Source organism: Stenotrophomonas sp. 115C5, assembly GCF_056861055.1.
This window is the reverse complement of the sequence record NZ_JBSPUQ010000017.1, coordinates 55190-110938: the sequence shown is the minus strand read 5'-3', so window position 1 is coordinate 110938 and position 55749 is coordinate 55190. Positions and strand designations below refer to the sequence as shown.

At 65.9% G+C, this 55749-nt stretch carries 48 protein-coding genes and 5 tRNA genes (1 of these 53 running past the window's edge); 14 read left to right on the top strand and 39 right to left on the bottom strand.

Going from position 1 to position 55749, the window contains the following annotated elements; translation table 11 throughout:
* The 19 genes from tuf (AC13FN_RS17635) to AC13FN_RS17545 form a co-directional block, all read right to left on the bottom strand.
* Window positions 1-1145, bottom strand: a 1145-nt coding sequence (tuf, locus tag AC13FN_RS17635; RefSeq protein ID WP_197644471.1) for an elongation factor Tu, incomplete at its 3' end; no start/stop codon positions are given.
* 52 nt (window positions 1146-1197) lie between these two features.
* The gene (fusA, locus tag AC13FN_RS17630) at window positions 1198-3339 is read right to left on the bottom strand and encodes an elongation factor G (RefSeq protein WP_049435135.1); all 2142 of its coding nucleotides are present in this window, start codon (window positions 3337-3339) and stop codon (window positions 1198-1200) included.
* 141 nt (window positions 3340-3480) lie between these two features.
* Window positions 3481-3954 (bottom strand): 30S ribosomal protein S7, encoded by a 474-nt coding sequence (rpsG, locus tag AC13FN_RS17625; RefSeq protein WP_004145321.1) that lies wholly within the window; start codon window positions 3952-3954, stop codon window positions 3481-3483.
* 12 nt (window positions 3955-3966) lie between these two features.
* Window positions 3967-4341, bottom strand: coding sequence for a 30S ribosomal protein S12 (gene rpsL / locus AC13FN_RS17620; RefSeq protein ID WP_004145320.1), 375 nt, complete (start codon window positions 4339-4341; stop codon window positions 3967-3969).
* 282 nt (window positions 4342-4623) lie between these two features.
* Window positions 4624-8847, bottom strand: a complete 4224-nt coding sequence (gene rpoC / locus AC13FN_RS17615) for a DNA-directed RNA polymerase subunit beta' (RefSeq protein ID WP_049435136.1) — start codon at window positions 8845-8847, stop codon at window positions 4624-4626.
* 87 nt (window positions 8848-8934) lie between these two features.
* On the bottom strand, window positions 8935-13089 hold the full coding sequence (gene rpoB / locus AC13FN_RS17610; RefSeq protein WP_049401089.1) for a DNA-directed RNA polymerase subunit beta: 4155 nt from the start codon (window positions 13087-13089) through the stop codon (window positions 8935-8937).
* A 326-nt stretch (window positions 13090-13415) separates the two neighbouring features.
* Entirely contained in the window at window positions 13416-13784 is a 369-nt protein-coding gene (gene rplL / locus AC13FN_RS17605; protein WP_010480374.1) for a 50S ribosomal protein L7/L12, read from the bottom strand.
* A 63-nt stretch (window positions 13785-13847) separates the two neighbouring features.
* A complete protein-coding gene (gene rplJ, locus AC13FN_RS17600; RefSeq protein WP_010480377.1) occupies window positions 13848-14384 on the bottom strand; it encodes a 50S ribosomal protein L10 in 537 nt (178 codons plus the stop codon).
* A gap of 386 nt (window positions 14385-14770) precedes the next feature.
* Entirely contained in the window at window positions 14771-15469 is a 699-nt protein-coding gene (gene rplA, locus AC13FN_RS17595; RefSeq protein ID WP_004154350.1) for a 50S ribosomal protein L1, read from the bottom strand.
* Window positions 15470-15473: 4 nt separating this feature from the next.
* Window positions 15474-15902: a 50S ribosomal protein L11 gene (rplK, locus tag AC13FN_RS17590; RefSeq protein ID WP_004145248.1), complete on the bottom strand. Its 429-nt coding sequence runs from the start codon at window positions 15900-15902 to the stop codon at window positions 15474-15476.
* 298 nt (window positions 15903-16200) lie between these two features.
* Complete coding sequence (gene nusG, locus AC13FN_RS17585; protein ID WP_004154362.1) at window positions 16201-16761, bottom strand: transcription termination/antitermination protein NusG; 561 nt, start codon at window positions 16759-16761, stop codon at window positions 16201-16203.
* Between the two features lie 10 nt (window positions 16762-16771).
* Window positions 16772-17185: a preprotein translocase subunit SecE gene (secE, locus tag AC13FN_RS17580; protein WP_010480389.1), complete on the bottom strand. Its 414-nt coding sequence runs from the start codon at window positions 17183-17185 to the stop codon at window positions 16772-16774.
* A 49-nt stretch (window positions 17186-17234) separates the two neighbouring features.
* Window positions 17235-17310: transfer RNA gene (locus AC13FN_RS17575), tRNA-Trp, on the bottom strand.
* Between the two features lie 103 nt (window positions 17311-17413).
* On the bottom strand, window positions 17414-18604 hold the full coding sequence (gene tuf, locus AC13FN_RS17570) for an elongation factor Tu (RefSeq protein ID WP_004154360.1): 1191 nt from the start codon (window positions 18602-18604) through the stop codon (window positions 17414-17416).
* 41 nt (window positions 18605-18645) lie between these two features.
* Window positions 18646-18721, bottom strand: a tRNA-Thr gene (locus AC13FN_RS17565).
* Window positions 18722-18770: 49 nt separating this feature from the next.
* A tRNA-Gly gene (locus AC13FN_RS17560) sits at window positions 18771-18844 on the bottom strand.
* A gap of 24 nt (window positions 18845-18868) precedes the next feature.
* Window positions 18869-18954, bottom strand: a tRNA-Tyr gene (locus AC13FN_RS17555).
* 137 nt (window positions 18955-19091) lie between these two features.
* Window positions 19092-20108, bottom strand: a complete 1017-nt coding sequence (locus AC13FN_RS17550) for an isoaspartyl peptidase/L-asparaginase family protein (protein ID WP_482985124.1) — start codon at window positions 20106-20108, stop codon at window positions 19092-19094.
* 138 nt (window positions 20109-20246) lie between these two features.
* Window positions 20247-21275 carry a cyanophycinase gene (locus AC13FN_RS17545; RefSeq protein ID WP_482985123.1) on the bottom strand — a complete coding sequence of 343 codons (1029 nt, stop codon included), beginning with the start codon at window positions 21273-21275 and terminating at the stop codon, window positions 20247-20249.
* A gap of 170 nt (window positions 21276-21445) precedes the next feature.
* Between AC13FN_RS17545 and AC13FN_RS17540 the strand changes: the two genes are divergently transcribed.
* Window positions 21446-24184: a TonB-dependent receptor plug domain-containing protein gene (locus AC13FN_RS17540; RefSeq protein ID WP_054171079.1), complete on the top strand. Its 2739-nt coding sequence runs from the start codon at window positions 21446-21448 to the stop codon at window positions 24182-24184.
* A gap of 541 nt (window positions 24185-24725) precedes the next feature.
* Here AC13FN_RS17540 and ychF read toward each other — a convergent pair.
* The 8 genes from ychF to AC13FN_RS17500 all read right to left on the bottom strand — a co-directional run bounded on the left by ychF (window position 24726) and on the right by AC13FN_RS17500 (window position 31668).
* Complete coding sequence (gene ychF / locus AC13FN_RS17535) at window positions 24726-25817, bottom strand: redox-regulated ATPase YchF (protein WP_100471380.1); 1092 nt, start codon at window positions 25815-25817, stop codon at window positions 24726-24728.
* A gap of 100 nt (window positions 25818-25917) precedes the next feature.
* Window positions 25918-26496 (bottom strand): aminoacyl-tRNA hydrolase, encoded by a 579-nt coding sequence (pth, locus tag AC13FN_RS17530; RefSeq protein ID WP_008268208.1) that lies wholly within the window; start codon window positions 26494-26496, stop codon window positions 25918-25920.
* A gap of 48 nt (window positions 26497-26544) precedes the next feature.
* The gene (locus tag AC13FN_RS17525; protein ID WP_014036085.1) at window positions 26545-27162 is read right to left on the bottom strand and encodes a 50S ribosomal protein L25/general stress protein Ctc; all 618 of its coding nucleotides are present in this window, start codon (window positions 27160-27162) and stop codon (window positions 26545-26547) included.
* Between the two features lie 110 nt (window positions 27163-27272).
* The gene (locus AC13FN_RS17520) at window positions 27273-28232 is read right to left on the bottom strand and encodes a ribose-phosphate diphosphokinase (RefSeq protein ID WP_005415400.1); all 960 of its coding nucleotides are present in this window, start codon (window positions 28230-28232) and stop codon (window positions 27273-27275) included.
* 140 nt (window positions 28233-28372) lie between these two features.
* Window positions 28373-28449: transfer RNA gene (locus AC13FN_RS17515), tRNA-Gln, on the bottom strand.
* Between the two features lie 11 nt (window positions 28450-28460).
* The gene (ispE, locus tag AC13FN_RS17510) at window positions 28461-29330 is read right to left on the bottom strand and encodes a 4-(cytidine 5'-diphospho)-2-C-methyl-D-erythritol kinase (RefSeq protein ID WP_197644437.1); all 870 of its coding nucleotides are present in this window, start codon (window positions 29328-29330) and stop codon (window positions 28461-28463) included.
* On the bottom strand, window positions 29327-29986 hold the full coding sequence (gene lolB / locus AC13FN_RS17505) for a lipoprotein insertase outer membrane protein LolB (protein ID WP_482985122.1): 660 nt from the start codon (window positions 29984-29986) through the stop codon (window positions 29327-29329). The genes ispE and lolB overlap by 4 nt, the downstream gene beginning before the upstream one ends.
* Window positions 29983-31668, bottom strand: coding sequence for a tetratricopeptide repeat protein (locus tag AC13FN_RS17500; protein WP_482985121.1), 1686 nt, complete (start codon window positions 31666-31668; stop codon window positions 29983-29985). Before AC13FN_RS17500 ends, lolB begins: the two co-directional genes overlap by 4 nt.
* A gap of 63 nt (window positions 31669-31731) precedes the next feature.
* Between AC13FN_RS17500 and hemA the strand changes: the two genes are divergently transcribed.
* The 4 genes from hemA to ppk2 are packed head-to-tail and all read left to right on the top strand — an operon-like array spanning window position 31732 to window position 36616.
* On the top strand, window positions 31732-33015 hold the full coding sequence (gene hemA, locus AC13FN_RS17495; RefSeq protein WP_010481752.1) for a glutamyl-tRNA reductase: 1284 nt from the start codon (window positions 31732-31734) through the stop codon (window positions 33013-33015).
* The gene (gene prfA, locus AC13FN_RS17490; protein WP_010481754.1) at window positions 32993-34075 is read left to right on the top strand and encodes a peptide chain release factor 1; all 1083 of its coding nucleotides are present in this window, start codon (window positions 32993-32995) and stop codon (window positions 34073-34075) included. The genes hemA and prfA overlap by 23 nt, the downstream gene beginning before the upstream one ends.
* Window positions 34076-34080: 5 nt before the next feature.
* Window positions 34081-35787 carry an O-linked N-acetylglucosamine transferase, SPINDLY family protein gene (locus AC13FN_RS17485; protein ID WP_482985120.1) on the top strand — a complete coding sequence of 569 codons (1707 nt, stop codon included), beginning with the start codon at window positions 34081-34083 and terminating at the stop codon, window positions 35785-35787.
* A gap of 46 nt (window positions 35788-35833) precedes the next feature.
* Window positions 35834-36616, top strand: a complete 783-nt coding sequence (gene ppk2, locus AC13FN_RS17480) for a polyphosphate kinase 2 (RefSeq protein WP_019338137.1) — start codon at window positions 35834-35836, stop codon at window positions 36614-36616.
* Window positions 36617-37148: 532 nt separating this feature from the next.
* Here the strand turns inward: ppk2 and AC13FN_RS17475 are convergent.
* A complete protein-coding gene (locus AC13FN_RS17475; RefSeq protein WP_054171071.1) occupies window positions 37149-37718 on the bottom strand; it encodes a TlpA family protein disulfide reductase in 570 nt (189 codons plus the stop codon).
* The gene (locus tag AC13FN_RS17470; RefSeq protein WP_032130426.1) at window positions 37715-38989 is read right to left on the bottom strand and encodes a YihY family inner membrane protein; all 1275 of its coding nucleotides are present in this window, start codon (window positions 38987-38989) and stop codon (window positions 37715-37717) included. Before AC13FN_RS17470 ends, AC13FN_RS17475 begins: the two co-directional genes overlap by 4 nt.
* A gap of 77 nt (window positions 38990-39066) precedes the next feature.
* Between AC13FN_RS17470 and wrbA the strand changes: the two genes are divergently transcribed.
* From wrbA to AC13FN_RS17455, 3 genes are all read left to right on the top strand, one after another.
* Window positions 39067-39660, top strand: coding sequence for an NAD(P)H:quinone oxidoreductase (gene wrbA, locus AC13FN_RS17465; RefSeq protein ID WP_482985119.1), 594 nt, complete (start codon window positions 39067-39069; stop codon window positions 39658-39660).
* Window positions 39657-39992, top strand: coding sequence for a DUF2069 domain-containing protein (locus AC13FN_RS17460; RefSeq protein ID WP_329924205.1), 336 nt, complete (start codon window positions 39657-39659; stop codon window positions 39990-39992). The genes wrbA and AC13FN_RS17460 overlap by 4 nt, the downstream gene beginning before the upstream one ends.
* Before the next feature lie 79 nt (window positions 39993-40071).
* Window positions 40072-40557 (top strand): asparaginase domain-containing protein, encoded by a 486-nt coding sequence (locus AC13FN_RS17455; protein WP_040009892.1) that lies wholly within the window; start codon window positions 40072-40074, stop codon window positions 40555-40557.
* Window positions 40558-40657: 100 nt separating this feature from the next.
* Here the strand turns inward: AC13FN_RS17455 and AC13FN_RS17450 are convergent, their stop codons facing one another.
* The 6 genes from AC13FN_RS17450 to sufT form a co-directional block, all read right to left on the bottom strand.
* Complete coding sequence (locus tag AC13FN_RS17450; RefSeq protein ID WP_049435188.1) at window positions 40658-42397, bottom strand: S8 family peptidase; 1740 nt, start codon at window positions 42395-42397, stop codon at window positions 40658-40660.
* A gap of 365 nt (window positions 42398-42762) precedes the next feature.
* Window positions 42763-43785, bottom strand: a complete 1023-nt coding sequence (locus AC13FN_RS17445; RefSeq protein WP_482985118.1) for a M23 family metallopeptidase — start codon at window positions 43783-43785, stop codon at window positions 42763-42765.
* A gap of 1 nt (window position 43786) precedes the next feature.
* Window positions 43787-44122, bottom strand: a complete 336-nt coding sequence (locus tag AC13FN_RS17440) for a transcriptional regulator (protein WP_010481771.1) — start codon at window positions 44120-44122, stop codon at window positions 43787-43789.
* Window positions 44119-44775, bottom strand: a complete 657-nt coding sequence (locus tag AC13FN_RS17435; protein ID WP_248854347.1) for a hypothetical protein — start codon at window positions 44773-44775, stop codon at window positions 44119-44121. The genes AC13FN_RS17440 and AC13FN_RS17435 overlap by 4 nt, the downstream gene beginning before the upstream one ends.
* 174 nt (window positions 44776-44949) lie before the next feature.
* Window positions 44950-46044, bottom strand: coding sequence for a branched-chain amino acid aminotransferase (locus AC13FN_RS17430; protein WP_010481775.1), 1095 nt, complete (start codon window positions 46042-46044; stop codon window positions 44950-44952).
* A 59-nt stretch (window positions 46045-46103) separates the two neighbouring features.
* A complete protein-coding gene (gene sufT, locus AC13FN_RS17425) occupies window positions 46104-46655 on the bottom strand; it encodes a putative Fe-S cluster assembly protein SufT (RefSeq protein ID WP_005415385.1) in 552 nt (183 codons plus the stop codon).
* Between the two features lie 122 nt (window positions 46656-46777).
* Between sufT and AC13FN_RS17420 the strand changes: the two genes are divergently transcribed.
* A complete protein-coding gene (locus tag AC13FN_RS17420) occupies window positions 46778-47197 on the top strand; it encodes a hypothetical protein (protein WP_482985117.1) in 420 nt (139 codons plus the stop codon).
* A gap of 98 nt (window positions 47198-47295) precedes the next feature.
* Here the strand turns inward: AC13FN_RS17420 and AC13FN_RS17415 are convergent, their stop codons facing one another.
* Complete coding sequence (locus tag AC13FN_RS17415; RefSeq protein WP_482985116.1) at window positions 47296-48756, bottom strand: NAD(P)(+) transhydrogenase (Re/Si-specific) subunit beta; 1461 nt, start codon at window positions 48754-48756, stop codon at window positions 47296-47298.
* Window positions 48753-49073 (bottom strand): NAD(P) transhydrogenase subunit alpha part 2, encoded by a 321-nt coding sequence (locus tag AC13FN_RS17410; RefSeq protein ID WP_005408173.1) that lies wholly within the window; start codon window positions 49071-49073, stop codon window positions 48753-48755. The genes AC13FN_RS17415 and AC13FN_RS17410 overlap by 4 nt, the downstream gene beginning before the upstream one ends.
* 98 nt (window positions 49074-49171) lie before the next feature.
* On the opposite strand from AC13FN_RS17410, the gene AC13FN_RS17405 reads away from it, so the two are divergent.
* The 3 genes from AC13FN_RS17405 to AC13FN_RS17395 are packed head-to-tail and all read left to right on the top strand — an operon-like array spanning window position 49172 to window position 50544.
* Window positions 49172-49756, top strand: coding sequence for an RNA polymerase sigma factor (locus tag AC13FN_RS17405; RefSeq protein WP_482985115.1), 585 nt, complete (start codon window positions 49172-49174; stop codon window positions 49754-49756).
* Window positions 49753-50079 carry a membrane protein gene (locus AC13FN_RS17400; protein WP_049436456.1) on the top strand — a complete coding sequence of 109 codons (327 nt, stop codon included), beginning with the start codon at window positions 49753-49755 and terminating at the stop codon, window positions 50077-50079. The genes AC13FN_RS17405 and AC13FN_RS17400 overlap by 4 nt, the downstream gene beginning before the upstream one ends.
* Before the next feature lie 3 nt (window positions 50080-50082).
* Window positions 50083-50544, top strand: a complete 462-nt coding sequence (locus AC13FN_RS17395; protein WP_482985114.1) for a DUF3106 domain-containing protein — start codon at window positions 50083-50085, stop codon at window positions 50542-50544.
* Between the two features lie 102 nt (window positions 50545-50646).
* Here AC13FN_RS17395 and AC13FN_RS17390 read toward each other — a convergent pair whose 3' ends face one another.
* Window positions 50647-51726 carry an NAD(P) transhydrogenase subunit alpha gene (locus AC13FN_RS17390; protein ID WP_049436458.1) on the bottom strand — a complete coding sequence of 360 codons (1080 nt, stop codon included), beginning with the start codon at window positions 51724-51726 and terminating at the stop codon, window positions 50647-50649.
* Between the two features lie 51 nt (window positions 51727-51777).
* Window positions 51778-54099: a DUF1631 domain-containing protein gene (locus AC13FN_RS17385; RefSeq protein WP_049453825.1), complete on the bottom strand. Its 2322-nt coding sequence runs from the start codon at window positions 54097-54099 to the stop codon at window positions 51778-51780.
* A gap of 331 nt (window positions 54100-54430) precedes the next feature.
* On the opposite strand from AC13FN_RS17385, the gene AC13FN_RS17380 reads away from it, so the two are divergent.
* Window positions 54431-55012, top strand: coding sequence for a nitroreductase family protein (locus AC13FN_RS17380; protein WP_054171072.1), 582 nt, complete (start codon window positions 54431-54433; stop codon window positions 55010-55012).
* Window positions 55009-55749, top strand: partial view of a 5'-3' exonuclease gene (locus AC13FN_RS17375; RefSeq protein ID WP_054171066.1) — the 5' portion only. It continues 195 nt past the right edge of the window; only the first 741 of its 936 coding nucleotides appear in the window; it begins with the start codon at window positions 55009-55011; its stop codon lies beyond the right edge, outside the window. Before AC13FN_RS17380 ends, AC13FN_RS17375 begins: the two co-directional genes overlap by 4 nt.

The window sequence follows — 55749 nt, the reverse complement described above, 5'->3', positions numbered from 1 at the left end:
CCTTCGCGGATGGCGAAGCGCAGGCCTTCGTCCATTGCCACCGGGTTGATCAGGGTGACGACCATCTTGACGTTGTCACCCGGCATCACCATTTCGACGCCTTCCGGCAGCGCAGCTGCGCCGGTGATGTCGGTGGTGCGGAAGTAGAACTGCGGACGGTAGCCGTTGAAGAACGGGGTGTGACGGCCGCCCTCGTCCTTCGACAGGACGTAGACTTCGCCTTCGAACTTGGTGTGCGGCTTGATCGAACCCGGCTTGGCCAGGACCTGGCCACGCTCGACGTCGTCACGCTTGGTGCCGCGCAGCAGCAGGCCAGCGTTGTCGCCCGCCTGACCCTGGTCCAGCAACTTGCGGAACATTTCAACGCCGGTCACGGTGGTCTTCTGCACCGGACGGATGCCGACGATTTCGATTTCGTCGCCAACCTTGATCACGCCGCGCTCGATACGACCGGTCACCACGGTGCCGCGGCCCGAGATCGAGAACACGTCTTCCACCGGCATCAGGAACGGCTTGTCGATCGCGCGCTCCGGCTCCGGAATCCAGCTGTCCAGGGCATCGACCAGCTTCAGGATGGCCGGCACGCCGATGTCGCTCTGGTCGCCTTCCAGCGCCAGACGGGCCGAACCGGCGATGATCGGGGTGTCGTCGCCCGGGAAGTCGTACTTGCTCAGCAGCTCGCGCACTTCCATCTCGACCAGCTCGAGCAGCTCGGCGTCGTCAACCATGTCGGCCTTGTTCAGGAACACGACGATGTACGGCACGCCGACCTGACGCGACAGCAGGATGTGCTCGCGGGTCTGCGGCATCGGGCCGTCAGCGGCCGAGCACACCAGGATCGCGCCGTCCATCTGGGCGGCACCGGTGATCATGTTCTTGACGTAGTCAGCGTGGCCCGGGCAATCGACGTGGGCGTAGTGACGGACCGGGGATTCGTATTCGACGTGCGCGGTCGAGATCGTGATACCACGGGCCTTTTCTTCCGGAGCGGCGTCGATCGAGGAGTAATCCTTGAACTCGCCACCGAAGCGCTCGGCACCGATCTTGGTCAGTGCAGCGGTCAGCGTGGTCTTGCCGTGGTCGACGTGACCGATGGTGCCGACGTTGACGTGCGGCTTGGTGCGCTCGAACTTACCCTTTGCCATTGTTCTATACCTTGATTGTTCGTAAGTGGTTTCAAGAGAGGCTGAGCGAGGCTCAGCCCTTCTTCATGACGGCTTCGGCGATGTTGGTCGGCGCCGGCTCGTAGTGATCGAATTCCATGGTGAAGGTGGCGCGGCCCTGGGTCTGCGAACGCAGCGCAGTGGCGTAGCCGAACATTTCACCCAGCGGGATCATCGCGTTGATGATGCTGGCCGAACCGTCACCGGTGGTGTCGGAACCCTGCAGCACGCCGCGACGACGGCTGACGTCGCCCATCACGTCACCCTGGTAATCCTCCGGGGTCACGATCTCGACCTTCATGATCGGCTCCAGCAGCACCGGCTTGGCCTTGGCGAAGCCCTGCTTGAAGGCCATCGACGAAGCCAGCTTGAACGCCATTTCCGAGGAGTCGACGTCGTGGTACGAACCGAACACCAGCTTCACCTTGACGTCCACGACCGGGAAGCCAGCCAGCGGACCGCTGGTGATGGTTTCGCGCAGGCCCTTTTCAACCGACGGAATGAATTCCTTCGGGATCACGCCGCCGGTGATGTCGTTGATGAACAGGAAGTCGTCCTTGATGGCCGGAGCCAGCTTCGGATCGGCACGGTCGGCAGCGGTGATCGGCGACAGTTCGATCACGACGTGACCGTACTGACCCTTACCACCGGACTGCTTGGCGTGCTTGTAGTCCGACTTGACGTCGGCCAGGGTGATGGTTTCGCGGTAGGCCACCTGCGGCGCGCCGACGTTGGCTTCAACGTTGAACTCGCGCTTCAGGCGGTCGACGATGATGTCCAGGTGCAGCTCGCCCATGCCCGAGATGATGGTCTGGCCGGATTCTTCGTCGGTCTTGACGCGGAACGACGGATCTTCCTGCGCCAGACGGCCCAGGGCCAGACCCATCTTTTCCTGGTCCGACTTGGTCTTCGGCTCGACGGCCATCGAGATCACCGGCTCCGGGAACGTCATGCGCTCCAGGATGATCGGGGCGTCCACAGCGCACAGGGTGTCACCGGTGGTGGTGTCCTTCAGGCCCACGGCAGCGGCGATGTCACCGGCCAGAACTTCCTTGATTTCCTCGCGGTTGTTCGAGTGCATCTGCAGGATGCGGCCGATGCGCTCCTTCTTGCCCTTCACCGAGTTCAGCACGGTGTCGCCACCGTTCAGGGTGCCCGAGTAGACACGGAAGAAGGTCAGCGCGCCGACGAACGGGTCGGTGATGATCTTGAAGGCCAGCGACGAGAACGGAGCCTTGTCGTCCGACTTGCGGGTCATTTCGACGGTGTCGTCGTCAACGTCCACGCCCTTCACGTCCGGCACGTCGACCGGCGACGGCAGCAGCTGGATCACGCCGTCCAGCATGGCCTGCACGCCCTTGTTCTTGAAGGCCGAGCCGCAGTACATCGGCACGATTTCAGTGGCCAGGGTGCGGGTACGCAGCGCATTGATGATTTCAGCCTCGGCCAGCTCTTCGCCGCCCAGGTACTTTTCCATCAGCTCTTCGCTGGCTTCGGCAGCGGTCTCGACCATGAACTGGCGAGCCTCTTCAGCCGGGCCCTGCAGGTCGGCCGGAATTTCACCGTACTCGAACTTCATGCCCTGCGAAGCCTCATCCCAATGGATGGCCTTCATCTTTAGCAGGTCGACAACGCCCTTGAAGTTGTCTTCAGCGCCGATCGGCAGCTGCATCGGCACGGCAACCGCGCCCAGCTTGGCCTTCAGCTGGCCGACGACCTTCTGGAAGTTGGCACCGGTGCGGTCCATCTTGTTGACGAACGCGATGCGCGGCACGTGGTACTTGTTGGCCTGGCGCCACACGGTTTCCGACTGCGGCTGCACGCCACCGACGGCGCACAGGACGAAGACGGCACCGTCGAGCACGCGCAGCGAGCGCTCCACTTCGATGGTGAAGTCGACGTGCCCGGGGGTGTCGATGATGTTGAAGCGGTGCTCCGGCAGGGACTTGTCCATGCCCTTCCAGAACGCGGTGGTGGCAGCGGACTGGATCGTGATGCCACGCTCCTGCTCCTGCTCCATCCAGTCCATGGTGGCGGCGCCGTCGTGCACTTCACCGATCTTGTGGCTCTTGCCGGTGTAGAACAGGATGCGCTCGGACGTGGTGGTCTTGCCGGCATCGATGTGAGCCATGATGCCGAAGTTACGGTAACGCTCGATGGGAGTGGAACGGGCCACGGGAGCCTCTCAGATTTCTTGGATTTCGGATGGCCGAACGCCGCCTTTCGGCGGCCTTCGGATTGGCGCAGTCCTTCTGGGACCGCGAGGCAGCACGCACCGAAGTGGTGCTGCCCTGCCTGTTTTACAAGGCCGTCAAACTCACCAGCGGTAGTGGGCGAATGCCTTGTTGGCTTCGGCCATGCGGTGGGTTTCTTCGCGCTTCTTGATGGCGCCGCCACGGTTTTCCGAGGCGTCGATCAGTTCAGCAGCCAGCTTCTTCGGCATGGTGTTCTCACCACGCTTGCGCGCGGAGTCGATCAGCCAGCGCATGGCCAGAGCCATCTTGCGCGACGAACGCACTTCGACCGGCACCTGGTAGGTGGCACCACCGACGCGGCGCGACTTGACTTCGACCGCCGGAGCGACGTTGTCCAGAGCCTTCTGCACCAGTTCAATGGCGTTGGCGCTGCTGTTCTTCTCGGTGATCACGTCCATGGCGCCGTACACGATCTTTTCGGCGACGGACTTCTTGCCGCTCTGCATGACCATGTTGATGAAGCGGGCGATGGTTTCGCTTCCGTGCTTCGGATCGGGCAGGACGGAACGCTGCGGAGTATTACCCTTACGCGACATAGTGCTCTCTCCTTATGCCTTCGGACGCTTGGCGCCGTACTTGGAACGGGCCTGGCGACGCTTGGCAACGCCGGCGGCGTCGAGCGAGCCACGAACGGTGTGGTAACGCACACCCGGCAGGTCCTTGACGCGACCGCCGCGGATCAGGACCACGGAGTGCTCCTGCAGGTTGTGGCCTTCACCACCGATGTAGGAAATCACTTCTTCCTGGTTGGTCAGGCGGACCTTGGCAACCTTGCGCAGAGCCGAGTTCGGCTTCTTCGGAGTGGTGGTGTAGACACGGGTGCAGACGCCACGGCGCTGCGGGCACTTGTCGAGCGCCGGCGAGGCACTCTTGTAGGTGGTCGCTTGCCGCGGCTTGCGGACCAGCTGGTTGATCGTCGCCATCAGTAGGTTCTTCTGATTGGTGGCCGGAAAATCCGACCAGAGATGCGGAAATGTTAAAGCAGGCCAAAATTCTGGCCTGCTGAGACAGACGATTGTAGCAACCCGTCAGGAAAGCAGTCAAACGCCTCCTGTCAAGCCCGTTCCTGATCCTGGAACGTTACTGGGGGGCCTCCATGTACCCCGTTCAGGTTGGCCGGGAGGATCGCGGTCGATCCCCCTGCCCTTTCCCTACCCGTCGATGAACCGACGGGGTGGTCCGGCCTGCTGGCCGGACCGGATACCTCATTCTTCGCCAGACGCCTGTTCAGCTTCAGCTTCAACGGCCGGAGCCTCGACTGCAGCAGGGGTGCCGGTCAGGGCCTGCATCTCCGAGTCGGTCAGACCCGAAGCGCCGCGGCGGCGGCTGCTGTGGTACGACAGACCGGTACCGGCCGGGATCAGGCGGCCCACGATCACGTTTTCCTTCAGACCGCGCAGGTTGTCCTTGGTACCGCGGACGGCCGCTTCGGTCAGCACGCGAGTGGTTTCCTGGAACGACGCGGCCGAGATGAACGATTCGGTCGCCAGCGAGGCCTTGGTGATACCCAGCAGGACCGGATCGAAGTGCGCCGGCAGCTCGTTGCGGGTCGACAGGCGCGCATTCTCCTCGATAACGCGCTGACGCTCCACCTGTTCACCGTTCAGGAACTTGCTGCTGCCCTGGTCGGTGATCTCGACCTTGCGCAGCATCTGGCGGGTGATCACCTCGATGTGCTTGTCGTTGATCTTCACGCCCTGCAGGCGGTACACGTCCTGGATTTCCTTCACCAGGTAGGCGGCCAGCGGTTCGACGCCCAGCAGGCGCAGGATGTCCTGCGGGCTCGGCTCGCCGTCCACGATGGTTTCACCCTTGGTGACGTGCTCGCCTTCGAACACGATGACCTGGCGGTACTTCGGAATCAGCTCTTCGTGCTCCGAACCATCGGTGTCCTTGATGATCAGGCGCTGCTTGCCCTTGGTGTCCTTGCCGAAGCTGATGATGCCCGAACGCTCGGCCAGCACCGCCGGATCCTTCGGCTTGCGGGCTTCGAACAGATCGGCCACGCGCGGCAGACCACCGGTGATGTCGCGGGTCTTCGACGCTTCCTGCGGGATCTTGGCGACCACGTCGCCCACGCCCACTGCGGCGCCGTCCTGCAGGTTGACGATCGAACGCGGCGGCAGCAGGTACTGCGCCGGCAGATCGGTGCCCGGGATCGACAGGTCGTTGCCCTTGGCGTCGACGATGCGCACGATCGGGCGCAGGTCCTTGGCCTGGGTACCGCGACGCTTCGGATCGGTGATTTCGCGCGAAGCCAGGCCGGTCAGCTCGTCGGTCTTCTCGATGACGGTGATGCCGTCGACGAAGTCGATGAAGCGGATGAAGCCGGCCACTTCCGACACGATCGGGTGGTTATGCGGATCCCAGTTGGCCACGGTCTGGCCAGCCTTGATCGCATCACCGTCCTTGGACGTGATGGTCGCACCGTACGGCAGCTTGTAACGCTCACGCTCACGGCCGTGGGCATCGAGCACCGAGATTTCGCCCGAGCGCGACACTGCCACCAGCGAGCCGTTGGCGTGCTCGACGGACTTGAGGTTGCTGAACTTGACCGAGCCGGTGGTCTTGACGGTGATGTTGTCGACCGCAGCAGCTCGCGACGCCGCACCACCGATGTGGAACGTACGCATGGTCAGCTGGGTACCCGGCTCACCGATGGACTGGGCGGCGATGACGCCGACCGCTTCACCGATGTTGACCAGGTGGCCACGGGCCAGATCGCGGCCGTAGCAGCGCGAGCAGACACCGAAGGCCGATTCGCAGGAGATCGTCGAGCGGACCTTGATGGTCTGCACGCCGGCATCTTCCAGCTTGGCAACCCAGGCTTCGTCCAGCAGGGTGTTGCGGGTGACGATCGGATCTTCGTCGTTGCCCGGCAGGAACACGTCCTCGGCAACCACGCGACCCAGCACGCGGTCCTTCAGCGGCTCGACCACGTCGCCGCCTTCCACGATCGGGGTCATGATCAGGCCTTCGGTGGTACCGCAATCCACCTCGGTGATCACCACGTCCTGCGCGACGTCGACCAGACGACGGGTCAGGTAACCCGAGTTCGCGGTCTTCAGCGCGGTATCGGCCAGACCCTTACGGGCACCGTGGGTGGAGTTGAAGTACTCCTGCACGTTCAGGCCTTCACGGAAGTTCGCCTTGATGGGCGTCTCGATGATCGAGCCGTCCGGACGCGCCATCAGGCCACGCATGCCGGCCAGCTGACGGATCTGCGCCTGCGAACCACGCGCACCGGAGTCGGCCATGATGTACAGCGAGTTCATCGACTTCTGGTCGATGGTCTCACCCTTGGCATTGACCACCTTCTCGGTACCGATGGTGTCCATCATCGCCTTGGCGATGCGCTCGTTGGTGCGCGACCAGATGTCGACCACCTTGTTGTAGCGCTCGCCGGCGGTGACCAGACCCGACTGGTACTGCTCCTGGATTTCCAGCACTTCGGCTTCGGCCTCGGTGAGGATGCCCTTCTTCTCGTCCGGGATCAGCATGTCGTCGATGCCGATCGAGACGCCGGCGCGGGTCGCGTAGGCGAAGCCGGTGTACATCAGCTTGTCGGCGAACACGACCGTGTCCTTCAGGCCCAGCTGGCGGTAGCTGGAGTTGATCAGGCGGCTGATATTCTTCTTGGTCAGCTCGGTGTTGGCCAGCGCGAACGGCAGGCCTTCCGGCAGGATTTCAGCCAGCAGGGCGCGACCGATCGTGGTGTCCACGATCGAGGTCTTGTTCTGCTTGATGCCGTCTTCGTCGGTCACCACTTCGGTGATGCGGACCTTGACGCGCGCGTGCAGTTCCACCACGCGGTTGTCGTAGGCACGCTTCACTTCGGCGATGTTGGCGAAGGCCATGCCCTCGCCCTTCTTGTTTTCCAGCGAGCGGGTCATGTAGTACAGACCCAGCACGACGTCCTGCGACGGCACGATGATCGGCTCGCCGTTGGCCGGCGACAGGATGTTGTTGGTCGACATCATCAGCGCACGCGCTTCCAGCTGGGCTTCCAGCGAGAGCGGCACGTGGACGGCCATCTGGTCACCGTCGAAGTCGGCGTTGAACGCGGTGCAGACCAGCGGATGCAGCTGGATGGCCTTGCCTTCGATCAGCACCGGCTCGAACGCCTGGATGCCCAGACGATGCAGGGTCGGCGCACGGTTCAGCATCACCGGATGCTCGCGGATGACCTCTTCCAGGATGTCCCAGACTTCGGCTTCTTCGCGCTCGACCAGCTTCTTGGCGGCCTTGATGGTGGTGGCCAGGCCACGACGCTGCAGCTTTGCGAAGACGAACGGCTTGAACAGCTCGAGCGCCATCTTCTTCGGCAGGCCGCACTGGTGCAGGCGCAGGTACGGACCGACCACGATGACCGAACGGCCCGAGTAGTCGACGCGCTTGCCGAGCAGGTTCTGGCGGAAGCGACCCTGCTTGCCCTTGATCATGTCGGCCAGCGACTTCAGCGGGCGCTTGTTGGTGCCGGTGATGGCACGGCCGCGACGGCCGTTGTCCAGCAGCGCATCGACCGATTCCTGCAGCATGCGCTTTTCATTGCGCACGATGATGTCCGGCGCGCTCAGTTCGAGCAGGCGGCGCAGGCGGTTGTTGCGGTTGATGACGCGGCGGTACAGGTCGTTCAGGTCGGAGGTCGCGAAGCGGCCGCCATCCAGCGGGACCAGCGGACGCAGGTCCGGCGGCAGCACCGGCAGCACGGTCATGACCATCCACTCCGGACGGTTGCCCGATTCCAGGAAGGCTTCGATCAGCTTGATGCGCTTGGTGAGGCGCTTGAGCTTGGTTTCCGAACCGGTAGCAGCAATTTCCTCGCGCAGGCGGGTCATTTCCGACTGCAGGTCGATGGTGCGCAGCAGTTCGTACACGGCCTCGGCGCCCATGGCGGCGTCGAAGTCGTCACCGTGCTCCTGGCGGGCCTGCAGGTACTGTTCTTCGGTCAGCAGCTGGCGGCGCTCCAGGGCGGTCAGGCCCGGCTCGGTCACCACGTAGGCTTCGAAGTACAGAACGCGCTCGATGTCGCGCAGGGTCATGTCCAGCATCAGGCCGATGCGCGACGGCAGCGACTTCAGGAACCAGATGTGCGCGACCGGCGAAGCCAGGTCGATGTGGCCCATGCGCTCACGACGCACCTTGGCCAGGGTCACTTCGGTGCCGCACTTTTCGCAGACCACGCCGCGGTGCTTCATGCGCTTGTACTTGCCGCACAGGCACTCGTAGTCCTTCACCGGGCCGAAGATGGCGGCGCAGAACAGGCCGTCGCGTTCCGGCTTGAAGGTACGGTAGTTGATGGTTTCCGGCTTCTTCACTTCGCCGAAGGACCACGAACGGATCAGGTCCGGCGAAGCCAGCGCGATCTTGATCGCGTCGAAGTCCAGCGTCTGGCGCTGCTGGTTGAAGAGGTTGAGCAGGTCTTTCATGGTGTTCTCCAGAAGGAGGAATGCTGTGTCGATGGGCTTTCAGTTCACTGCCAGCGGCGCGGCGGCGGACCGCCGCGCCGGCATGGATCAGTTGTCTTCCAGTTCCATGTTGATGGCCAGCGAGCGGATTTCCTTCACGAGCACGTTGAAGGATTCCGGCATGCCCGCGACCATCTCGTGCTCACCGTCGACGATGTTCTTGTACATCTGGTTGCGGCCCTGCACGTCATCGGACTTCACCGTCAGCATTTCCTGCAGGGTGTAGGCCGCGCCGTAGGCTTCCAGCGCCCAGACTTCCATTTCACCGAAGCGCTGGCCGCCGAACTGCGCCTTGCCGCCCAGCGGCTGCTGGGTGACGAGCGAGTACGGACCGGTCGAACGGGCGTGCATCTTGTCGTCGACCAGGTGGTTCAGCTTCAGGTAGTGCATGTAACCCACGGTGGTGTGGCGATCGAACGCTTCACCGGTGCGGCCGTCGTACAGCTGGGTCTGGCCACTGCTCGGCAGGTCGGCCAGTTCCAGCATGCGCTTGATTTCCGCTTCGGTGGCGCCGTCGAACACCGGCGTTGCCATCGGCACGCCGTCGGTCAGGTTGCGGGCCAGACGCAGCAGTTCCTCGTCGCTGAACTGCGACAGGTCGACACGGTTGGCCACGTTGGTGTCGTCGTGGTTGTAGATGTCGTCCAGGAACTTGCGCAGGTCGGCAACGGCGGCCTGGGCCTCCATCATCGCCTGGATCTTGCGGCCCAGGCCCTTGGCGGCCCAGCCCAGATGCACTTCCAGGATCTGGCCGATGTTCATACGCGACGGTACGCCCAGCGGGTTCAGCACGATGTCCACGGTTTCGCCCGAGGCCATGTACGGCATGTCCTCGACCGGCACCACGTTGGAGACCACACCCTTGTTGCCGTGGCGGCCTGCCATCTTGTCGCCCGGCTGGATGCGGCGCTTCACGGCCAGGAACACCTTGACCATCTTCAGCACGCCCGGGGCGAGGTCGTCGCCGGCGGTGATCTTGCCGCGCTTGTCGGCGAAGCGACGCTCGAATTCCTTCTCGTGCGCCTGGATCTGCTTCTGCGCGCGCTCGATGGCTTCCGAAGCGTCCTCGTCCTTCATGCGCAGGGCGAACCAGTCAGCCTTCTTCAGGCCGTCCAGGAAGGCGTCGCTGATCACGTCACCCTTCTTCAGGCCAGCGCCACCGTTGACCACCTTGCCCACGATCTGCGAACGCAGACGCATGTAGATGGCCGCTTCCAGGATGCGGAACTGGTCGTCGAAGTCCTTCTTGACGCGCTTGATTTCAGACTCTTCGATCTGGCGGGCGCGCTTGTCCTTCTCGATGCCGTCGCGGGTGAAGACCTGCACGTCGATGACGGTGCCGTCCATGCCCGGCGGAACGCGCAGCGAGCTGTCCTTAACGTCCGAAGCCTTCTCGCCGAAGATCGCGCGCAGCAGCTTCTCTTCCGGGGTCAGCTGGCTTTCGCCCTTCGGGGTGACCTTGCCGACCATGATGTCGCCGGCGCGGACTTCGGCACCGATGTACACCACGCCGCTCTCGTCCAGGCGGTTCAGCGCCTGCTCGGAGACGTTCGGGATGTCGGCGGAGATTTCCTCCGGCCCCAGCTTGGTGTCACGCGCGACGCAGGTCAGCTCTTCGATGTGGATCGTGGTGTAGCGATCCTCTTCCACCACGCGCTCGGAGAGCAGGATGGAGTCTTCGAAGTTGTAGCCGTTCCACGGCATGAACGCGATCAGCATGTTCTGGCCCAGGGCCAGTTCGCCGATGTCGGTGGACGGACCGTCGGCCAGCACGTCGCCGCGGGCGATGACGTCACCCACCTGGACCAGCGGACGCTGGTTGATGCAGGTGTTCTGGTTCGAACGGGTGTACTTGACCAGGTTGTAGATGTCCACGCCTGCGTCGGTGGCGCCAACGATCTCTTCCTCGTTGACCTTGACCACGATGCGGGCAGCGTCGATCTGCACGATCTCGCCACCACGGCGGGCGTTCACGGTCACACCCGAGTCACGGGCCACGGCGCGCTCGATGCCGGTACCGACCAGCGGCTTCTGCGCACGCAGGGTCGGCACGGCCTGACGCTGCATGTTGGCGCCCATCAGTGCACGGTTCGCGTCATCGTGCTCCAGGAACGGAACCAGTGCGGCCGCGATCGACACGGTCTGCATCGGCGAGACGTCCATGAAGTGGACTTCCGCCGGCGGCTTCAGCAGCGATTCGCCCTGGAAGCGGCACGGAACGAACTGCTCGGTCAGCACGCTGTCGGCATTGGTCAGGGCGTTGGCCTGTGCAATGACGTACTCGTTTTCTTCGATCGCCGACAGGAACTCGACTTCGTCATAGACCTTGCCGTCCACGACCTTGCGGTACGGGGTCTCAAGGAAACCGTACTGGTTGGTGCGGGCGTACACGGCCAGCGAGTTGATCAGGCCGATGTTCGGGCCTTCCGGGGTTTCGATGGTGCAGACGCGGCCGTAATGGGTCGGGTGCACGTCGCGCACTTCGAAGCCGGCGCGCTCACGGGTCAGGCCGCCCGGGCCCAGGGCCGAGACGCGACGCTTGTGGGTCACTTCCGACAGCGGGTTGTTCTGGTCCATGAACTGCGACAGCTGCGAGGAGCCGAAGAACTCCTTGATGGCAGCGGCGACCGGCTTGGCGTTGATCAGTTCCTGCGGGGTCAGGCCTTCCGACTCGGCCATCGACAGGCGCTCCTTGACCGCGCGCTCGACGCGGACCAGGCCCACGCGGAACACGTTCTCGGCCATTTCACCGACCGAACGCACGCGACGGTTGCCCAGGTGATCGATATCGTCGACCACGCCGCGACCGTTGCGGATCTCGGTCAGGACCTTGATCACGTCCAGGATGTCGGAGCTGTCGCCATGGGCGGCGACCAGGCGCTTGGACTCTTCGTCGTTGCGCTCACCGTAGTACTTGCGGTCGTACAGCACGGCTTCGCCGGTGGTTTCCTTGCGGCCCACGCGACGGTTGAACTTCATGCGGCCGACCGCGGACAGGTCGTAGCGCTCGAAGGTGAAGAACAGGTTGTGGAACAGGTTCTGCGCGGCATCCTTGGTCGGCGGCTCGCCCGGACGCATCATGCGGTAGATCTCGACCAGGGCTTCCAGCTGGGTCTTGGTCGGGTCGATGCGCAGAGTGTTGGACAGGTACGGGCCACGATCCAGATCGTTCACCCACAGGGTGCCAACGGCATCCACGCCGGCCTTGCGGAAGGCCTGCAGCTGCTCGTCGGTGATCTCGTCATTGGCCTGGGCCAGCAGTTCGCCGGTCGAGGCGTCGACCACGTCGTGCGACAGGATGCGGCCGACGATGTAGTCGTCCGGCACGGCCAGGGCGGCGATGCCCGAGGCTTCCAGCTGCTTGATGTGGCGCGCGGTGATGCGCTTGCCGGCTTCCACGATGACCTTGTCGCCGTCGGCGAGGTCAAAGCCCAAGGTTTCGCCACGCAGGCGCTCCGGCACCAGCTCCAGCTGGACGCCTTCATCCGGGTTGATGTGGAAGGTGTTGATCTCGAAGAACTCGGCCAGCATCTCTTCGTTGCTGTAGCCAAGCGCGCGCAGCAGGATCGACACCGGCAGCTTGCGGCGGCGGTCGATACGGGTGAACAGCGCGTCCTTCGGGTCGAACTCGAAGTCCAGCCAGGAACCGCGGTAAGGAATGATGCGGGCGCTGTACAGCAGCTTGCCCGAGCTGTGGGTCTTGCCACGGTCGTGGTCGAAGAACACGCCCGGCGAGCGGTGCAGCTGCGAGACGATGACGCGCTCGGTGCCGTTGACGATGAAGGTGCCGTTCTCGGTCATCAGCGGGATTTCGCCCAGATAGACCTCCTGCTCCTTCACGTACTTGATGGCCTTGGTCGACGACTCACGGTCGTAGATCACCAGGCGCACGGTCACGCGCAGCGGGGCGCCGTAGCTCATGCCACGCTGGCGGCACTCACGCTCGTCGAAGACCGGTTCGCCCAGCTTGTAGCCGACGTATTCCAGGGCAGCATTGCCGCTGTAGCTGGCGATCGGGAAGACCGACTTCAGCGCAGCGTGCAGGCCGTGGTCCGTGCGCTTGGCCGGATCGACGTTTTCCTGCAGGAATTCACGATAGGAATCCACCTGGATGGCGAGCAGGAACGGCACTTCGAGAATCGAGCGCTGCTTGCCGAAATCCTTGCGGATACGCTTTTTTTCGGTGAACGAATAGGACGTCATGAGGTCTTCCACCTTGTTGTGCGGATCGTGCGCCCACGATCCGAAGGGAACTTGAAATTGTCAGTTGGAAGTCGCTGGTATTGCCGGCACCAGCACGCCTTCTCCCGCTACTTCCAACTGCCAACTCGTCTGCATCCACTCCCCCGCTGCCGCGCGCTGCGCTGGCCGGCCGGGGTCTGACCGCAGCCCGTGTTGGGCTTTTTGCCGCTCGTTACATCCACGCGTGGCGTGGATCTACAACACTGCAACAACGACCAAAGGCCGGGGGCTTACGCCCCCAGCCTTGGCTGCATCGCCGTGAATCGGTGACGATGCAAGGTAACTGCTTACTTGACTTCGACAGTCGCGCCAGCAGCTTCCAGGTCCTTCTTCATCTTCTCGGCGTCGTCCTTCGAAGCGCCTTCCTTCAGGACGCCACCGGCTTCGGCCAGGTCCTTCGCTTCCTTCAGGCCCAGGCCGGTGATGGCGCGGACGGCCTTGATGACTTCGACCTTCTTGTCGCCGGCCGACTTCAGGGTGACGGTGAACTCGGTCTGCTCTTCAACAGCAGCGGCCGGGCCAGCGGCAGCAGCCACGGCAACCGGAGCAGCGGCGGAGACGCCGAACTTCTCTTCGATGGCCTTGACCAGCTCCATCACTTCCATCAGGGACTTCTCGGCGATGGCGTCGACGATCTGTTCGTTGGTAAGGGACATGATTAATACCTTTGGATGATTTTCTGGGTTGAGGTTCCGTCAGGAACCACGGTAAGTCGAAACTCAGGCGGTCTCGGCGGCCGGCTCGGCAGCGTCGGCGGCGACGTCGCCACCACCCTGCTTCTCGCCAACGGCCTTGATGGCGCGGGCAAACATCGTGACCGGCTCGGTCAGGACGCGGGCCAGCATGGCCAGGGCCTGGTCGCGGGTCGGCAGCGAGGCCAGCACTTCGACGTGGCTTGCCGGGAACACTTCGCCACCGATGGCGACGACCTTAGCCTTCAGCTTGTCGTTGCCCTTGGCGGCTTCCTTGATCAGGCGACCGGCAGCGCCGGGCTCCTCGAGCGAGAACGCGTACAGCAGCGGACCAACCATCTGGTCCTGGGCGACTGCGAACTCGGTGCCTTCAACGGCGCGCGAAGCCAGGGTGTTCTTGACAACCTTCAAGAAAACACCGGTTTCACGAGCCTGCTTGCGCATCGCGGTCATCTGGGCGACCGTGGTGCCAGCGTATTCGGCTGCGATCAAGGAGTGGGCCTTGGCGGCGACGTCTGCCAGCTCGGCGACTACTTCTTGCTTCTGGGACAGATTGAGAGCCATTGCACTCCTCCTATTGAACTCCGCTTACGGCTCCTGCCGTGTGCGGTCCTGTGCGGCATCCATCCTGGACGCCGGGAACATCGGGATGATGTTCCGGGGGTGGGCCGTTCTAGACCTGGAGTGGGCCAACCTGGGAAACCCAGACGTGCGTGAACCAGAAAAACTCCAGAAGGGCACCATCTACGCAGGGTGATTCCGGGGAATCGATTAAGCGCTCATGACTGCTCCGGCGGCGACTCCTTGCCAGATCGAGCTTCCGTGCCCGTCGCCGGTATTACCACGACCGCGCCTGCGGTCTTTGACGGCTACCGCGGGCGATGCACTGCCAGCGATGCCTTCAAATGTCACGGTCACGGCACCGAAGGTACCGTGACCGCTTGAAACAATTACTTCAGGGTCAGCGACGACTGGTCGACGGTGACGCCCGGGCCCATCGTCGAGCTGACCGAAACCTTCTGCAGGTAGGTGCCCTTCGAGGTGGCCGGCTTGGCCTTGATCAGGTCCAGCAGCAGCGCGGTCAGGTTCGACTTCAGCGCGTCTTCGGCGAAGTCGGCCTTGCCGATGGTGCAGTGGATGATGCCGGCCTTGTCGGTGCGGTAACGGACCTGACCCGACTTGGCGTTCTTCACGGCTTCACCCGGGTTCGGGGAAACGGTGCCGACCTTCGGGTTCGGCATCAGGCCGCGCGGGCCCAGCACGGTGCCCAGCTTACCGACGACGCGCATGGCGTCCGGGGTCGCGATGACGACGTCGTAGTTCAGATCGCCGGCCTGCATCTTCTCGGCCAGGTCATCCATACCGACGGCTTCGGCGCCAGCGGCCAGGGCTTCGTCAGCCTTGGCACCGGCCGGAGCGAACACGGCGACGCGGACCGACTTGCCGGTACCGGCCGGCAGCACGGTGGAGCCGCGGACCTGCTGGTCGGACTTCTTCGCATCGACGCCCAGGCGCACAGCGACGTCGATCGACTCGACGAACTTGGCCTTGGTGGCGCTCTTCAGGATGTTGATCGCGTCCTCGAAGGCGTATGCCTTGCCCGGAACGACGGCGGCCTTGATGGCCTTCTCACGCTTGGTCTGTGCCATCTTATTAACCCTCCACCACGAGGCCCATGGAACGGGCAGAGCCAGCGATGGTACGCACGGCGGCGTCCAGATCGGCGGCAGTCAGATCCGGTTCCTTCGCCTTGGCGATCTCTTCCAGCTGCTTACGGGTGACCTTGCCGACCTTCTCGGTGTTCGGGCGCTTGGAGCCCGACGAGATGCCAGCGGCCTTCTTCAGCAGTGTGGTGGCCGGGGTGCTCTTGGTGATGAAGGTGAACGTACGGTCCGAGTAGGCCGTGATGATCACCGGAACCGGAAGACCCGGCTCGAGCTTCTGCGTGGCAGCGTTGAACGCCTTGCAGAATTCCATGATGTTCAGACCGCGCTGACCCAGCGCAGGACCGACCGGCGGCGAGGGGTTGGCCTGACCGGCCTTCACCTGCAGCTTGATGTAACCGACAACTTTCTTTGCCATGTGAGTACTCTCCGGGTGCTAGCGCCTTTCGACAACAGGCTCCCCATCGGACCGGGAATCACGCGTCCCGGCATCGCGTTTTGAAATCATGCTGAAGGCCACCTTTCGGCGGCCTCGTCCTGCTGGCTTCCCAGCGGGGAGCCGCGCACTATATCAGGTTTTTTCTTCACATGCCTGAAGCGGCACGTAAACGGAAGAAACCGGGCAAGGCCCGGCTCCCTCTGTAGAGTCGAGCCATGCTCGACTACCACACCATCCAGACCCCGGAGTCGAGCATGGCTCGACTCTACAGGACAGGTCAGACGGCCTTTTCGACCTGGCCGAACTCGAGTTCGACCGGAGTGGCACGGCCGAAGATCAGCACCGAGACGCGCAGACGGCTCTTCTCGTAGTTGACCTCTTCGACGACGCCATTGAAATCGTTGAACGGGCCGTCGGTGACGCGGACCATCTGGCCCGGCTCGAACAGCACCTTCGGACGCGGCTTCTCGACACCTTCCTGAACGCGGTTCAGGATGGCTTCGGCCTCGGAATCGGCGATCGGCAGCGGACGGTCGGCGGTGCCGCCGATGAAGCCCATGACGCGCGGGGTTTCCTTGACCAGGTGCCAGCTTTCGTTGTCGATGCGCGGAATACCGGCTTCTTCGTGGGTCTCGATCTGGACCAGCACGTAACCCGGGAAGAACTTGCGTTCGGAGCGGCGCTTCTGGCCAGCGCGCATCTCGACCACTTCTTCGGTCGGGACCAGGACATCGCCGAAGCGCTCTTCCATGCCGTCACGGACGATGCGGTCGCGCAGAGCCTGCGCTACCGACTTCTCGAAGCCCGAATAGGCGTGAACGACGTACCAACGCTTCATGCAATTCTCCTTAGCGGCTCAGGAACAGCTGAATCAGCCACTGAATGACGTAATCGAACCCACCCAGCAGCAGGCTGAGAATGGTTACCACCACCATCACGACCCAGGTCATGCGGATGGCTTCCTGGCGCGTCGGCCAGACCACCTTGCGCAGTTCGAAGCGCGACTCGGAGAGGAATTCGCGGGTGTCGCGCCCCTTGCCGGTCAGCATGAACACGCCGATACCGCCAACCAGACCGACTACAACCGCCAACGCACGCAGCTGACCCGCCCACGCACCCAGCTGGGTGGCGCGACCGGAGTCGGCGGAGAACCAGAACCAGACGAACAGACCAGCCAGCACCAGCAGCGATGCGGCGACGTACTTGACGATATCCCCGCCATTGGCGGAGTTGTCCTTGGAGTGTTCGATCTTGCTATTCATCCGGCTGTGTCTGCTTTAGCGGCCCAGGCCGCTGGATAAGGTGGGCAGATGGCACGCCAGGAGGGACTCGAACCCCCAACCTGCGGTTTTGGAGACCGCTGCTCTGCCAATTGAGCTACTGGCGTACGTGTTGAAACTTGCCTTCCCTTAGACGGCGAAGGCGGACCGAGGTTCCCGGCCCGCCATTCGCGTAACCGGCGGCGCTATGCAACCACCGGTACTGCAGGCTTACTCGATGATCTTCGAGACCACGCCGGCGCCGACGGTACGGCCACCTTCGCGGATGGCGAAGCGCAGGCCTTCGTCCATTGCCACCGGGTTGATCAGGGTGACGACCATCTTGACGTTGTCACCCGGCATCACCATTTCGACGCCTTCCGGCAGAGCAGCTGCGCCGGTGATGTCGGTGGTACGGAAGTAGAACTGCGGACGGTAGCCGTTGAAGAACGGGGTGTGACGGCCGCCCTCGTCCTTCGACAGGACGTAGACTTCGCCTTCGAACTTGGTGTGCGGCTTGATCGAACCCGGCTTGGCCAGAACCTGGCCACGCTCGACATCGTCACGCTTGGTGCCGCGCAGCAGCAGGCCAGCGTTGTCGCCTGCCTGACCCTGGTCCAGCAGCTTGCGGAACATTTCAACGCCGGTCACGGTGGTCTTCTGCACCGGACGGATGCCGACGATTTCGATTTCGTCGCCAACCTTGATCACGCCGCGCTCGATACGACCGGTCACCACGGTGCCGCGGCCCGAGATCGAGAACACGTCTTCCACCGGCATCAGGAACGGCTTGTCGATCGCGCGCTCCGGCTCCGGAATCCAGCTGTCCAGGGCATCGACCAGCTTCAGGATGGCCGGCACGCCGATGTCGCTCTGGTCGCCTTCCAGCGCCAGACGGGCCGAACCGGCGATGATCGGGGTGTCGTCGCCCGGGAAGTCGTACTTGCTCAGCAGCTCGCGCACTTCCATCTCGACCAGCTCGAGCAGCTCGGCGTCGTCAACCATGTCGGCCTTGTTCAGGAACACGACGATGTACGGCACGCCGACCTGACGCGACAGCAGGATGTGCTCGCGGGTCTGCGGCATCGGGCCGTCAGCGGCCGAGCACACCAGGATCGCGCCGTCCATCTGGGCGGCACCGGTGATCATGTTCTTGACGTAGTCAGCGTGGCCCGGGCAATCGACGTGGGCGTAGTGACGGACCGGGGATTCGTATTCGACGTGCGCGGTCGAGATCGTGATACCACGAGCCTTTTCTTCCGGAGCGGCGTCGATCGAGGAGTAGTCCTTGAACTCGCCACCGAAGCGCTCGGCACCGATCTTGGTCAGTGCGGCGGTCAGCGTGGTCTTGCCGTGGTCGACGTGACCGATGGTGCCGACGTTGACGTGCGGCTTGGTGCGCTCGAACTTACCCTTGGCCATGGCTGCTTATCTCGAATTCGTCTGAGAGGTGATGCTTAAGATGGTGCTCACGAAAGGAATCGAACCTTCGACCTCTTCCTTACCAAGGAAGTGCTCTACCGACTGAGCTACGTGAGCCGAGTTTTGCATTATGACATGAACTCGATAATATTCAAAGTTCATTCAATGGAGCGGGAGACGGGAATCGAACCCGCACCATCAGCTTGGAAGGCTGAGGTTCTACCATTGAACTACTCCCGCGCCGGGAATGTCACAACGTGAAACTGGTGGAGGGAGGTGGATTCGAACCACCGAAGGCGTAAGCCAGCAGATTTACAGTCTGCCCCCGTTGGCCGCTTGGGTATCCCTCCTTACCACCCCATTCCGTTGCCGCCGAAGCGTTGCGGTGTGTGGTGGTGAGCCGCTTATTCTGCTGATGGGACGGGGGGCTGTCAACGCTTTTTTCCACTTTTTTCACACGCTGTCGCAAACCCATTGATACGCAAGGTTATTGCCCGGGGACCGGCAGGGTCTCGCTGGCGAAAATTGCGACATGAGGGACACCGTCGCCGCCAATCCAGCCCCGATACATGCCCTGGGTGTTGAACGGCGTGGCCATTTTTCCGTCTGCGGCGAGCACGATCGCACCACCGTCGCCGCCCATCTGTGGGATCGTCTCGTTGATCACGCCCTTGCCGGCCTGCTCCGGGCTCTGCCCCTGGTAACGCATGCGCGCGCAGATCTCGTGCGCGGCGGCAGTACGGATGTAGTACTCGCCCCAGCCGGTGCCAGACACCGCACATCGCGCGTCAGCCCAGGTACCGGCGCCGATGATCGGCGAATCACCCACGCGCCCATAGCGCTTGTTGGTCATGCCACCGGTGGAGGTACCGGCGGCCAGGTGCCCCTGTGCATCCAGTGCGACTGCACCGACGGTCCCGAAGTGCTTTGCGGTCTCCAGATCGGCATGCGCCTGGCCGCCGGCCTCTTCCTTCAGTGCACGCTGCAGCTGCTGCAAGCGCTTTTCCGTACGGAAATAGGAGGGATCGACCAGAGAAATGCCCTGCTCGACCGCGAAGGCTTCGGCGCCCTGCCCGACCATCATCACGTGCCTGGACTTCTGCATCACGGTCTGCGCCAGCAGGATCGGGTTGCGCACCCGCTGCACGCCCGCCACCGCGCCCGCCGCCTGGCTCGCGCCGTCCATGACGGCCGCATCCAGCTCGTTGTGGCCGTCGTGGGTGAACACCGCGCCCTTGCCTGCGTTGAAGGTGGGATCGTCCTCCAGCACGGTGATCGCGGCGGTGACCGCCGCGAGCGCCGGGCGACCCGCGGCCAGTTCGGCATGCCCCTTCAGCAGCGCCGCCCGCAGCGCGTCACGTGCGGCCTTTTCCTCAGCCGGCGACAGGTCCTTGCGCTCGACGCCGGCGCCGCCGTGGATGACCAGCAGCGGTGAAGCCGCCGGTGCGGCCTGGACAAGCGCGGGCAGGGACAACAGTGCGGACAGCGCCAGGCGCAGTTTCATCGGGTACGTCTCCAGCAGGTGGGCAAGGGAGGCATCATCGTAGAGCCGAGCCCATGCTCGGCTGATGCCTCGATTGAAAGGCAGCCGAGCGTGGGCTCGGCTCTACAGCATCCCATGCGTGGCCACAGGATCGCCGGGTCACTGGCGGATGACTTCGATCTCGCCGTCGCTGACGTCGGCCATGGCCTGGTAGTCGGCCTCGGCCTGGAAGTCATCCAGGCGCATGCGGCTGCCGCTGGCGACCACCGTTACCGGCACCGCGTGGAAGCGCAGCGGTTCACCTTCGACCAGGCGGTCGGCATCGCGGCCGGGGCTGACCACCCAGACCTTGCCCTCGCCGTCAGCACTGTAGACCTGTGCCTGGCCATCGGGCTCCACGCACAGGGCAGTGTCTTCGTCGACGCCGATGCCGACGATGTCGGGATCACCGCTGTCCTGGGCGGCGCGCGCTACGAACACGATCAGGCGGCCGAGCCGATCGCGCTTGTCGAAGTGGGTATCGGTAACAACGCGCTGCAGGTAGGGCATCTGCAGGAAGCCACTGTCCATGGTCACCGCACTGCCCATCGGGTCGGCCAGCGCACCGGCGGAGGTGATGCTGCCGCCGTCCATCGCGCCGTAGGCATAGCCACCGAGGATGGCGAGCCCAGCGCTGGTACCGGCAATCGGCTTGCCGGCGCGCACATGGGCGTTGAGCGCGCGGTTGAGCGCGGTGCCCTTCCAGAAGCGGATGTAGCGGGACTGGTCGCCGCCGGCGATGAAGATGGCATCGGCTGCAGCCACCACGCGCAGCACGGCCGGATCATCGGCACCACGGCGATTGTCGAACACCAGCGTCTGCACTGCGGCGGCCCCGCCGATCTCGCGATACAGGCGGTCCTGCAGTTCGTCACTGCCAGAAGCGCGCAGGATCAGCACGCGGCCATTGCCAGCCTGCTTCAGCCACCAATGGAAGGCCTCCGGCACCCATTCGCCGCCGCCCATCAGCATCATGGCCGGTGCCCGCGGGCCGGGTCTCGGCGCCTCCAGGTCACCCACTTCGTAATAGGCAAAGCCCGGCCCCTGCAGATCCTGCGCAACGGTCGCCAGCGGCCAGGCCAGGACCAGCAGTGCCAGCAGTGCCAGCCAGAGAAAGGGTCCGCGCAGGGGGCTGTGGAGGCGTCGCATCTTGATCTCCCTGAACAAAATCGACTTGCAAGCGTTTTCACTCTTTGCCAGATAGGGACCCAGTAGTCAAGGGCATGAAAAAGGCGTTAAATGCGCGCGCCCATTCCGGAAATCTGAATGGGGGACAGGGCCCCTCCTCTGCGGGCCGGCTTCATTTCCGAGAATTCCTCATGCGTAGAAAGGCGATGGCGTGGTCGATCCAGCTGGCGTTGATGGGCGTGGCTGCTTCCGCGGCGGCCCAGGCTCCGGCCTCCTCTTCGGTTCAACAACTGGATGCGGTGCAGGTCACCGGTTCGCGCATTCCGCGCGCCCAGGTGGAAGGCCCCGCCCCGATCACGGTGATCAGCGCCGAGCAGATCCGCTCCAGCGGCTTTACGACCGTGCCGGACGTGCTGCGCGCGATGACCCAGAACGGCGGTGAGACGCAGAGCCAGCAGTCTTCCAGCGGCGCCGACTTCTCGCCGGGCGCCCAGCAGGTGGACCTGCGCGGCCTGGGCCCGAACCACACGCTGGTGCTGGTCAATGGCCGCCGCATCGCCGACTTCCCGATGCCGTTCAAGGGCCGCAGCAACTTCACCGATGTCTCCAACATCCCGCTGGGCATGATCGAGCGCATCGAAGTGCTGACCGGCAGCGCCTCGGCCATCTACGGCTCGGACGCGATCGCCGGCGTGGTCAACTTCATCCTGAAGAAGAAGGCCGACGGCACCACGATCGACATGCGCATGGGCACCACCAGCGAAGGCGGTGGCGACTCGTTCGACATGAGCCTGGCCAGCGGTTTCAGCCGCGGCAATTTCAACGCGGTGTACAGCGTTGAGCTGCAGTCGCAGAGCCCCCTGTGGGCGTACGAGCGCGACATCCAGGATTCGACCCAGGACGGCCCCACCGAGGGCTCGCGCATCGCCCGCCGCGCTTACCTGCGTACGGACTACAACGACGACTACCTGGATCCGGGTACGGCCACCTGCGAAGCGCTGGCCGGGCAGAACCAGGGCAGCACCTACCGCGCCTACCGCCCGCGCTACGGCTACTACTGCGGCAGCGACAGCTCGATTGGCTACGGCACCATCCTCAGCAAGCGCCGCGGCGCCAATGGCTACGCCTCGCTGAGCTACGACTTCGACAACGGCCAGCAGTGGTTCGCCGATGTGCAGCTGGGCTATCACACGATGTCGCTGATGCGCGACGTCACCAAGTGGGGCCGCATGGACGCCAATGGCGATGAGTCGGGCTATTTCAACAACCAGGCCACCGGCGAGATCGAGTTCTGGCAGCGCCAGTTCTCCCCCGAGGAAATGGGTGGCCTGCGCAATGCGATGGTGCGCAGCACGCAGAAGACCTTCAGCGTGACTACCGGCTTCAAGGGCAATCTGGCCGGCAACTGGGACTACGAGGCAGCATTGAGCCATTCGCAGTACCAGTCGCGGATCAGCTGGGCACAGATCATCGCCGCCAAGGCCAATGACCTGTTCCTGGGCCCGCAGCTGGGCGTGGACGACGACGGTTTCCCGATCTACAACGCCGATCCGTCACGCCTGTACCGGCCACTGACCCGCGCCGAGTACGACTCGATCGCGGCGCGTACCACTTACACCCCGAAGTCGCGCACCGAGACCGCCGCGTTCACGCTGACCAATTCCGCGCTGTTCGGCCTGCCGGGCGGTGACGCCGGCTTCGCCGCGACCGTGGAAGTGGGCCAGCAGGCGTACTCACTGAATCCCGATCCGCTGGCGACCCAGTACTACTACTACAGCTGGAAGGATTCGGACGGCAACGGCTCGCGCAACCGCTGGGCCACGGCGGCCGAGCTGCGCATGCCGCTGCACGAGACGGTCAACCTGAGCGTGGCCGGCCGCTACGACCAGTACCGCTATTCGGGCCACACCATCGGCAAGGCTACGTGGAGCGGCGGCCTGGAATGGCGCCCGATCGACACCCTGCTGGTACGTGGTTCGTATGGCACCGCGTTCCGCGCACCGGACCTGCACTACGTGTTCGCCGGCCCGGGCAACGACGAGACCAGCGCCGTGGACCTGTACAGCTGCCGCGCCGACGATGCCGCCGACTGTTCCGACTACGAGCACAACCTGATCCGCAGCCGCACCGGCAACCGCCAGCTCGACCCGGAAACCAGCACCTCGTGGAGCGCCGGCTTCGTCTGGTCGCCGTCGATCGGCCTGGACCTGTCGGTGGACTGGTTCGACATCGACATGCGCAAGCAGGTGCAGGACATGGACGTGCGCACGATCCTGGCCAGCGAAGCGAACTGCCGCCTCGGCAGTGCCGACATCAACTCGCCGACCTGCGTGGACGCGCTCGACCGCATCACCCGCACCAGTGATGGCCGCCTGTACGGCGTGCGCGTCGCCCCGATCAACGTCGCCCGCGAATCGACCTCCGGCATCGACGTCGGCCTGCGCTACCGCCTGCAGACCGGCATCGGCGACTTCATCCTCAATGGCACCCACACCTGGGTGAAGAAGCACGATTTCCAGCGCTACCCCGGTGATCCGATCCAGGACCAGTTCGCGGTCAACAGCAACTTCGACATCCCGCGTACCAAGACCAGCCTGAGCGTGACCTGGGAGAAGGATGCGTGGTCGGCAACGGTCTATGGTTCGCGCCTGGGCAAGCTGCCGACCTCGGACAGCTACGACCAGGTATTCAAGTGGGACAGCGGTGACAGCCCGTACATCAAGGCGACCTACCGCTACAACGCGTCGCTGCAGTACCGCTTCGACGACCACGCGCGCCTGTCGCTGTCGGTGGTCAACGTGTTCAACAAGATGCCGCCGAAGGACGCGACGTACACCGCCTACCCGTACTACGACGTATCCTGGTTCGACAGCGTCGGCCGCACCATCAACCTGCAGTACACCCACAAGTTTGGTGGCAGCGCGTTGTAAGCGCGGTTACGCAGGACGTGGACGACGGGGCCCGCCATTGGCGGGCCTTGTTGTTTGCGGCGCTGGCTCGGGTTTTCCACACCCCACGTGGAAAGCGATGGGAACTAGGTGTGGACAAGTGGGTGGGAACATTGCACCGCAGGTGTTTCCACGCATGGTGTTTTTTTGTCCACGTCCCCGATTGTTTTCCACACAGCACGTGTAAAGCCATGGGAACTTGGTGTGGAAAAGTGGGCGCGAGCGTTGCAGCACAGGCGTTTCGAAGCGTGGTGAAATTTTATCCACGTCGCGCGGGCAAGCACCTGTAGAGCCGAGCCCATGCTCGGCTCCGGCTGGCATCAGCCGAGCATGGGCTCGGCTCTACAGGACGTCGCATGGTTTTCCACACCAGGCGTGGAAAGCGATGGGAGTTTGCTGTGGACAAGTGCCGGCGAACATCACGCCGCAAGCGTTTCACAACCTGGTGTTTTTTTGTCCATCACCGGAAACGCGAACGCCCCGCACAAGGCGGGGCGTCCGGGGTCGATCCGATGCCGCTGGATCAGACGTTGAAGCGGAAGTGCAGGATGTCGCCTTCCTGCACGCGGTACTCCTTGCCTTCCAGGCGCAGGCGGCCGGCTTCCTTGGCACCGGCTTCGCCCTTGTACTTGATGAAGTCGTCGTACGCGATGGTTTCGGCGCGGATGAAGCCTTTCTCGAAGTCGGTGTGGATGACCGCGGCGGCCTGCGGGGCGGTGGCGCCCTTGCGCACGGTCCACGCACGGACTTCCTTCACGCCAGCGGTGAAGTAGGTCTGCAGGCCGAGCAGGCTGTAGGCGGCGTTGATCACGCGGTTCAGGCCCGGCTCGCTCAGGCCGAGGTCGGCCAGGAAGGTATCGCGGTCTTCGTCATCGAGCTGGGACAGCTCTTCTTCGATCGCAGCCGACACCGGCACCACCTGCGCGCCTTCAGCGGCGGCATGCGCGCGCACGGCTTCCAGGTGCGGGTTGTTCTCGAAACCGTCTTCCAGCACGTTGGCGATGTACATCACCGGCTTCAGGGTCAGCAGGAACAGATCGCGGACCAGCGCCTTCTCTTCCTCGTCCAGGCCCACCGAGCGGCCAGCCTTGCCGTCGGACAGCGCGGCCTGCAGCTTGGCCAGCACCGGCTTGCGCGCCGCTGCGTCCTTGTCACCGCCCTTGGCCGCGCGCTCGGCACGGTTCAGCGCCTTCTCGACGCTGTCCAGGTCGGCCAGCGCCAGCTCGGTGTCGATGGTTTCGATGTCCGAGATCGGGTCGACCTTGCCGGCCACGTGCACGATGTCGCCGTGCTCGAAGCAGCGCACCACGTGGGTGATCGCATCGACTTCGCGGATGTGCGCCAGGAACTTGTTACCCAGGCCTTCACCGCTGGCGGCACCGGCTACCAGGCCGGCGATGTCGACGAACTCGACCGCGGTCGGGATGACCTTCTGCGGGTTGATGATCGCTGCCAGCTCGTTCAGGCGCGGATCCGGCACCGGCACGATGCCGACGTTCGGCTCGATGGTGCAGAACGGGAAGTTCGCCGCGGCGATACCCGCCTTGGTCAGCGCATTGAACAGGGTCGACTTGCCGACGTTGGGCAGGCCGACGATGCCGCATTTGATACCCATGGGTGACAGCTCTCTGGGGTGAAAGTGATTGGGAAAGCAGCGGCATGGGCGCTGCTTTTCCAATCATTCTCCGTACCGACCAACGGTCGGTACCTACCGTTTATTTCGGGGTGTGCAGCCGCTTCATCGCTTCGCTGAAATCGCCCTGCACCGCCAGCGGCATCACGTCGATCGCATCGTCGATGGCACGCGCGATCAGCACGTCGTCGTCCTTGGACGGGCGGCCAAGCACCCAACCCACCACGCGGTCCTTGTGGCCGGGATGGCCGATGCCCACGCGCAGGCGATGGAACTTGCCGTGACCGAGCAAGCGGATGGTGTCACGCAGGCCGTTCTGGCCACCGTGGCCACCGTCGAACTTCAGCCGCGCCACACCAGGCGCCAGGTCCAGTTCGTCATGGGCCAGCAGGGTCTCTTCCGGTTCGATCTTCCAGAACCGCTGCGCGGCGGTGACCGACTTGCCGCTGAGGTTCATGAAGGTGGCGGGCTTGAGCAGCCACACCGTCTGCCCGGCGATCTCGACCTTGGCGGTCTCGCCGAACAGTTTGCTGTCCACATTCCATCGTGCACCGGCTTTTTCAGCCAGGGCCTCAACGAAATGAAACCCGGCATTGTGCCGGGTCCGGGCGTGTTCCGATCCGGGGTTGCCCAGACCGACGATCAGTCGCAGTCCTGCCATGGTTCCTTCCAATACGGTGCCTGCCCGGAGGCAGGCACCGTAGCGGTATTACTCGGCGGCAGCCGCTTCTTCGTCAGCCGCGTCGGCCTTGCCGGCCTTGGCGGTGACGATGGCGTCGTCGTGGTCCTTGCCCAGCGCCAGGGCCGGGATTTCCACGCCCTTCGGCAGCTTGATGTTGGACAGGTACACCACGTCACCGGCCTTCAGCTCGCCCAGGTCGACTTCGATCGACTCCGGCAGGTCCTTCGGCAGGCAGGTGATGGTCACTTCCTTCAGTTCGTGGGTGACCACGACGTCGGCAGCCTTGCCAGCCGGCGAGGTGTCTTCGTTGATGAAGTGCAGCGGGACCGAAGCGGTCAGGGCTTCGTTCTCGTTCACGCGCTGGAAGTCCAGGTGCATGATCAGCTGCTTGTACGGGTGGCGCTGCATGTCACGCAGCAGGACCTTCTGCACCTGGCCGTCCAGGTTCAGGTCCAGGATCGAGGCATAGAACCACTCGTTCTGCTGGGCCAGCCAGATTTCGTTGTGGTCCAGGCTGATGGCGACCGGCTCGGCGTTGCCGCCGTACACGATGGCCGGGATCACACCAGCGTGACGCAGGCGGCGGCTCGCACCCTTACGCTGCAGTTCACGCTTGGTGACCTTGATTTCATGGGTCTTCGACATTTTCGACTACTCAGGTTGTTGCCCTGCCTTGCGGCCTGGCGGTTGAAGATGCTTCCGCGACCAGAAGCACCCGGGGTATGTCCCCGCCGTTGCCGGCAGGGACGAAAAACTCAGTCGACGTACAGCGAGCTGACCGACTCGCCGAAGGCGATGCGGCGCATCGTTTCGGCCAGCATTTCCGCCACGCTCAGCTGGCGGATCTTGCTGCACACCCGCGCGGCGTCCTTCAGCGGGATGGTGTCGGTCACCACCAGCTCGTCGAGCTGGGAATTGGTGATGTTGTCCACCGCCGGGCCCGACAGCACCGCGTGGGTGCAGTAGGCGGCGACCTTGAGCGCACCGCGCGCCTTCAGGGCAGCGGCAGCGGCGCACAGGGTGCCGGCGGTATCGACGATGTCATCGACCATCACGCAGGTCTTGCCTTCGACGTCACCGATGATGTTCATCACGGTGGAGACGTTGGCGCGCGGGCGGCGCTTGTCGATGATCGCCAGGTCGGCGTCATCCAGGCGCTTGGCCACCGCACGGGCGCGGACCACACCACCCACGTCCGGCGACACAACGATCAGGTTCTCGGTGCCGTAGGCGCGCCAGATGTCGGCCAGCAGCAGCGGGGACGCATACACGTTGTCCACCGGAATATCGAAGAAGCCCTGGATCTGGTCGGCGTGCAGGTCGACGGTCAGCACGCGATCAGCGCCAGCGGTGCTGAACATCTTCGCCGCCAGCTTGGCGGTGATCGGCACGCGCGAGGAACGCATGCGGCGATCCTGGCGCGAGTAGCCGAAGTACGGCACCACGGCGGTCACGCTGGCCACCGATGCGCGCTTGAGCGCGTCGATCAGCACCAGCAGTTCCATCAGGTTTTCCGCGCTCGGCGCACAGGTCGGCTGGATCACGAACACGTCCTGCTTGCGGACGTTCTCTTCGATTTCCACCTGCACTTCACCATCGGAGAAGTGCGAGACCAGCGCCTTGCCCGGGCGAACCCCCAGTTCCTTGCAGATGTTCTGCGCCAGACGTTTGTTGGCGTTGCCGGAAAAGACCAGCAGGTTCGGGGACTCTTGCATCATGATTGTCTCGGGCGGGGACGAGTGGCGGGGATCCGGAGTCGGCAAGGACCCTGATGGACCCTTGCTGCTGACAACACCGCGGTTGTTTCCACGTCCCGCGCAGGCGATGCGCTGGAAGGCGCGGACACAGCCGCTATTGGCAGGGGCGGTAGGATTCGAACCTACGAATGCCAGGATCAAAACCTGGTGCCTTGGGCCTCTTGGCGACGCCCCTGCAGTGATAAATCAGTGTTGCTCGAGTGCATCCAGCAGTGGCGAACGCGCAACGCCCGCTGCCACCCTTGCCCGCAACTCCTTCGGCAACTTCGACCGTCCCTGCTCTGCGGCAGACTGCGATGCGAACTCGACGAAACAACCACTTCCCGAACCGGTCAGCCGCGCCGTGCCGATGTCGCTCAACGCGGCGAACGCTGCCTCGACGGCAGGCTCACGGCGGCGCAGCACCGGTTCGAACGCGTTCCCGACCAGGGTCCCGGAAGCGAAGTCCTCTATTTTCGCCACTGGGCTGTCGCGCGTCAAATCCGGGTCTGCGAACAGGGCCGGGGTGGGAACATGAACGCCCGGTTCGACCACCACGTACCAGGCCGGGGCCAGGGTGATCGGCTGCAGGCGCTCGCCCACGCCTTCGGCCCAGGCATTGCGGCCGCGCACGAACACCGGCACGTCCGCGCCCAGGCGCAGGCCCAGCGCGGCCAGCGCATCCTCGTCCAGACCTGCCCGCCAGAGCCGGTTCAGCACCACCAGCACGGTGGCGGCATCGGAGGAACCGCCGCCAAAGCCACCGCCGGCAGAAACGTGCTTTTCGACGATGATGTCGGCGCCTTGCGCGCTATTGGCCGCGTCTTTCAGAAGTCGCGCGGCGCGTACCGCCAGATCATCCGCCTCGGCAACGCCGGCCAGCCCCTCGCCCTCACGACGCACCTGCCCGTCTTCACGCAGGCGCAGACCAATGCGGTCGCCCCAGTCCAGCAGGCGGAACACGGTCTGCAGCTCGTGGTAGCCGTCGGCGCGGCGGCCGGTGATGTGCAGGAACAGGTTCAGCTTGGCCGGGGCCGGCCACCAGGACCAGCCCGCGTCATCGTGCCCGGCGCTCATGGGGCGCCCTGCCCCCACTGGTCCACCAGCAGGCGCACCTTGGCGTCGCCATTGCTGGCCTCGATCCGGCGCGGCAGCGCCGGGCGCCCTGCCTCGGCGGGATACCAGTCCAGGTACTGCACTTGCCAGCCCATCTGCTGCATACGGCGCGGCCGGCCTTCACCGTCGCGCTCGACCTTCTCCGGACCGGCAGCATCGCCGGCCACCAGGCCACGGATCCACTGCGGCAGCTGGTTGACCGGGATGTCCCAGCCGGTCGCCTCCAGCAGCAGCTGCTGGGCGTCCTCGCCGTCACGCGGCCCGCCGGCCAGTCCCTCAAGGCGACCGGCTTCGGAATGGGTATCGCCGGTCAGCTTCCAGCTCTGCCGGGTCACCGGCGCGCTCAGCTCGACCACATAGCGGCGCCCCTCCTGCTTCCAGTCGATGCGTCCGCTGCCGCCGTCCTTGCCCTTGCTGACCGCGACCCGGCCCTGGAAAGCCCAGTCCGGCTGTGCCTGCAGCGCGGCCACGCGCGCCGCCTCGGCCTGCGCGGCTTCGGCGGAAACGGTCTCGACCACCGCCGGTGGCGGGGTCTTCTGCGTGCCCACGCTGGTACAGGCGGTCACCGCCAGGGTCACGGCCGCCAACAGCAACGGCCGGATCAGGGAAACACTCATGGATTGAATTTCTCGCGGGCGCGCAGCAGCGCGCGGTTTTCAGGATCGAGCTTGGCCGCTTCTTCAAAGAAGTGGCGGGCCTCGTCATGCTTGCCCAGCACCCACAGCACTTCGCCGACATGGGCGGCGATCTCCGGGTCCTTGGCCAGGGTCCAGGCACGACGCAGCTGCACCAGCGCCTCTTCCTTGCGGCCCAGGCGATACAGCACCCAGCCATAGCTGTCGACGATGGCGGCGTTGTCCGGCTCAGCCACGCGGGCGCGGTCGATCAGCTCCAGTGCTTCCTGCAGGCGGCCGGTGCGATCGGCCAGGGTGTAACCCAGCGCGTTCAAAGCCGGCACGTTCTCCGGATCGGTCACCAGGATCTTGCGCAGATCGGCCTCGGCGCGCGGGATGTCATCGCGGCGTTCCCAGGTGAGCGCACGGGCGTACAGCAGGCCGTTGTCATCCGGGTAAGCGGCCAGGCCGCGGGCCAGCGCATCCAGTTCACCGAAACTGTCGTCGGCGCGCTGGCGCAGTTCCGCTTCCAGCAGGTAGGCGTCGCGGCGCACATCGTCGTCGACCACCGCATCGGACTGGATCGCGTGCACTTCATCCAGCGCCAGCGGCAGGCGCCCGGCCAGGGCCTGGGCGTTGGCCGCGCGCAGGCGCGCTTCGCTCAGCTCATCGCCACCGGGCACGCTGTGATACCACTGCACCGCCTCGGGATAACGCTTCAGGTACTCGGCGATCTTGCCCAGCAGCAGGCGCTGCGCCGGGTCCGGCTTGGCCGCCTGCCGCGACAGTTCATTGTAGAGGTTGGACAGCGCGGCCTTGTCGCCCTGCTTGGCCAGCAGCGAAGCGCGCATGCCCCAAGTCTGCACGTCCTGCGGGCCGAACGCCAGCACGCGCTCGGCGGCGGCGGGCTGGCCGAGGCTGTCATAGGCGATGGCCACGGCATTGCGCAGTTCTGGGTCCTGGCGGGTTTTCGGCTCCACGTCGTGCAGCAGCGACAACGCCTTGCCGGTCTCGCCCGCCTGCTGCAGCTGGCTGGCACGCAGCAACGCCACACGCGGTTCTTCAGGGAAGCGCTTGACCACTTCATCGATCATGCGCCGTGCCAGGTCGGGCTTGTCCATGCGCAGGGCAAGGCGACCGAACTCCTGCCAGGCTTCGATCTTCGGTGGAATGGCGTTGGCGTCGACCAGCTCACCCAGCACCTGCGCGGGCACCGCCGGATCGCGGCCGCCACCGATCAGGGCGGCCAGGGCAAACTTCCAGCCGCGCTCGTCGGGGTCGGCCAGCAGGCCCTGCAGTTCGGTGCGGGCAGCCTTCACATCGCCCTGACGCATGGCCAGCGCACCGGCCGCACTGCGCATGGTCAATGAGCGCGGGGCCCGCTGTTGCCACAGGGCCAGGCCCTTGGCGGCGCTGGCATCATCGTTGGCGAGCATGGAAATGCGGGTCGCACGCTCGGCCAGGCCGGCGTCGCCGTCGGTCTGCTGGGCCGCCTGCAGGTACCAGCGCGCGGCCTCGGCCAGCTTGCCGGCCTGCAGGGCGAACTCACCGGCCATCACCGGTTCCAGCGCCAGTTCCTCAGTGGCCGGGGCCCTTGCAGGGGCCTTGGCCGGCACCGCCGCCAGGGCCTGGCTGCAGGCCAGGGACAGCAGCAGAACACTGGGGATGCGAATCAATGCGGGCATCGTCGGCATCGGGGCCTTAAAATGTCGTCCAATGGCCAGCAGCTTATCGCAAGCAACTGAACAATGACCCTGTGGGTGCTCGGACTGAATCACCAGACCGCACCGGTGGAGCTGCGCGAGCGCGCGGCCTTCGCCGGTGAGGCGTTGCCGCGCGCGCTCGGTTCGCTGCGCGATACTCCGCAGATCGCCGAGGCGGTGCTGCTGTCCACCTGCAACCGCACCGAGCTGTATGCCGTGGCCGATTCGGCACAGGCGCTGGACCAGTGGCTGCACACCCAGGCCGGCGACCTGCAGGGCTACCTGTACCAGCACGCCGATGCCGAGGCCGTGCGCCACCTGTTCCGGGTCGCCACCGGCCTGGACTCGATGGTGCTGGGTGAGCCGCAGATCCTCGGCCAGGTGAAGGATGCCTGGTCGACCGCGCGCGACCACGGCCTGCTCGGCCAGCGCCTGGACCGCCTGTTCCAGCAGACCTTCTCGGTGGCCAAGCGTGCGCGCACCGATACCCAGGTCGGCGCCAACCCGGTATCGGTGGCGTCGGCCGCGGTGCGCCTGGCGCAGAACGCGTTCGCCCGGCTGGACGACTCCACCGTGCTGCTGGTCGGTGCCGGCGAGACCATCGAACTGGCTGCACGGCACCTGAGCGAAGGCAAGGTACGCCGGCTGCTGATCGCCAACCGCACCCTCGCCCACGCGCAGGAACTTGCCAGCCGCCATGGCGGCGTGGCCCTGCCGCTGACCGAACTGGACCGCCACCTGGGCGAGGCCGACGTGGTGTTTTCGGCCACCGCTGCGCGCGAACCGGTGATCCATCGCGAGATGGTGGCCAAGGCCCTGCGCGCGCGCCGGCACAAGCCGATGCTGCTGTTCGACCTGGCCGTACCGCGCGACATCGAGGCAGAGGTCGGCACGCTCAACGACGCCTTCCTCTACACCGTGGACGATCTCGAGCGCGCGGTGGAAGACAACCGCCGTGGCCGCCGCGAGGCCGCCGCCGAAGCCGAGGCGATCATCGACCTGCAGGTGTCGCGCTTCGTCGAGACCCAGCAGGCCAGCGCCCACCAGGCGCCGCTGCGGCAGCTGCGCGCGTTCGGCGAAGCCACCCGTGCCGAGCTGCTGGAGCGCGCACGCCAGCAACTGGCCAACGGCAAGCCGGCCGATGAAGTGCTGGAACTGCTTGCCCACGGCCTGACCAACCGCCTGCTGCATCCGCCGACCGCCGCCCTGCGTGCGGCCGCGCTGAGTGGCGATGCCGACCTGACCCGCGCCGCCGAGCGCCTGTTCCCGGCCACGCCGGGTTACCGCCACCCACCCGTGAGACCCGATGACGCCGACCCTGCGCCGTAAGCTGGAAGCGCTGGCCGAGCGCCGCGAAGAACTGGAACGCCTGCTCGCCGAACCCGATGTGGTCGCCGACAACACTCGTTTCCGCGACCTTTCGCGCGAATTCGCCCAACTTGAACCGATCGCCATCGCCCTGGCTGATGAAGCCCGTGCCAAGGCCGATCTGGCAGCCGCCGAAGGCATGCGCGCCGACCCCGACCTGCGCGAGCTGGCCGATGAGGAAATCGCTGCTGCGCAGGCGCGCCTGCAGGAACTGGAGCAGGAGCTGGCGCTGCTGCTGGTGCCGCGCGACCCGCGTGACGAAGGCAACCTGTTCCTGGAAGTGCGCGCGGGTACCGGCGGTGACGAAGCAGCGATCTTCGCCGGCGACCTGTTCCGCATGTATGCCCGCTATGCCGAGCGCCAGGGCTGGAAGGTCGAGATCGAATCGGACAGTCCGGGCGAGCACGGTGGCTACAAGGAAGTGGTGGCGCGCGTGGTCGGCCGTGGCGCGTTCTCGCGCCTGAAGTTCGAATCGGGTACGCATCGCGTGCAGCGCGTGCCGGCCACCGAATCGCAGGGCCGCATCCACACCTCGGCGGCCACCGTAGCGATCATTCCCGAGGCCGATGAGGTCGATGACATCGTCATCAACCCGGCCGACCTGAAGGTGGATACGTTCCGCTCGTCCGGCGCCGGTGGCCAGCACGTGAACAAGACCGAATCGGCCATCCGCATCACCCATGTGCCAACCGGCGTGGTGGTGGAATGCCAGACCGAACGCAGCCAGCACGCCAACCGCGACAAGGCGATGAAGCGCCTGAAAGCACAGCTGCTGGACGCCGAGCGCCAGCGCCAGGACGCGGCGCAGGCCGAATCGCGGCGCCTGCAGGTCGGCAGCGGCGACCGCAGCCAGCGCATCCGCACCTACAACTTCCCGCAGGGCCGGATCACCGACCACCGCGTGGAAGGCCTGACGCTGTACGACCTGCCCAACGTACTGGCCGGCGACCTCGATCCGCTGCTGCAGCGGCTCAGCCACGAGCACCAGGTGGACGCTCTGGCCCAGCTGTCGGCGGGCTGAGCACGATGACGGCCTGGCAGCAGCGACAGCACCTGCAACAGGCGATTGCACGCCAGCCCGGCGATTTCGTCGCCTGGGTGATGCTGGCCGACCTGGAACTGGAAGCCGGCGACATTGCCGCCGGCGAGCAGGCGGCGCGGCGCGCGCTGCAGCTGCGCCCGAATCACCCTGAAGCACTGGCACGGTTGGGTCGCGTGGCCTGGATGGCCGGCGCGCATGCCGACGCGGCGAAGCTGCTCGGCCAGGCCTCGGCGCTGGCCCCACAGCACCCCGGCATCGCGTTGTGGCTGGGCCATGCGCTGGAAGATGCCGATGATGCCGAAGGCGCGGCGGCGGCCTATCGCCGTGCACATGCGCTGATGCCGGACGAACCCTATATCGCCGCGCAGCGCCTGGCCTGGCAGCGTCGCCTGTGCGACTGGCAGGACGTGGATGCGCTGGCCACACAGGTGCGTGGCGCCCTGGCCGCCGGGCAAGGCGTGGTCGAACCATTCGCGTTCCTCAGCGAGGATGCCAGCGCGGCCGAACAGCTGGCCTGCGCGCGTGCACGCGCCGCAGTGGTTGCTTCGGGGGTGCGTCCCCTTCCTGCCGTGAAGGTGCGCGGGCACGGCCCCTTGCGCGTCGGTTTCCTTTCCAATGGTTTTGGCGCCCATCCCACCGGGCTGCTGACCGTGGCCCTGTTCGAGCAGTTGCGTCATGACCCGGCGTTGCAGCTGCATCTGTTCGCGTTGAACCACGATGATGGCAGCCGCATCCGCCAGCGCCTGCAGGCAGCCACACAGCTGCATGATGTGGCCGGGCTGCGCCATGCAGACACTGCCGCGCGCATCCGCGCACAGGGCATTGACCAGTTGTTCGACCTGCGCGGCTGGGGCGGCGGCGGCACGCCGGAAGTGCTGGCGATGCGCCCTGCCCCGCTGCAGTTGAACTGGCTGGCCTATCCCGGCACATCAGGCGCGCATTGGATGGATGCCGTGGTCGCCGACGACTTCGTGCTGCCGGCATCGCTGGAATCGCAGTTCAGCGAACGCGTCCTGCGCCTGCCACGTGCCTTCCAGCCCTCGGACAACACCCGCATCCTGGCGCCAGCACCCTCCCGCGCCGAGTGCGGCCTACCCGAACACGGCGTGGTGTTCTGCTGCTTCAACAACAGCTACAAGCTCAACCCGCGCAGCATGGGCCGTGCCTTCGCAGTGCTGCAGGCGGTGCCAGGCAGCGTGCTGTGGCTGCTGTCCGGGCCCGGCCAGGCCGATGCGCGCCTGCGTGCCGCCGCACAGACCGCAGGCCTGGACCCGGCGCGCCTGGTGTTCACGGCCAAGCTGCCGCATCCTCAGTACCTGGCCCGTTATCAGCTGGCCGACCTGTTCCTGGACACGCATCCGTACAACGCCCACACCACCGCCTCCGATGCACTGTGGGCCGGCTGCCCGGTGCTGACCTGCCCCGGCGACACCTTCGCCGCGCGCGTGGCCGGCAGCCTCAACCACCACCTGGCTCTGGCACGGATGAATGTCGCCGACGATGCCGGGTTCATCGCCACCGCCAGCGCGCTGGGCAACGATCCGGCAGCACTGGCGGCGTTGCGCGCTGAACTGGCACGGGCACGCGAAGACAGCGGCCTGTTCGACATGGCCGGATTTGCCCACGACCTTTCGGCGCTGCTGCAGCATCTGGCGGGCGAACAGGGCTGGCAGGGCCTCGACATCACCTGAGCGATCCCTGCGCTACGCTCGGGCTTCCTCCCCGCGTGGTGTGACGATGGCCAAGCTCAAGCGCAAGGACTACGACGAACTGCTGCTGCCTTTGCAGCTGGAACTGACCGCGATGGCGCGCTGGGTGCAGCACAGCGGGCAACGCCTGCTGGTGCTGTTCGAGGGACGTGATACCGCAGGCAAAGGCGGCGCGATCCAGGCCATCAGCCAGCACCTCAACCCGCGCCAATGCCGGGTGGTGGCGCTGCCCAAGCCCACCGACCGCGAAGCCACGCAGTGGTACTTCCAGCGCTACGCCTCGCACTTGCCCGCCGCCGGCGAGATCGTGCTGATGGACCGCAGCTGGTACAACCGCGCAGGCGTCGAGCGGGTGATGGGCTATTGCAGCGAAACCGAGTACCAGCAGTTCCTGCATCAGGCGCCGGTGTTCGAACAGCTGCTGGTGGACGACGGCATCCTGCTGTTCAAGTACTGGCTGTGCGTGGACCAGGAGCAGCAGGAAAAGCGCTTCGCCGAGCGCCACCTCGATCCGCTGAAGGGCTGGAAGCTCTCTCCGGTGGACCTTAAATCACGCAGCAAGTACAGCGCTTACACCGAGGCCCGCGAGGCAATGCTGCGCGCGACGCATCGTGAGGCGGCGCCGTGGACGCTGGTGGATTTCAACGACCAGCGGCTGGGCCGGCTGACCCTGGTGCGCAACCTGCTGGACCGGCTGCCGGATACGCGCGTGGACGCGCCTTTGCCGGAGCTGCCGAAGCTGAAGGGCAAGCTGCATCGCGAGCACTACGATGTGCTGAAGCCGATCGAGGATTTCCCGGTCGAGGAATAGGGTGGGTCGGCAGGGCCTGCGGCCCTGCACCTGCAGAGGCAACGGCAACAGCCGGCTCTGGGAGTTTTGCTTGTTGGCTGGGGTGATGTGGGTTGGCAGGACACGCCGTAAACCCATCCATGGGGGCTCGATGGCGCCATCCATGGCGCCAACGGTCCTGCCCACCCACACCGCCCCATCCCCGACAGATTTCCGGTGACGGAGGTAGATCCACGCCATGCGTGGATGAATCTCCATTGAAATCGAATACTTCAACAATTGAACGAAGAGCATCCACGCATGGCGTGGATCCACGTGTCGACCAAGGTCGACACCCACCAACAGCCGCAGAAATCTGTCAGAGGCGGGGCGGTGTCGGAGTGCGGGGTGTCAGCCGCATGGATGCGGCTGCCAAGCCTACATGGACGTACTTGCGGCGTCCCCGCACTCCGACACCGCCCCGCCACAACACGGAAATCGCACTTTGGCAGTTGCTGTTGCCGTTGCTTGAAAGTTTCGGCGGGTGCAGGGCGCAGCCCTGCCGATACCCAACCTACTTGGCAGCAGCGATCTGCTTTTCGATGTCGGCGGCCGTCACCGGGCCGAGGAAGCTGTGCGCCAGCTTGCCTTGCGGATCGATGAGATGCGTCAACGGCAGACCGCGCGGCGTGGCGAAATCCGCCGGCGGATCGAACGGGTCCACGATCACGATCGGATAGGTCACCGGATGCTTGGTCAGGAACGACTGCATCTCCGGCACCTCGATGTCTTCATAGGCCAGGCCGACCACTTCGATGTTGCTGCGCATCGCATGCAGCGCCGAAAGCTCCGGCATTTCCTTGCGGCACGGTGCACACCAGGTCGCCCAGAAATTCACCACCACCCACTTGCCACGATGCGCAGCCAGGTCGTAGTCGCTGCCATCCACTGCCTTCATCTTCAGCGTCGGGAACTCGGCGGTGATGCGTTCGGCCGGGGTCTCTTCGACCGGCGCCGGTGCGGTCGGCGTCGGGGCCTGTGCCGGTGGCTGGCTGCTGGCGGGGGTCGGCTCCTGGGCCGGCTTGCAGGCCGACAGCGCCAGCAGCAGGGCCAGCGGGAGCAGCAACGGGGTCTTGCGGGTCATGGCATGTCTCCGGAATCGGTGTAGATATCGCTGACCTTGCGCTTGAGGCGTTCGCGCAGGGGCAGCCGCAGATCGTCCAGTGCCGCCAGCGCAGCACGGCCCAGTGTGTCGTCGCGGTATGGCAGATGCTGCTCGGCTACCGGGATGCGCAGCTGGGTGCATTCGTACAGATCGGCCAGGCTCACCTGGTCCAGGTCGCGCGAGAGCAGCCATTCGCCGCGTTCATCGCGGCGCAACAGGCCGATTTCCTGCAGGTTGCAGGCCAGGTCCTGCAGCAGCGAATCGGTCAGCATCGGCTCCAGACGCAGGATTTCATCGTCGGCCAGGCCCTTGCCCTTGGCACGTGCATGGTGGAAGCGGCCGAGCAGGCGCAGCAGGCCATAGAACTCGTAGCCCTGCGGCAGGCGCAGTTCCACCGGCTGGTAGCGGAAGGCGGCCATCGACGAGGACAGCGACGCGCCCAGCAGCACCGCCACCCAGCACAGGTAGATCCACAGCAGCAGGATCGGCACGAAGGCGACGGTGCCGTAGAGCTTCTGGTAGGACTGGAAACTACCCAGATAGGCGCCAATGCCCCACTTCACCAGTTCCAGGATGACCGCCGCGAGAATCGCGCCGGGTACCGCGTGCCGCCATTTCACGGTGTGGTGCGGCACCACCCGGAACATCAGCGTGATGCAGACGAACTCGATCAGGATCGGCGCCAGCCGCAGTGCGAACTCGGCCAGCCAGCGACCTTCCTGGGTCCCGAACAGTGGCATCGCGAACACCCGCGCCGACACCGCCAGCGAAGCGGCAGCGAGCATCGCGCCCAGGGTCAGCACGGTCCAGTAGACCAGGAAGCGGGTCAGCTTGGGCCGGGTCGAACCGACCCGCCAGATCTGGTTGAAGGTTTCTTCAACGCTGTTGAGGGTGATCAGCAGTGATACCACCAGCGCGATGAAGCCGGCGGCGGTGAGCTGGCCGGCACTGGCCGAGAACTGCCGCAGGTAGCCCTCCGCCGCACGCGCGGCGTTGGGCACGAAGTTGGAGAAGACGTAATCGCTGAGCTGGTCGCTCCAGCGGTCGAAGACGGGGAAGGCCGAGAGCACGCCGAACACCACGATGGCCAGCGGCACCAGCGCGAACACCGTGGTGTACGCCAGCGCCGCCGCTGCCTGGAACAGGCGGTCGTCGAGGAAGCGATGCCACAGGAAGCGGCCGAAACTGATGGCCCGTGCGCGATCCCGCGCGCGCTCCATCCACAGGTTGAGCGTATCCAAAGGTTCCATCGGCGAAAGGGTACCCGATGCGGAATGCTCGCAGGATAGCCATACTGGTGGCCACACGACGAGGAGAAGCGGGCACGATGGGCGAGATTCTGGTGCTGTACTACAGCCGGGGCGGTTCGGTGGCACGGCTGGCGCGCCAGATCGCGCGGGGCATCGGCGAAGTGCCGGGCATGACCGCGCGCCTGCGCACGGTGCCGCCGGTGGCTGCGGTGACCCAGACCGCGCAGCCGCCGGTACCCGACGATGGCGCCCCCTACGCGAGCGTGCAGGACCTGGTCGAATGCCAGGGCCTGCTGCTCGGCAGCCCCACCCGCTTCGGCAACATGGCGGCCCCGGTGAAGCACTTCCTCGACGGGCTGGGCGCCGAATGGGTCAACGGCACCCTCTCCGGCAAGCCGGCCGGCGTGTTCACCTCCACCGCCTCGATGCATGGCGGGCAGGAATCGACTCTGCTGTCGATGCAGGTGCCACTGCTGCACCATGGCTGCGTGATCGTCGGCATCCCGTTCACCGAGCCGGCGCTGAGCCACACCACCAGTGGCGGCACGCCCTATGGCGCCAGCCACGTCGCCGGTGCCGCCGACGACCCGCAGCCGACCGACGACGAGGCGGTGCTGGCGCGTGCGCTGGGCCACCGGGTGGCCGACATCGCGCAGCGGCTGGCCCGATGAGCGCCGCGCCGCGCACGGTCCTGCTGCTGGCCCTGATGGGGCTGGCCGCGCTGTTCGCCGGCTGGTTCATCAATGACAAGCACTGGCTGGCCACCCAGCTGGTGTTTACCGCGCCGCCACTGGCACTGGCCATCACACTGCGCCTGGGCTGGCGCAAGGCGGGTTTCTGGGCCTCGGTGCTGGCGCTGGGCTGGTTCAGCCACGGCGTGATGAGCGCCTGGAGCCATCCGGAGACGCGCTGGCTGGCGCTGATCGAGATCGCGCTGGCCCTGCTGGTGATCTTCAGCGCCAGCCTGCCAGGGCTGCGCGCCCGCTTCGGCAAGCGACGCTGACGCTGCGCCCGCCGGGCCGTATCATCTGTGTTCCTGGCCCCGCGCCGCTGTACCTGTCCTGGTTTCGCGCATGCACATGATGGAAGAGCTCCTGGTCGTCACCACCGGTGGCACGATCGACAAGATCTACTTCGACGACAAGTCGGACTACCAGATCGGCGACCCCCAGATCGGCATGATCCTGCGCGAGCTGGGCGTGACGTTCCGCTTCAACGTGATTCCGATCCTGCGCAAGGATTCGCTGCACATCAACGATGAAGACCGCGAACTGATCCGCGCCACCATCGCCGCGCAGCCGACCCGGCACGTGCTGGTGACCCATGGCACCGATTCGATGGTGCAGACCGGCAAGGTGCTGGCGACGATCCCGGACAAGACTATCGTGATGACCGGCGCGCTGAGCCCGGCGCGTTTCCGCGGTTCGGATGCGGAGTTCAACATCGGCTGTGCGATCGGTGCGGTGCAGTCGCTGCCGACCGGCGTGTACATCGCCATGAACGGGCGGATCTTCGATCCGCAGCACGTGCGCAAGAACGTAGCGGCGAACCGCTTCGAATCGGTTTGAGGAACGGCGTGCCGACCAAGGTCGGCACGCACCACCGCGCGGCCCCATGCAAAAACGCCCCGGCCTAAGCCGGGGCGTGCCCATGGAGAGGGACTTGGGCTCAGTACTGGGCGCTGAGGGTCAGGCCCGAGAAGGTGCTGTACGCCTTCACCCGCACATACCAGGTGCCGGCGGCCGGGCTGTTGATGGTGCAGGTCTCGCTGTTGCCGCTCAGGTACGGACGGCAGGTGTAGGTGGTATCGGTCGGGGCACTGCCCTGGCGCACGTACAGGTCGGCATCACCGCTGCCGCCACTGATCGCCACGCGCAGCTGGCTGCTGCCGGCCGGAACCGCAACGGTGTAGTTCAGCTCGGCACCGGTGGCGGCGCCCAGGCCGGTCACCGGCACGTTGTTCTGCAGCACGTTGCCACCCGGGTTCGGGCCGCCACCGTTGATCGCTGCAGCGACCGCCGCGTCGGCGTCGATGATGCCGGCGCCGCAGCCACCCGAGCAGGCGCCCGGCAGCGGGCGTGCGGTGCTCTTGATGATGCTCTCCACCTGCGCCGGGCTCAGCGGGCTCGGGGCTACGGATTGCATCAGCGCGACCACGCCGGCCACGTGCGGTGCCGCCATCGAGGTGCCGTTGTACGAAGCGTAGCTGGCACTGCCCGGGGTGGTGGTGCCGCTGTTGAGGGTGGACAGGATGCCCTGGCCCGGTGCCGAGATATCGATGCCGTTGCCATAGTTGGAGAAGCTGGCACGCGCACCGGCCGAGGTGGTGGCCGCCACTGCGATCACGTTCGGGCAGTTGGCCGGCACCGACGAGGACACGTTGGTGTTGCTGTTGCCGGCGGCGACCACCACGGTGGTGCCACGGCCGACAGCGCCATTGATCGCGTTCTGGTAGGTGGTCGAGCAGCTGCCACCGCCGCCCAGCGAGAGGTTGATGACCTCGGCCGGATTGGCATTGGCCGGCACGCCACTGACGCTGCCGCCGGAGGCCCACACAATCGCGTCGGCGATGTCAGAGGTGTAACCGCCGCACTTGCCGAGTACGCGCACCGGCACGACCTTGGCGTTGAATGCGGTACCTGCCACGCCGGTGCTGTTGTTGGTCACCGCCGCCACCGTACCGGCGACGTGGGTACCGTGCCAGCTGGAGTTCGAACCCGGGTAGCCCGCCTGGCACTCGTTGTCGCCGTACCAGTCGCCCTCATCGTTCGGGTTGTTGTCGCGGCCGTTGCCGTCGCGCGCCATCGCCGCATCGCTGATGAAGTCGTAGCCCGGCAGGATGTTGGCATTGAGGTCGGCATGGTTGGTGATGCCGGTGTCGATCACCGCCACGACCACACCGGTGCCGGTGGCCTTGTCCCAGGCCGGCCGGATGTTGATGCCGGCATTGGAGGTGCCAAAGCCCCATTGCTCGCTGAAGCGGGTGTCGTTCGGGGTCAGCGTGGCACGCATGATCTGGTCGACTTCAACGTATTCCACGTTCGGGTCGGCGGCCAGCTTGCGCATCAGCTGCTCGGATTCGGCCTGGTCGAGCGGACGATCGGTCTTGACCAGGGTCGGGCCGACGGCCAGCTTGCGGACCTGCTGCAGGCCCAGCGCGCGGCCCTGGCTGCTGGCCAGGCCGGCGGCGGCACTTTTCAGTGAAGAGGCCAGTGCGGTGGTGTTGGCCACCGGCGCGCTGCCGTCGCGGTACTTCACGATGAAGCGCTGGTGGGTCGGCGCGGACTGCAGGCCGCTGAGCTGGACATCACCGGCCAGCGCAGGCGTGGCCAGCAGCAGCGATGACAGAACGGACGCACCAAGGACCACCCACACTCGACGCACACGCGGTTGCGTTACCTGGGACATCGTATTTCCCTTTCTTGTGGTGTGAATGCCGGAATCGGCAGAAGCACCGGCCCGAACCCTGGGCTGGCTTGCATTGGCGAGGTTCGAAGTCCGGCGAGCCAGCGGATCCCCCTTCCGATCCGCCGTGCAGATGACGCTAATGACCAAAACCGGACACCACAAGATTTTCAGCGTCTTTTCAGCAAGATGAAATGTTCGTTCTGAGACTTCCCGGGTCGAGGGTTTGTGAAGGTGAAGGAACTTTCTCGTGCCCTGCACGCACCTGACTGGGTCATCACATGTCCTGCAATGACTTTGCCGACATCGGCGTCCACTGCTGTCACCAACGACCGCAGAGCGCCTGCCCGCCGCGTCGGACGCGCTGACTACTTTGCCTGCGGAACGCGCGCCGGCCGGATGCGCTGCCCTTTGACCGGCTCGCCGCGTGCAATCGGCTGGCCATCGGCCACGTAACCGGAGAACTGTGCCGGCAACGCTTCGCCGACACCGAACACGGGCCCGGCCTGCAGCTGGTAGTGCAGGTGCGGCTCGGAGGAGTTGCCGCTGTTGCCACAGTCACCGAGGTGCGCGCCGCTGCGGACAACCTGTCCCTGCGCAACGCGCACACTGCCCTGGCGCAGGTGCGCCAGCACCGAGTACTCCTCATTGCCGTGGTCGAGGATGACGCGGTTACCGGTGAGCTGGGCGGCATTCATCTGGCCCGGCACGTTGTCGGCCACACCCTCGACCACCTCCACCACCGTGCCATCGGCTGGCGCGAGGATCGGGCGACCGAAGCAGTAGTAGTCATCGTTGCGCAGCCCATCGCCACGGTGCGAGCGGCCATCGCGGAGCACCAGCAGATCCAGCGCGAAGCGCTGGCCGGCATGGGCCGCATGGTAGTTCTGTTCGACAGTACGCCCGCCCCAGAACACAAAGTACTCATCGTCGAACGGCAGTTGCAGCCGTGTGCGGGTCTGGTAGTCGAGGAACCCGCTCGCCGCTGCCTGCGGCGGTGCGGTCTGTAGCGGGCGGATGTAGAAGCCGCCGATCCGCCCTTCGGCATCGATGGCCCACAGCACCTGGATGATGGCCGGGCTCCTGGCGAAGCGCGCCTGTCGCAGATAGGTGTCGAATCCATCAACCTTCTCGACCTTCTCACTGACCAGCTCGGTTTCTGCGCCCCAGCCCGCCAGCACCTGCTCGCGCAGCGCCACCAGGCTCTGCGGGGACTGCAGCCCCGCCTGCATCTGGGGCGTCATCCGTTCCCACAGTGCGTCGACGTGCCCTTCGTAGAACTGCGCGGTCAGCATGGCACCTTGTTGGCGCGGATCTGTGGCCTCAGCCGCACTGGGGAGAGCAGAGAAGGAAACAACCAGAACTGCAAACAGGCGCGGAAGCAATGTCATGTCAGGGGTCCTTTCGATCCGGATCGGGAAGGCCGGCAACGATGGCCGCCAGCTGCGTGCGGTACTCGGCCAGGGCAGTGCGGCCCCTCGGCGTCAACTGCAAAGTGGTCAGTGGGCGCTTGCCGCGGAACGACTTGTCGATGGCGACCAGACCTGCCGCTTCAAGCTTGCTCAGATGGCTGGAGAGGTTGCCCTTGCTCAACCCGCTGAGATGCTCGACAAATCCGAACTCGGCGGATTCGGCACCTGCCAGGATCGACAGGATCAGCAGGCGCGCCGGCTCGTGGATCAAGCGGTCGAGCTGGAGCAGCGCTCTGGAATCAGGCAGCTGGGTCATTCGACGTTCGTCCGCGCCGCCATGAACGCGCGCATCTCCACCTGCAGCCGCTGGAAGCGCTGGTGGTCACGCCAGCCGACCACGATCAGTGCGATGGATGCCAAGGGGAACACCGCGGTGCTCGGGCCGAAGCCGTACGCCTGCCCGGTGAAGGCCAGCGCGGCCTGGCACAGCAGGAACACGCCCACGATGAACTCCAGCGGCGTACGCAGCCAGCGCCACACCACCCAGGGCAACAGGGCCACCACGACCAGGTAGCCAATGGCGCGCAGGTCCCAGGCGCGTTCGCCCATCGGTACCAGCCGGGTCAGCACGCTGCCGATCACAAGCACGCTTACCAGCGCGGTGAAGGCGATGAAGAAGCGCTGGAAATTGCGTTCGACCGGCGTGACCTGCTCTTCGACCTGGCCCAGCCGCTGGTAGTAGCGGCGTGCCAGCCATTGCTTGCCGACGATCCACAGCACCGGCACGGCAATCAGCACGATGCGCAGCGCCAGGGTGGTCGGCAACAGAGCGCCGGCAAGAAACGAGGCCAGGCAGGCGATGCCGCCTGCCATCGCCGACAGGCCCCCGGCACTTCGCGAATACCGCGAGTATTCACGGGTCAGCGCCTGCAGGCGCGAGGAAGGATCAATGACGGACGGCTGCTGCATGACACGCTCCATCGGGGTCGCTTGAATTTAGTTTGCACTGCAAACCTATTTGCGTCAAGCAATCGCCTGCTGCGGTCTGGCGGGCGGGCCCACAACGCAGAAAGCCCGTCACTGGGACGGGCTTTCCAGAGGCGCAGTCGAGCATGGCTCGACGCTACGGTTCGGCGTGGGCGATCAGCCCAGCTTGACCAGCCAGTTGTGGCGGTCCGGCAGGCGGCCGTACTGGATGTCGGTCAGTTCCTTGCGCAGCGACATGGTCACTTCGCCGGCCGGGGCGTTGATGTCCCCCACCGAGAAGCCCTCGCCCTTCAGCTGGCCGATCGGGGTGACCACCGCCGCGGTGCCGCAGGCGAACACTTCGGCGATCTCGCCGGAGGCAACGCCGTCCTTCCACTCGTCGATGCTGACCTTGCGCTCTTCGACCTTCATGCCGCGGTCGCGGGCCAGCTGCAGGATGCTCTCGCGGGTAATGCCCTCAAGGATGCTGCCCGAGAGCTGCGGGGTGACCAACGTGCCGTCCTTGTAGACCAGGAACACGTTCATGCCGCCCAGTTCTTCCAGGTACTTGCCTTCGACCGGGTCGAGGAACAGCACCTGCGAGCAGCCCTGTGCCTGCGCCTTCTGCTGCGGCAGCAGCGAAGCCGCGTAGTTGCCGCCGCACTTGGCGGCGCCGGTGCCGCCCTTGGCTGCACGCGCGTATTCGGTGGACAGCCAGATCGACACCGGTGCGACGCCCTTGGCGAAGTACGGGCCGGCCGGGCTGGCGATGACGTAGTAACCGGCCTTGTGCGCGCCACGCACGCCGAGGAAGGCTTCGTCGCCGATCATGAACGGGCGGAAGTACAGGCTCGACTCATCGGCCGACGGCACCCAGGCGCTGTCGACGGCGATCAGCTGCTTCAGCGATTCGACGAAAATCTCCACCGGCAGTTCCGGCAGCGCCAGGCGCTGCGCCGAACGCTGCAGGCGACGGCCGTTGGCATCCGGGCGGAAGGTCCAGATCGAACCGTCGGCATGGCGGTAGGCCTTGATGCCTTCGAAGATTTCCTGGCCGTAATGCAGCACGGCTGCAGCCGGGTCCAGCTGCAGCGGGCCGTAGGCGCGCACGTTGGCGTTGTGCCAGCCGGTGTCCTTGTCCCAGCGCACTTCCACCATGTGGTCGGTGAAGTGCAGGCCGAAGCCCGGCTTCTCCAGGATCTGGGCGCGCTCTTCAGCGCTGCGCGGGTGGTCCGAACGGGTGACGGCGAAGCTGGGAATGGACTGGGACACCGGAGATTTCCTGTTCTGGTTGCGGGTAATGCCGGGCCCGCGTCACTGCGGGCCGTGGGTCAAAGCATGCCGGTCTCGAGCCGGGCCGCCTCGGACATCATGTGCTGGTTCCACGGCGGGTCGAACACCAGGTCGACGTCGGCCTCGGCCACCGTCGGGATCATTTCGAGCTTGCTGCGCACGTCGTCGACCAGGATCTCGCCCATGCCGCAGCCCGGTGCGGTCAGGGTCATCTTCACGTCGATCTCCCGCTTGCCTTCGTCCAGGTGCTTGATTTCGACCTCGTAGACCAGGCCCAGTTCGACGATGTTCACCGGAATTTCCGGGTCGAAGCAGGTGCGCAGCTGCTGCCATACCAGCTGTTCCACCTGTTCATCGGTGGCATCGGCGGGCAGTTCCAGCGGTGCCGGCGCCTCCTTGCCGATGGCGTCGCCGTCCTTGCCGGCGATGCGGAACAGGTTGCCCTCGACAAACACCGAATAACTGCCGCCCAGCGCCTGGGTGATGTACCCATAGCTGCCGGCAGGCAGGGTCACGGTGTCGCCCTGCGGGACCATCACGGCCTCGCAATCGCGTTCGAAGTGGACAGGTTCGCTGCTACGGGAATACATGGGGACCGATATGGGGCCGTGGCCGGGGCCACGCAAGACGGCATTCTAGCCCAGCCGCCCTGCGGCCGCCGGTGCACTGCGGCAAACCACAGTATCCTGTGGGTGATCTTCAGGGAGCTTCGATGTCCTCCAATGCCGCGCGTGCCAGGACCGTGACCTGGCTCTGGCCCATCATGCTGTTGCTGGGTCTGGTTGTTGCTCCCCTTGCCTGGATGGTGCTGGCGCTGATGACCGGCCGGCAGGTCGGCTGGATGGCGGTACTGACCGCCCTGGAACTGGTGTTCATGCTGCGCATGGGTACGCTGGGCCCGGGCCGGTTGCGCATCGCGCTGGTCGTGCTGGGCACCCTGCTGGTGGCCGCCGTGGCCAACTGGGCCATCGCCAGCGCCTGGATGGGCGGCTCGATCGGGCTGGATCTGTGGGACGCCACGATGCGGATGGGCCCGCACCTGGCCTGGACCCTGATCACCCTCGCCAATGGCGCGATCGAGTGGCTGTGGCTGGCCCTGGGCGTGGCCGTGGGCGCCTGGCTGGCGCGCTGACCGCGAGACTCACGCCACGCGTGGATGGCGGTAGTGCCGGCCGCTGGCCGGCAGAAGCGTGCGGACCAAGGTCCGCACCTACCGGATGCAGCCGGATCTCAATGCCCGCCGTCGAGCGCCTTCAGTTCGCTCACCAGCGAGGCTGCCGCTTCCGCACCGTCGCCGTACAGCATGCGGGTGTTGTCGGCGTAGAACAGCGCATTCTCGATGCCGGCGAAGCCGGTGCCCTTGCCGCGCTTGATCACCACCACGTTGCGCGCGCTGACCACGTCCAGCACGGGCATGCCGTAGATCGGGCTGGCCGGGTCGGTGCGTGCCACCGGATTGACCACGTCGTTGGCACCGATCACCAGCACCACGTCGGTGTTGGCGAACTCCGGGTTGATGTCGTCCATGTCGGCTATCAGGTCGTACGGCACGCCCGCTTCGGCCAGCAGTACGTTCATGTGCCCGGGCATGCGCCCCGCCACCGGATGGATCGCGAACTTCACCTTGACCCCACGCTGGCCAAGCCGCTGCGCCAGTTCCCAGATCTTGTGCTGCGCCTGCGCCACGGCCATGCCGTAGCCGGGCACGATCACCACGCGCTCGGCGTAGGCCATCATCGCCGCGACGTCCGATGCTTCAATCGGCTTCTGCGCACCCGAGATCGCCTGCGCTTCCCCGCCGGCACCGCCGCCGAAGTTGGAGAACAACACGTTGCGGATCGGCCGGTTCATCGCCTTGGCCATCAGCCGGGTCAGCAGGATGCCCGCCGCGCCAACCATCATGCCGGCGATGATCAATGCCTCATTGCCCAGCACGTAGCCTTCGAACGACACCGCCAAGCCGGTGAAGGCGTTGTACAGCGAGATCACCACCGGCATGTCGGCGCCACCGATCGGCAGCGTCATCAGCACGCCCAGCGCCAGTGCCAGCACGAAGAAGGCGACGATGGACCAGGTACTGAGCGTGCTGGCCGCGATGATCGCCAGCACCACCACCGCCAGCGCCACCAGCAGGTTCATCACCTGCTGGCCGGGCCAGGTCACGCGCTTGTCCAGGCGTCCATCCAGCTTGGCCCAGGCGATCACCGAGCCGGACAACGACACCGCACCGATGGCCGCGCCGACCACCGCCAGCAGCAGCACCGTGCCCGAGGGCTGGCGCGCGGCCAGGTCGGCCAGCGCCTGCGCGCTCCAGTGGCTGGTATCGCGGTTGGCCAGGAACGCATAGCGCAGCAGTTCCACCGCACCGATCGCCGCCGCCGAGCCACCGCCCATGCCGTTGTACAGCGCCACCATCTGCGGCATGTCGGTGATGGCGACCTTGCCGGCCGACCACCAGGCCAAACCCGCGCCAAGCAGCAGCGCCACCAGGATCAGCGGCACGTTGTGCAGTTCGGGCAGGAAGAAGGTTGCCGCCGTAGCCAGCAGCATGCCCAGCCCGGCCCAGCGGATGCCGCTGCGCGCGGTCAGCGGCGAGGCCATGCGCTGCAGGCCGAGTAGGAACAACGTGGCGGCGACGAGGTAGCTGGCCTTGACCAGCCAATCGAGCAGTTCGACGGTGCTGATGTTCAAGCCTGCGGCTCCTTCGGCTCGTCCTTGCCGCCCTTGGGCGCGCTCGGCTTGAACATTTCCAGCATGCGCGCGGTGACCACGTAGCCACCGGCGGCGTTGCCGGCACCGAGCACCACGGCGAGGAAGCCCAGGGCTTTCTCCAGCGGTGTCTGCGCATGCCCCAGCACCACCATCGCACCGATCAGCACGATGCCGTGGATGAAGTTGGAGCCCGACATCAGCGGGGTATGCAGGATCACCGGCACCCGCGAAATGATCACGTGGCCGGCGATGGCTGCCAGCATGAAGATGTACAGCGCTACGAACCCGTCACTCACTGGCAACGCTCCTGCTCTGTCTTCGTCGTCCCATCATAACCACGGGCTGAACCCGGTGCGCGCCCGGCGTCAACCGAACCCGCGCTCACGCGTTGTCGATGGTGACCCCGAGCGAGGAACCGTACCCTGTGCTGGTGAGCAGCCCCGTTCCCCCGAGCGCCGAGACCGATGCCCTGCCGGCGTCGCTGGAAGCGTTCCTGGCCAGCGTTGGCCCGCGTGCGTTCCGCTTCGCCGAGGCTGGCCTGCGCCAGCGCGAAGACGCCATGGACGCGGTGCAGGACGCGCTGCTGCGCATGCTGGACTACGCCGACAAGCCGGCGGCCGAATGGGCGCCGCTGTTCTGGAGCATCCTGCGCCGGCGCGTGATCGACGTGCAGCGCCGGCGCCGCTTCCGCCTGCCGTTCTGGCGCGACAACCAGGACGCGGAAGGCGGCGAGATCGATTGGGCCGATCCCGGCCCGGACCCGGCACAGGCGCATGAACAGCGCCAGCAGTACCAGCAGCTGGTGGACGCGTTGCGCCGCCTGCCCGCCCGCCAGCGCGAAGCCTTCACCCTGCGCGTGCTGCAGGACCTGGACGGGGCCACCACCGCCCGCGCCATGGGCTGCGGCGAAGGCGCGGTAAAAACCCATCTGGCACGCGCCCGCCAGGCGCTGCAGGATTACCTGGAGATCCACCCGTGAACCGCTCCCTGCCTTCCGATGACACCCTGCGCAGCCTGCACGCACAGTCGCTGCACGCGCTGTCGCCGGCAACGCTGGCCCGGCTGCGCCAGGCTCGCCACGGCGCCACGGCCACCCATCGCGGGCGCTGGCGCTGGTGGCTGGCCAGTGCCTGTTCGCTGGTGGTGGCACTGGGTATCGGCCTGCAGTTCAGCGGCCATGGCACGCTGACGGGCCCTGCGCCGGCACCTGTGCTTGCCTCGGTGGAAGACAACAGCGCGCTCTACGACGAAAATCCCGACCTGTACCTGTGGCTGGGCGATACCGACCTGGCGATGGAGTGAACCATGCCCCGATTCAATCACCTGTCGCTGCTGCTGACCCTGTCGCTGCTGCCGGCCCTCCCGGCACTGGCGCAGAGCGCCGCGCCCTCCCCTGCCGCACGCCCCGCGCCGGCCGCGCCGCTGCCGGCCTGGGAACAGTTGAGTGAAGCACAGCGGGAATCCCTGCTGGCACCGCTGCGCGACCGCTGGAACAGCGCCGATGCCGGCCAGCGCCAGCGCATGCTCTCGCATGGCCGGCGCTGGCAGTCGATGAGCCCTGAGGAACGCGACAAGGCCCGACGTGGCCTGCGCCGCTTCGAGCACATGAGCCCGGAACAGCGTGAGCAGGCCCGGGCCCTGTTCGGCCAGATGCGGGATCTGCCGCCCGCGCAGCGCGACGCACTGCGCGAGCGCTGGTCGCAGATGACGCCGGAACAACGCAAGGACTGGGTGCGCGAGAACCCGCCGCCGGCGAAGCCGCGGTAAAGGCAGCGTTCAACCCTTTGTAGAGCCGAGCCCACGCTCGGCTGCTTTATCGCGCCTGCGCAAGCCGAGCATGGGCTCGGCTCTACAGGAGGCATATCAGGTTCACGCCTGCCAGCGCGTCTTCGCCAGCAGCTCGTCGTCCCAGTCGAAACCGAGCTGGCCTTCGCGCACGAACAGCGCGACGAAGTTGAGCAGGTTGCGCGCATACATCTCGCTGGCCTGTGTTGCACCGCGGCTGGCCAGGCCCAGCGGGCCATCGATAGTCACGCCCTGGTGTTCGATGCACTGCCCTGGCTGGGTCAGTGCGCAGTTGCCGCCGCCCTCCGCCGCCAGGTCCACGATCACGCTGCCGGTGGCCATGCCTTCCACCATTGCGGCAGTCACGATCGTCGGCGCCGGTCGCCCCGGTACCGCAGCGGTGCAGATCACCACATCCACACCACGCAGGTGGTCGGCCAGGCGGCGCTGCTGCTCGGCACGCTCTTCATCGGTCAACGCGCGCGCGTAACCGCCCTCGCCCGCCGCGCTCACCCCGAGGTCGAGAAAGCGCGCGCCCAGCGACTGGATCTGCTCGCGGGTTTCCGGGCGCACGTCGAAGCCTTCCACCTGTGCACCCAACCGGCGCGCGGTGGCGATGGCCTGCAGGCCCGCCACACCGGCACCGATCACCAGCACCTTGGCCGGACGCACGGTACCGGCGGCGGTGGTCAGCATCGGAAAGAAGCGTGGCGCACGCTCGGCCGCGATCAGCGCCGCCTTGTAGCCGGCCATGCCCGCCTGCGAACTGAGCACGTCCATCGCCTGCGCGCGGGTAGTGCGCGGCAGCTGCTGCAGCGGGAACAGCTGCAGGCGGTCGCCAGCGGCCAATGCCGCAAGCGCCGGATCACTGGCCGGGGCCAGCAGGCCGACCACGCTGGCAGCGGGCTTGAGCTGCTCCAGGACCAACGCCGGCGGCGCCTGCACGCACAGCAGGATATCGATCTCTCCCCAACGACCCGCGTCGAACACACGTGCACCGGCATCGTCATAGGCCGCATCGGTGAAGCCTGCAGCCAAGCCGGCGCCCGCTTCGTACCAGACGGTAATGCCGAGGGCACCGAGCTTGCGCGCGGTTTCCGGCGTCAACGCCACGCGCCGTTCGCCCGGCGCGGTCTCCTTGATCCCCAGCAACGCCACGGCCATGCAGGTCCCCGCTGATCGGTGAGTTTTCCCGATCCTAGCAGGCGGCTCCGCTCAGTGCAGGGTGGCGCTGCCCGGGTCCAGCCGATCGATCACGCCCTGCATGGCGCTGTCGAAGGCGCCGTCATCCACATGGGCGCGCAGCCGGCCCAGCCGCACCATCACCGCCAGTTCCTCCGGAGAGGCCACGCAGAAGCGCACGCCGCGGCGGTTGACGAACAGCAGGCGCGAGGAGATCGGGCTGACCCAGGACAGCTTGCCGGCCTGCACCTTGCCGTCCTTGTCGACAAAGTCCAGCCAGTTGCCGATTTCCATGCGGCGGAAGCGGTCGGCATCGGCGTTGTCGAAATCGTCGGCGTCGATCTGCCCGCCCAGCTCGACCGCGGGCGATTCAGCCACCGGCGGTGCCGGCAAGGCAACCTGCGGCAGTTCCGGCAACGCGCGCTGCAGTTCCGGGCGCGATTCGGCAATGCCCTGCAAGGTGTCATGCAAGGCGTCGATGGCACCGGTGGCGGCATCGCCGTGCACGCCGACACTGGCAAATACCTTGGCCAGCACCGGCTGCCAGGCCTGCAGCCACGGCTTGCCGACGATCTGGCGGCGGGCCTCGGCCACTTCCTCCAGCAGGCCGTCAGCCAGGCTCAGTGCCTCGGCCACCGACGCACCCTCCTCGCCCTCGCGCAGCAGCGCCAGGGTCAGGTGGTGCTGCCACGGCTGGCGCAGGAACTCGGCGATGGCCGGCGGCAGGGTGGCATCGCCGATGCGGCGGTCCAGTTCGGCACCGGCGCGGCTGCGGGCCATTTCCAGCTTTTCCTGGCCGCGCTGCGTTTCGGCGGCGCGACGCTCGGCGATTTCCACGCGGCGGCGATGCTGGACGAGGAACTCGCGGAATTCTTCTTCCAGGGTCAGGAAGATCGCCAGGTTCTCGTTGAACTCGGCCACCAGCCGTTCGATGATCTCCTCGACCTTGGCCATCAGCATGCGCTCGGCCTGGCTTTCGCCGGTATTGCCCTCGCAGGCTTCGGCCAGCGAGTTGAGCAGCTTGCGGGCCGGGTGGGTCTTCTGCACGAACATGCGGCGGTCGAGCATCGCCACCTTGACGAAGGGCACCACCAGGCGGCCGATCAACTCGCGTGAGCGGCCTTCCAGCTCGCGTTCGTCCAGCATCACGTCGAACAGCATGCCCACCAGATCAATCGCGTCCTCGTCCTGCGGGTCCAGCCGGGTCTGGCCGGGATCGACGCCGAGACGGGTGGCGCTGGACAGCACTTCACTCTTCAATCGCTGCGCCAGCGATTCGCCGTCCTCGCCGATGGCCGCACGCAGGGTGGCGCTGGGCGTGGCCTGCAGCAGTGACAGCACCGACATCATCTCGCGCTGGCTCAACGGGCGGTGCTGGCCGACCGCGACCTGCGCGGCCGAGGTGGCGTCCTCGCGAACGTGGCGGGTCTGCTGCAGCAGCTCATGCAGGGCCTCCAGCAACATGCCCTGCTGGCCGGCATACGCCTCGCCGCTGCCGGCATCCTCGCCCCCGAGGTGCTGCTGCATGTGGCCACGGCGCTCGGACCAGCGCGCGGCGAACCGCTGCGCCCAGGCCGGCGCGGCCTGTTCATCATCGCTGAATTCGGATTCGAAGCCCGCCGCGTGGCGCGGCTCGACCAGATCGTCCGCCCCCGGCGCCATGCGCGGGTCGGGCGCGGCCGACAGCGGACGCCGCGGCGCCCCCATCTGCGACATCACGCCAGCGGCGGCAAGCTGCTCGTCCAGCTTCTCGTAGATGCGGCCCACCGGCGCGCGCAGGTCGCGTTCGCACAGTTTGATCAGCACCAGGTGCACTTCCGGCGCCAGCTCGCAGCCGGCAAAGGCCTCATGGATGGCCACGCCCAGGTGCTCGGGGCTGACCGGGTTGTGATCCGCATCCAGCTCGGCGCCGCCGATCAAGCGGCCCAGGCGCCGGTCCAGCCGCGCCAGCACCGGCTTGAAGTCGCGCAGCAGCACGGTGGCGAAATTGCGCACCGCCAGCCGCGACTCCAGTACATGTTCAGCCAGCAGGCTCAGGCCATCCTCGGCCGGTCCGGACAGGGTGGCTTCGGCCGACAGCGGCTCGCCACTGGCCAGTGCATCCCAGGCCCGCTGCAGGTGGCCGGCAAAGGCGGCGGCGATGTCCTCACGGCGGCGGCGCAGCTCGCGCATCGCATCCAGGAACAGCAGCTGCGACGAGCCTGCATTGCCGGCCCGGTCGAACAGTGCATCGTCGAAACGCGCCAGTGCGGCCCCGAAAGCCTGGCACAGCGCCGGCAGGACCATGTCCCGGGCACGCTGAAGCTGGACCGGGTCACGGCCCGGCGATCCCATCGGTGTGGGCGCGCTCATCATTCGGGAAGGCTCCCCACCTTCTCTGATACGACAGACAGCATGGACATCGCGACGACCGGCACACCCCATGTGCCGGTACGTCGATGGTAGGCCGGCCAGCCCGTCACGGACAGTGAAACAGTCCTCACTTCAAACCTCATGACCGGCGGCCCGGCAAGATAGATATCGTAAGCCGTGCGAGGCCCACGAGGCGAGAGGAAGCGGTCGTCCCTTTCCCGCCAGTGGCATGATGTTCATCACAGTTTGATATTCAGGGGCGAGACGCGACACAGACGGCGTCATTGACCACCCCGACTATAATCAAACACCCGTGATGACCGGTTCAGACTCCATGCCCGACCCCGCTGCCCTGCTTGCCCTGGATGCCCGCCGCTCGGTGCCCTCGCGGCAACTGGGCGAGCCCGGACCGGATCCGGCCACCCTGCAGCGCATGCTGGCCTCGGCCGTGCGCGTGCCCGACCACGGCAAGCGCGTACCGTTCCGCTTCCTGAAGATCGCCGGCGATGCACGTCACACTCTGGGCGACTTCCTGGCCGAGCGCAGCCGCCAGCGCGACCCGCATGCCGGTGAGGCGGTATTCGAGAAGGACCGCCAGCGTTTCAGCCATGCGCCGCTGGTGATCGTGGTGGTGGCCAGCCCGCGTCCGGACCCGAAAGTGCCCGAACAGGAACAGCTGATGACCGCCGGCTGCGTCTGCTTCGCCCTGCTGCAGGCCGCGCAGGCGCTGGGCTTCGGTGCGCAGTGGCTGACCGCATGGATGGCCTTCGACCCGGCCGTGCAGGCCTATCTGGGGCTGTCCGAGGGCGAAGGCATCGCCGGTTTCATCCATATCGGCACGCCGAAGGCCGCCGTTCCCGAGCGCGAGCGCCCCGATCCGGTGGCCCTGCTGCGTGACTGGACGCCGCCCGCATGAGCCTGCCGGCAGCGCCGCCCTCGCTGTACCTGGTCGACGCCAGCATCTACGTGTTCCGCGCCTGGCACTCGCTGCCGGACCAGTTCCAGGACGCGCAGGGCTGGCCGACCAACGCGGTGCACGGCTTCGCCCGCTTCCTGCTGGACCTGCTCGAGCGCGAGCGCCCACGGCACATCGCCATCGCCTTCGACGAAGCGCTGGACAGCGGCTTCCGCCACCGCCTGTACCCGGCCTACAAGGCCAACCGCGACCCGGCGCCGGAGGCGCTCAAGCGCCAGTTCGTGCACTGCAAGGCGCTGTGCGCGGCGTTGGGCCTTGCAGTGTTGGCCCACCACGAATACGAGGCCGATGACCTGATCGGCAGCGCGCTGCACGTCCACCGTGGCAGCCACCGCGGGGTGATCATTTCCGCCGACAAGGACCTCTCGCAGCTGCTGCTGGACCACGACGAGCAGTGGGACTACGCACGCAACCAGCGCTGGGACGTGGCCGGGGTGAAGGCACGGCACGGCGTGCACGCTCACCAGATTGCCGACTACCTGGCACTGTGCGGCGATGCGGTGGACAACATTCCCGGCGTCAGTGGTGTCGGCAGCAAGTCCGCCGCCGTGCTGCTGGCCCATTTCGGCAGCATGGACGCGCTGTACGAACGCCTGGACGAAGTGCCGTTCCTGCGCCTGCGCGGTGCCGCGCAAATGGCCGTGCGCCTGCGCGAACAGCGCGAGCACGCCCTGCTC

What these genes read in the sequence shown, in the direction of transcription:
- rpsG (WP_004145321.1), bottom strand. Translation starts at nt 3,954, where the DNA reads ATGTCGCGTAAGGGTAATACTCCGCAGCGTTCCGTCCTGCCCGATCCG.
- rpsL (WP_004145320.1), bottom strand. Translation starts at nt 4,341, where the DNA reads ATGGCGACGATCAACCAGCTGGTCCGCAAGCCGCGGCAAGCGACCACC.
- rpoC (WP_049435136.1), bottom strand. Translation starts at nt 8,847, where the DNA reads ATGAAAGACCTGCTCAACCTCTTCAACCAGCAGCGCCAGACGCTGGAC.
- rpoB (WP_049401089.1), bottom strand. Translation starts at nt 13,089, where the DNA reads ATGACGTCCTATTCGTTCACCGAAAAAAAGCGTATCCGCAAGGATTTC.
- rplL (WP_010480374.1), bottom strand. Translation starts at nt 13,784, where the DNA reads ATGTCCCTTACCAACGAACAGATCGTCGACGCCATCGCCGAGAAGTCC.
- rplJ (WP_010480377.1), bottom strand. Translation starts at nt 14,384, where the DNA reads ATGGCTCTCAATCTGTCCCAGAAGCAAGAAGTAGTCGCCGAGCTGGCA.
- rplA (WP_004154350.1), bottom strand. Translation starts at nt 15,469, where the DNA reads ATGGCACAGACCAAGCGTGAGAAGGCCATCAAGGCCGCCGTCGTTCCG.
- rplK (WP_004145248.1), bottom strand. Translation starts at nt 15,902, where the DNA reads ATGGCAAAGAAAGTTGTCGGTTACATCAAGCTGCAGGTGAAGGCCGGT.
- nusG (WP_004154362.1), bottom strand. Translation starts at nt 16,761, where the DNA reads ATGAAGCGTTGGTACGTCGTTCACGCCTATTCGGGCTTCGAGAAGTCG.
- secE (WP_010480389.1), bottom strand. Translation starts at nt 17,185, where the DNA reads ATGAATAGCAAGATCGAACACTCCAAGGACAACTCCGCCAATGGCGGG.
- tuf (WP_004154360.1), bottom strand. Translation starts at nt 18,604, where the DNA reads ATGGCCAAGGGTAAGTTCGAGCGCACCAAGCCGCACGTCAACGTCGGC.
- AC13FN_RS17550 (WP_482985124.1), bottom strand. Translation starts at nt 20,108, where the DNA reads ATGAAACTGCGCCTGGCGCTGTCCGCACTGTTGTCCCTGCCCGCGCTT.
- AC13FN_RS17545 (WP_482985123.1), bottom strand. Translation starts at nt 21,275, where the DNA reads ATGCGACGCCTCCACAGCCCCCTGCGCGGACCCTTTCTCTGGCTGGCA.
- AC13FN_RS17540 (WP_054171079.1), top strand. Translation starts at nt 21,446, where the DNA reads ATGCGTAGAAAGGCGATGGCGTGGTCGATCCAGCTGGCGTTGATGGGC.
- ychF (WP_100471380.1), bottom strand. Translation starts at nt 25,817, where the DNA reads ATGGGTATCAAATGCGGCATCGTCGGCCTGCCCAACGTCGGCAAGTCG.
- pth (WP_008268208.1), bottom strand. Translation starts at nt 26,496, where the DNA reads ATGGCAGGACTGCGACTGATCGTCGGTCTGGGCAACCCCGGATCGGAA.
- AC13FN_RS17525 (WP_014036085.1), bottom strand. Translation starts at nt 27,162, where the DNA reads ATGTCGAAGACCCATGAAATCAAGGTCACCAAGCGTGAACTGCAGCGT.
- AC13FN_RS17520 (WP_005415400.1), bottom strand. Translation starts at nt 28,232, where the DNA reads ATGCAAGAGTCCCCGAACCTGCTGGTCTTTTCCGGCAACGCCAACAAA.
- ispE (WP_197644437.1), bottom strand. Translation starts at nt 29,330, where the DNA reads ATGAGCGCCGGGCACGATGACGCGGGCTGGTCCTGGTGGCCGGCCCCG.
- lolB (WP_482985122.1), bottom strand. Translation starts at nt 29,986, where the DNA reads ATGAGTGTTTCCCTGATCCGGCCGTTGCTGTTGGCGGCCGTGACCCTG.
- AC13FN_RS17500 (WP_482985121.1), bottom strand. Translation starts at nt 31,668, where the DNA reads ATGCCCGCATTGATTCGCATCCCCAGTGTTCTGCTGCTGTCCCTGGCC.
- hemA (WP_010481752.1), top strand. Translation starts at nt 31,732, where the DNA reads ATGACCCTGTGGGTGCTCGGACTGAATCACCAGACCGCACCGGTGGAG.
- prfA (WP_010481754.1), top strand. Translation starts at nt 32,993, where the DNA reads ATGACGCCGACCCTGCGCCGTAAGCTGGAAGCGCTGGCCGAGCGCCGC.
- AC13FN_RS17485 (WP_482985120.1), top strand. Translation starts at nt 34,081, where the DNA reads ATGACGGCCTGGCAGCAGCGACAGCACCTGCAACAGGCGATTGCACGC.
- ppk2 (WP_019338137.1), top strand. Translation starts at nt 35,834, where the DNA reads ATGGCCAAGCTCAAGCGCAAGGACTACGACGAACTGCTGCTGCCTTTG.
- AC13FN_RS17475 (WP_054171071.1), bottom strand. Translation starts at nt 37,718, where the DNA reads ATGACCCGCAAGACCCCGTTGCTGCTCCCGCTGGCCCTGCTGCTGGCG.
- AC13FN_RS17470 (WP_032130426.1), bottom strand. Translation starts at nt 38,989, where the DNA reads ATGGAACCTTTGGATACGCTCAACCTGTGGATGGAGCGCGCGCGGGAT.
- wrbA (WP_482985119.1), top strand. Translation starts at nt 39,067, where the DNA reads ATGGGCGAGATTCTGGTGCTGTACTACAGCCGGGGCGGTTCGGTGGCA.
- AC13FN_RS17460 (WP_329924205.1), top strand. Translation starts at nt 39,657, where the DNA reads ATGAGCGCCGCGCCGCGCACGGTCCTGCTGCTGGCCCTGATGGGGCTG.
- AC13FN_RS17455 (WP_040009892.1), top strand. Translation starts at nt 40,072, where the DNA reads ATGGAAGAGCTCCTGGTCGTCACCACCGGTGGCACGATCGACAAGATC.
- AC13FN_RS17450 (WP_049435188.1), bottom strand. Translation starts at nt 42,397, where the DNA reads ATGTCCCAGGTAACGCAACCGCGTGTGCGTCGAGTGTGGGTGGTCCTT.
- AC13FN_RS17445 (WP_482985118.1), bottom strand. Translation starts at nt 43,785, where the DNA reads ATGACATTGCTTCCGCGCCTGTTTGCAGTTCTGGTTGTTTCCTTCTCT.
- AC13FN_RS17440 (WP_010481771.1), bottom strand. Translation starts at nt 44,122, where the DNA reads ATGACCCAGCTGCCTGATTCCAGAGCGCTGCTCCAGCTCGACCGCTTG.
- AC13FN_RS17435 (WP_248854347.1), bottom strand. Translation starts at nt 44,775, where the DNA reads ATGCAGCAGCCGTCCGTCATTGATCCTTCCTCGCGCCTGCAGGCGCTG.
- sufT (WP_005415385.1), bottom strand. Translation starts at nt 46,655, where the DNA reads ATGTATTCCCGTAGCAGCGAACCTGTCCACTTCGAACGCGATTGCGAG.
- AC13FN_RS17420 (WP_482985117.1), top strand. Translation starts at nt 46,778, where the DNA reads ATGTCCTCCAATGCCGCGCGTGCCAGGACCGTGACCTGGCTCTGGCCC.
- AC13FN_RS17405 (WP_482985115.1), top strand. Translation starts at nt 49,172, where the DNA reads ATGGTGACCCCGAGCGAGGAACCGTACCCTGTGCTGGTGAGCAGCCCC.
- AC13FN_RS17395 (WP_482985114.1), top strand. Translation starts at nt 50,083, where the DNA reads ATGCCCCGATTCAATCACCTGTCGCTGCTGCTGACCCTGTCGCTGCTG.
- AC13FN_RS17390 (WP_049436458.1), bottom strand. Translation starts at nt 51,726, where the DNA reads ATGGCCGTGGCGTTGCTGGGGATCAAGGAGACCGCGCCGGGCGAACGG.
- AC13FN_RS17385 (WP_049453825.1), bottom strand. Translation starts at nt 54,099, where the DNA reads ATGATGAGCGCGCCCACACCGATGGGATCGCCGGGCCGTGACCCGGTC.
- AC13FN_RS17380 (WP_054171072.1), top strand. Translation starts at nt 54,431, where the DNA reads ATGCCCGACCCCGCTGCCCTGCTTGCCCTGGATGCCCGCCGCTCGGTG.